The organism is Tessaracoccus sp. OS52 (genome assembly GCF_020687685.1).
GTDB lineage: Bacteria > Actinomycetota > Actinomycetes > Propionibacteriales > Propionibacteriaceae > Arachnia.
The window spans coordinates 911130-967330 of sequence record NZ_JAJEWM010000001.1 but is presented as its reverse complement, the minus strand read 5'-3'; the positions used below and the strand labels follow the sequence as shown (position 1 = coordinate 967330).

At 68.5% G+C, this 56201-nt stretch carries 55 protein-coding genes, 1 tRNA gene and 1 pseudogene (2 of these 57 cut by a window edge); 29 read left to right on the top strand and 28 right to left on the bottom strand.

The genetic code is table 11. The annotated features are described in order from the left end of the window. The 3 genes from LKO27_RS04480 to hemW form a co-directional block, all read right to left on the bottom strand. Window positions 1-627, bottom strand: the 5' portion of a protein-coding gene (locus LKO27_RS04480) for an ATP-binding cassette domain-containing protein (protein ID WP_227735673.1). It extends 132 nt beyond the left edge of the window; 627 of the gene's 759 nt are visible here — the first part of the coding sequence; the start codon lies at window positions 625-627; the stop codon falls past the left edge of the window. Further along, window positions 584-1054, bottom strand: coding sequence for a GntR family transcriptional regulator (locus LKO27_RS04475; RefSeq protein WP_227735672.1), 471 nt, complete (start codon window positions 1052-1054; stop codon window positions 584-586). The genes LKO27_RS04480 and LKO27_RS04475 overlap by 44 nt, the downstream gene beginning before the upstream one ends. A gap of 223 nt (window positions 1055-1277) precedes the next feature. Further along, the gene (hemW, locus tag LKO27_RS04470) at window positions 1278-2486 is read right to left on the bottom strand and encodes a radical SAM family heme chaperone HemW (protein WP_227735671.1); all 1209 of its coding nucleotides are present in this window, start codon (window positions 2484-2486) and stop codon (window positions 1278-1280) included. 87 nt (window positions 2487-2573) lie between these two features. On the opposite strand from hemW, the gene LKO27_RS04465 reads away from it, so the two are divergent. The 3 genes from LKO27_RS04465 to LKO27_RS04455 are packed head-to-tail and all read left to right on the top strand — an operon-like array spanning window position 2574 to window position 5655. Continuing rightward, window positions 2574-3872 carry an ABC transporter substrate-binding protein gene (locus tag LKO27_RS04465; RefSeq protein WP_227735670.1) on the top strand — a complete coding sequence of 433 codons (1299 nt, stop codon included), beginning with the start codon at window positions 2574-2576 and terminating at the stop codon, window positions 3870-3872. Continuing rightward, a complete protein-coding gene (locus tag LKO27_RS04460) occupies window positions 3872-4834 on the top strand; it encodes a carbohydrate ABC transporter permease (protein WP_227735669.1) in 963 nt (320 codons plus the stop codon). Before LKO27_RS04465 ends, LKO27_RS04460 begins: the two co-directional genes overlap by 1 nt. Then, window positions 4831-5655 (top strand): carbohydrate ABC transporter permease, encoded by an 825-nt coding sequence (locus LKO27_RS04455; protein ID WP_227735668.1) that lies wholly within the window; start codon window positions 4831-4833, stop codon window positions 5653-5655. Before LKO27_RS04460 ends, LKO27_RS04455 begins: the two co-directional genes overlap by 4 nt. 5 nt (window positions 5656-5660) lie before the next feature. Here LKO27_RS04455 and LKO27_RS04450 read toward each other — a convergent pair whose 3' ends face one another. The 3 genes from LKO27_RS04450 to lepA form a co-directional block, all read right to left on the bottom strand. Next, window positions 5661-6107, bottom strand: a complete 447-nt coding sequence (locus LKO27_RS04450; protein ID WP_227735667.1) for a CBS domain-containing protein — start codon at window positions 6105-6107, stop codon at window positions 5661-5663. Window positions 6108-6146: 39 nt separating this feature from the next. Then, window positions 6147-7901, bottom strand: a complete 1755-nt coding sequence (locus LKO27_RS04445; protein ID WP_227735666.1) for a DEAD/DEAH box helicase — start codon at window positions 7899-7901, stop codon at window positions 6147-6149. Between the two features lie 110 nt (window positions 7902-8011). Beyond that, the gene (lepA, locus tag LKO27_RS04440; protein ID WP_227735665.1) at window positions 8012-9841 is read right to left on the bottom strand and encodes a translation elongation factor 4; all 1830 of its coding nucleotides are present in this window, start codon (window positions 9839-9841) and stop codon (window positions 8012-8014) included. Window positions 9842-10126: 285 nt separating this feature from the next. Between lepA and rpsT the strand changes: the two genes are divergently transcribed. Continuing rightward, window positions 10127-10390, top strand: a complete 264-nt coding sequence (rpsT, locus tag LKO27_RS04435; RefSeq protein ID WP_227735664.1) for a 30S ribosomal protein S20 — start codon at window positions 10127-10129, stop codon at window positions 10388-10390. Window positions 10391-10472: 82 nt separating this feature from the next. On the opposite strand, the gene holA is transcribed toward rpsT, so the two are convergent. Then, complete coding sequence (gene holA / locus LKO27_RS04430) at window positions 10473-11444, bottom strand: DNA polymerase III subunit delta (RefSeq protein WP_227735663.1); 972 nt, start codon at window positions 11442-11444, stop codon at window positions 10473-10475. Between the two features lie 87 nt (window positions 11445-11531). Between holA and LKO27_RS04425 the strand changes: the two genes are divergently transcribed. Further along, on the top strand, window positions 11532-12539 hold the full coding sequence (locus tag LKO27_RS04425; RefSeq protein WP_227735662.1) for a Gfo/Idh/MocA family protein: 1008 nt from the start codon (window positions 11532-11534) through the stop codon (window positions 12537-12539). Window positions 12540-12624: 85 nt separating this feature from the next. Here LKO27_RS04425 and LKO27_RS04420 read toward each other — a convergent pair whose 3' ends face one another. From LKO27_RS04420 to LKO27_RS04400, 5 genes are all read right to left on the bottom strand, one after another. Further along, on the bottom strand, window positions 12625-14958 hold the full coding sequence (locus LKO27_RS04420; protein WP_227735661.1) for a ComEC/Rec2 family competence protein: 2334 nt from the start codon (window positions 14956-14958) through the stop codon (window positions 12625-12627). Beyond that, a complete protein-coding gene (locus LKO27_RS04415; RefSeq protein ID WP_227735660.1) occupies window positions 14955-15806 on the bottom strand; it encodes a helix-hairpin-helix domain-containing protein in 852 nt (283 codons plus the stop codon). The genes LKO27_RS04420 and LKO27_RS04415 overlap by 4 nt, the downstream gene beginning before the upstream one ends. Window positions 15807-15862: 56 nt before the next feature. Beyond that, entirely contained in the window at window positions 15863-18343 is a 2481-nt protein-coding gene (gene leuS, locus LKO27_RS04410) for a leucine--tRNA ligase (protein ID WP_227735659.1), read from the bottom strand. 78 nt (window positions 18344-18421) lie between these two features. Next, window positions 18422-19339, bottom strand: coding sequence for a carbohydrate kinase (locus LKO27_RS04405; RefSeq protein ID WP_227735658.1), 918 nt, complete (start codon window positions 19337-19339; stop codon window positions 18422-18424). A 19-nt stretch (window positions 19340-19358) separates the two neighbouring features. Next, the gene (locus tag LKO27_RS04400) at window positions 19359-20282 is read right to left on the bottom strand and encodes a DUF4192 domain-containing protein (protein WP_227735657.1); all 924 of its coding nucleotides are present in this window, start codon (window positions 20280-20282) and stop codon (window positions 19359-19361) included. A gap of 87 nt (window positions 20283-20369) precedes the next feature. Between LKO27_RS04400 and LKO27_RS04395 the strand changes: the two genes are divergently transcribed. Continuing rightward, entirely contained in the window at window positions 20370-21017 is a 648-nt protein-coding gene (locus tag LKO27_RS04395; protein ID WP_227735656.1) for a hypothetical protein, read from the top strand. Here the strand turns inward: LKO27_RS04395 and LKO27_RS04390 are convergent. The 4 genes from LKO27_RS04390 to LKO27_RS04375 form a co-directional block, all read right to left on the bottom strand. Continuing rightward, entirely contained in the window at window positions 21007-21939 is a 933-nt protein-coding gene (locus LKO27_RS04390; RefSeq protein ID WP_227735655.1) for a hypothetical protein, read from the bottom strand. The two genes, LKO27_RS04395 and LKO27_RS04390, sit on opposite strands and share 11 nt — an antisense overlap. A gap of 90 nt (window positions 21940-22029) precedes the next feature. Then, entirely contained in the window at window positions 22030-23214 is a 1185-nt protein-coding gene (locus tag LKO27_RS04385) for a peptidoglycan-binding protein (protein ID WP_227735654.1), read from the bottom strand. Between the two features lie 120 nt (window positions 23215-23334). After that, window positions 23335-24165 carry a 3-methyladenine DNA glycosylase gene (locus tag LKO27_RS04380; protein WP_227735653.1) on the bottom strand — a complete coding sequence of 277 codons (831 nt, stop codon included), beginning with the start codon at window positions 24163-24165 and terminating at the stop codon, window positions 23335-23337. Beyond that, complete coding sequence (locus LKO27_RS04375; RefSeq protein ID WP_227735652.1) at window positions 24162-24854, bottom strand: M48 family metallopeptidase; 693 nt, start codon at window positions 24852-24854, stop codon at window positions 24162-24164. The genes LKO27_RS04380 and LKO27_RS04375 overlap by 4 nt, the downstream gene beginning before the upstream one ends. Before the next feature lie 39 nt (window positions 24855-24893). Between LKO27_RS04375 and LKO27_RS04370 the strand changes: the two genes are divergently transcribed. From LKO27_RS04370 to LKO27_RS04325, 10 genes are all read left to right on the top strand, one after another. Next, window positions 24894-25082: a hypothetical protein gene (locus LKO27_RS04370; RefSeq protein ID WP_227735651.1), complete on the top strand. Its 189-nt coding sequence runs from the start codon at window positions 24894-24896 to the stop codon at window positions 25080-25082. A 20-nt stretch (window positions 25083-25102) separates the two neighbouring features. After that, window positions 25103-25393 (top strand): hypothetical protein, encoded by a 291-nt coding sequence (locus tag LKO27_RS04365; RefSeq protein ID WP_227735650.1) that lies wholly within the window; start codon window positions 25103-25105, stop codon window positions 25391-25393. Further along, window positions 25393-25683 carry a hypothetical protein gene (locus tag LKO27_RS04360; protein WP_227735649.1) on the top strand — a complete coding sequence of 97 codons (291 nt, stop codon included), beginning with the start codon at window positions 25393-25395 and terminating at the stop codon, window positions 25681-25683. Before LKO27_RS04365 ends, LKO27_RS04360 begins: the two co-directional genes overlap by 1 nt. Before the next feature lie 141 nt (window positions 25684-25824). Continuing rightward, a complete protein-coding gene (locus LKO27_RS04355; RefSeq protein ID WP_227735648.1) occupies window positions 25825-26535 on the top strand; it encodes a hypothetical protein in 711 nt (236 codons plus the stop codon). Between the two features lie 3 nt (window positions 26536-26538). Further along, complete coding sequence (locus LKO27_RS15515; protein WP_227735647.1) at window positions 26539-28608, top strand: sensor histidine kinase; 2070 nt, start codon at window positions 26539-26541, stop codon at window positions 28606-28608. Beyond that, window positions 28605-29240, top strand: a complete 636-nt coding sequence (locus tag LKO27_RS04345) for a response regulator transcription factor (protein ID WP_227735646.1) — start codon at window positions 28605-28607, stop codon at window positions 29238-29240. The genes LKO27_RS15515 and LKO27_RS04345 overlap by 4 nt, the downstream gene beginning before the upstream one ends. 107 nt (window positions 29241-29347) lie before the next feature. Next, on the top strand, window positions 29348-30289 hold the full coding sequence (locus tag LKO27_RS04340; protein ID WP_227735645.1) for an NAD(P)-dependent oxidoreductase: 942 nt from the start codon (window positions 29348-29350) through the stop codon (window positions 30287-30289). Window position 30290: 1 nt separating this feature from the next. Continuing rightward, entirely contained in the window at window positions 30291-30995 is a 705-nt protein-coding gene (locus LKO27_RS04335) for an AzlC family ABC transporter permease (RefSeq protein WP_227735644.1), read from the top strand. After that, window positions 30988-31314, top strand: a complete 327-nt coding sequence (locus tag LKO27_RS04330; protein WP_227735643.1) for an AzlD domain-containing protein — start codon at window positions 30988-30990, stop codon at window positions 31312-31314. The genes LKO27_RS04335 and LKO27_RS04330 overlap by 8 nt, the downstream gene beginning before the upstream one ends. Before the next feature lie 38 nt (window positions 31315-31352). Continuing rightward, entirely contained in the window at window positions 31353-32843 is a 1491-nt protein-coding gene (locus tag LKO27_RS04325; protein WP_227735642.1) for a CYTH and CHAD domain-containing protein, read from the top strand. A 64-nt stretch (window positions 32844-32907) separates the two neighbouring features. On the opposite strand, the gene LKO27_RS04320 is transcribed toward LKO27_RS04325, so the two are convergent. The 8 genes and pseudogenes from LKO27_RS04320 to hemE form a co-directional block, all read right to left on the bottom strand. Then, window positions 32908-32983, bottom strand: a tRNA-Ala gene (locus LKO27_RS04320). Window positions 32984-33076: 93 nt separating this feature from the next. Then, complete coding sequence (locus LKO27_RS15510; RefSeq protein WP_227735641.1) at window positions 33077-34681, bottom strand: uroporphyrinogen-III synthase; 1605 nt, start codon at window positions 34679-34681, stop codon at window positions 33077-33079. A gap of 53 nt (window positions 34682-34734) precedes the next feature. Next, entirely contained in the window at window positions 34735-36033 is a 1299-nt protein-coding gene (gene hemL / locus LKO27_RS04310) for a glutamate-1-semialdehyde 2,1-aminomutase (protein WP_370629982.1), read from the bottom strand. Next, window positions 36030-36992, bottom strand: a complete 963-nt coding sequence (gene hemB, locus LKO27_RS04305; RefSeq protein ID WP_227735639.1) for a porphobilinogen synthase — start codon at window positions 36990-36992, stop codon at window positions 36030-36032. Before hemB ends, hemL begins: the two co-directional genes overlap by 4 nt. Then, a complete protein-coding gene (locus LKO27_RS04300; RefSeq protein ID WP_227737207.1) occupies window positions 36989-37666 on the bottom strand; it encodes a uroporphyrinogen-III synthase in 678 nt (225 codons plus the stop codon). The genes hemB and LKO27_RS04300 overlap by 4 nt, the downstream gene beginning before the upstream one ends. A gap of 84 nt (window positions 37667-37750) precedes the next feature. Further along, window positions 37751-38659 (bottom strand): annotated as a pseudogene (gene hemC / locus LKO27_RS04295) (hydroxymethylbilane synthase); the annotation flags it as partial. Further along, window positions 38656-39933, bottom strand: coding sequence for an FAD-dependent oxidoreductase (locus tag LKO27_RS04290; protein ID WP_227735638.1), 1278 nt, complete (start codon window positions 39931-39933; stop codon window positions 38656-38658). The gene LKO27_RS04290 and the pseudogene hemC, both read right to left, overlap by 4 nt. Next, on the bottom strand, window positions 39930-41015 hold the full coding sequence (gene hemE, locus LKO27_RS04285) for a uroporphyrinogen decarboxylase (protein ID WP_227735637.1): 1086 nt from the start codon (window positions 41013-41015) through the stop codon (window positions 39930-39932). The genes LKO27_RS04290 and hemE overlap by 4 nt, the downstream gene beginning before the upstream one ends. Between hemE and LKO27_RS04280 the strand changes: the two genes are divergently transcribed. The 3 genes from LKO27_RS04280 to hemQ are packed head-to-tail and all read left to right on the top strand — an operon-like array spanning window position 41002 to window position 44065. Beyond that, complete coding sequence (locus LKO27_RS04280; RefSeq protein ID WP_227735636.1) at window positions 41002-42294, top strand: glutamyl-tRNA reductase; 1293 nt, start codon at window positions 41002-41004, stop codon at window positions 42292-42294. The two genes, hemE and LKO27_RS04280, sit on opposite strands and share 14 nt — an antisense overlap. Continuing rightward, window positions 42291-43358, top strand: coding sequence for a ferrochelatase (locus LKO27_RS04275; protein WP_227735635.1), 1068 nt, complete (start codon window positions 42291-42293; stop codon window positions 43356-43358). Before LKO27_RS04280 ends, LKO27_RS04275 begins: the two co-directional genes overlap by 4 nt. Beyond that, entirely contained in the window at window positions 43355-44065 is a 711-nt protein-coding gene (hemQ, locus tag LKO27_RS04270) for a hydrogen peroxide-dependent heme synthase (protein WP_227735634.1), read from the top strand. Before LKO27_RS04275 ends, hemQ begins: the two co-directional genes overlap by 4 nt. Here the strand turns inward: hemQ and LKO27_RS04265 are convergent, their stop codons facing one another. Next, window positions 44066-44545 (bottom strand): MarR family winged helix-turn-helix transcriptional regulator, encoded by a 480-nt coding sequence (locus LKO27_RS04265; protein ID WP_227735633.1) that lies wholly within the window; start codon window positions 44543-44545, stop codon window positions 44066-44068. It abuts the gene before it with no gap. Window positions 44546-44631: 86 nt separating this feature from the next. On the opposite strand from LKO27_RS04265, the gene LKO27_RS04260 reads away from it, so the two are divergent. From LKO27_RS04260 to LKO27_RS04230, 7 genes are all read left to right on the top strand, one after another. Continuing rightward, the gene (locus LKO27_RS04260; RefSeq protein WP_227735632.1) at window positions 44632-45210 is read left to right on the top strand and encodes an NADPH-dependent F420 reductase; all 579 of its coding nucleotides are present in this window, start codon (window positions 44632-44634) and stop codon (window positions 45208-45210) included. Between the two features lie 222 nt (window positions 45211-45432). After that, the gene (locus LKO27_RS04255) at window positions 45433-46608 is read left to right on the top strand and encodes an ABC transporter substrate-binding protein (RefSeq protein WP_227737206.1); all 1176 of its coding nucleotides are present in this window, start codon (window positions 45433-45435) and stop codon (window positions 46606-46608) included. A 67-nt stretch (window positions 46609-46675) separates the two neighbouring features. Next, window positions 46676-47563 carry a branched-chain amino acid ABC transporter permease gene (locus LKO27_RS04250; RefSeq protein ID WP_227735631.1) on the top strand — a complete coding sequence of 296 codons (888 nt, stop codon included), beginning with the start codon at window positions 46676-46678 and terminating at the stop codon, window positions 47561-47563. 2 nt (window positions 47564-47565) lie between these two features. Continuing rightward, on the top strand, window positions 47566-48585 hold the full coding sequence (locus LKO27_RS04245) for a branched-chain amino acid ABC transporter permease (protein ID WP_227735630.1): 1020 nt from the start codon (window positions 47566-47568) through the stop codon (window positions 48583-48585). Next, window positions 48585-49370, top strand: coding sequence for an ABC transporter ATP-binding protein (locus tag LKO27_RS04240; protein ID WP_227735629.1), 786 nt, complete (start codon window positions 48585-48587; stop codon window positions 49368-49370). The genes LKO27_RS04245 and LKO27_RS04240 overlap by 1 nt, the downstream gene beginning before the upstream one ends. Then, on the top strand, window positions 49363-50061 hold the full coding sequence (locus LKO27_RS04235; RefSeq protein ID WP_227735628.1) for an ABC transporter ATP-binding protein: 699 nt from the start codon (window positions 49363-49365) through the stop codon (window positions 50059-50061). The genes LKO27_RS04240 and LKO27_RS04235 overlap by 8 nt, the downstream gene beginning before the upstream one ends. A gap of 1 nt (window position 50062) precedes the next feature. After that, window positions 50063-50722 carry a CBS and ACT domain-containing protein gene (locus LKO27_RS04230; RefSeq protein ID WP_227735627.1) on the top strand — a complete coding sequence of 220 codons (660 nt, stop codon included), beginning with the start codon at window positions 50063-50065 and terminating at the stop codon, window positions 50720-50722. 60 nt (window positions 50723-50782) lie between these two features. On the opposite strand, the gene LKO27_RS04225 is transcribed toward LKO27_RS04230, so the two are convergent. Then, window positions 50783-51337, bottom strand: a complete 555-nt coding sequence (locus LKO27_RS04225; protein ID WP_227735626.1) for a dihydrofolate reductase family protein — start codon at window positions 51335-51337, stop codon at window positions 50783-50785. Between the two features lie 58 nt (window positions 51338-51395). On the opposite strand from LKO27_RS04225, the gene LKO27_RS04220 reads away from it, so the two are divergent. Continuing rightward, window positions 51396-51761 carry a VOC family protein gene (locus tag LKO27_RS04220; RefSeq protein WP_227735625.1) on the top strand — a complete coding sequence of 122 codons (366 nt, stop codon included), beginning with the start codon at window positions 51396-51398 and terminating at the stop codon, window positions 51759-51761. Between the two features lie 31 nt (window positions 51762-51792). Here LKO27_RS04220 and LKO27_RS04215 read toward each other — a convergent pair whose 3' ends face one another. After that, entirely contained in the window at window positions 51793-52959 is a 1167-nt protein-coding gene (locus tag LKO27_RS04215; RefSeq protein WP_227735624.1) for an MFS transporter, read from the bottom strand. 159 nt (window positions 52960-53118) lie between these two features. Here LKO27_RS04215 and LKO27_RS04210 point away from each other — a divergent pair, with 159 nt between their 5' ends. Beyond that, entirely contained in the window at window positions 53119-54114 is a 996-nt protein-coding gene (locus tag LKO27_RS04210) for a beta-propeller fold lactonase family protein (RefSeq protein WP_227735623.1), read from the top strand. A gap of 3 nt (window positions 54115-54117) precedes the next feature. Here LKO27_RS04210 and LKO27_RS04205 read toward each other — a convergent pair whose 3' ends face one another. Further along, window positions 54118-55707 carry a beta-N-acetylhexosaminidase gene (locus LKO27_RS04205; protein ID WP_227735622.1) on the bottom strand — a complete coding sequence of 530 codons (1590 nt, stop codon included), beginning with the start codon at window positions 55705-55707 and terminating at the stop codon, window positions 54118-54120. A gap of 172 nt (window positions 55708-55879) precedes the next feature. Between LKO27_RS04205 and LKO27_RS04200 the strand changes: the two genes are divergently transcribed. Continuing rightward, window positions 55880-56201, top strand: the 5' portion of a protein-coding gene (locus LKO27_RS04200) for a VOC family protein (protein ID WP_227735621.1). It continues 149 nt past the right edge of the window; only the first 322 of its 471 coding nucleotides appear in the window; it begins with the start codon at window positions 55880-55882; the stop codon falls past the right edge of the window.

The following is a 56201-nucleotide window of genomic DNA, read 5'->3' as shown; positions in this document are numbered from 1 at the left end:
CGGCTCGAGGTCGTGGATGAGGTGGGTGGAGACCAGCAGCAGGGAGTCCTCGGAAACGTTGCGCAGGATCCCCTTGAGGATGACGTCCCGAGCCGCCGGGTCGACGCCCGAGATGGGCTCGTCCAACAGGTAGACGTGAGCCTTGCGCGACATCGCGAGCGCGATCTGCACCTTCTCCCGCATGCCCTTTGACATCTGCTTGAGCTTCATCGACTGCTCCAGCCCGAAGAAGCCGACCAGGTCGGCGGCAGCATCGCGGTCGAAGTCGGCGAAGAAGTCGGCGTAGAGGTCCAGGCAGTAGCTCACCCTTGCCGAGTCGGGCAGGAAGCTCGCATCCGGCAGGAACGAGACCCGCGCCTTCGACTCCGGGCCCAGTTGGCTGCCTGCGATCCACACGGACCCTTCGTGGTCCTGCAGAACGCCCGCGAGGACCTTGAGCAGCGTGGTCTTGCCGCACCCGTTCTCGCCCAGCAGCCCCACCACCTGCCCGTAGGGCAGGGTCAGGTCAAGTGAGTCCAGCGCGCGCAGCGGCCCGTAGGTCTTCGTGAGCCCCCTCACCTCGATGGCGTTGCCGGTCATCGCCTCAGCCTCCTTGCCGGGTGTTGGTCTCGTAGTGGTCGTGGTCATCTGTCCACCTCTCCTCCAGAAGTGATTGGGCGTCCCTCAGGCTCATCCCGAACCCGCGCCCGCGTTGTACGAAGTCATCTGCAGCCTGGGTCGCCAACCGTCGCCGCAAGCTCTTGATGAGCTGCTGGTCCTCGGTCACGAACCTTCCCGTGGTGCGTTCGGAGCGAACGAGGTTGTCGCGCTCGAGTTCTCCGAAGGCCCGCTGGACCGTGTTGGGATTGACGCCCAACTCGAGGGCGAGGTCCCTGACCCCAGCGATCCGCTCGCCCGCCGGCCAGATGCCGACGGCGATGCGGCGCGAGAACTCCGCGATCAGCTGGAGCCAGATCGGCTGGGTGCTGTCGAACTCCATGACCACCTCCTCGTTGTACCGCTGTACTAGGTGCTTAATACAGTAGTACGCCAAGGACCCCGGGTCAAGAGCCATGCTTGGGAGGTTGGCGCGCTCCGCTCACGCTGGTTGCCACCGTCGGCGGCCGACGCCACCGCTCACGCTGGTTGCCACCGTCGGCGGCCGACGCCACCGCTCACGCTGGATGCCACCGCTTCGGGCTCTCGCCACCACTGTGGCGGTGGCCAGCCGTGCAACCGGTGGCGAACCGGTTGCCGGCGGCGGCTCCGGCGAGCAGACCCGGTTTGGTGAGCTCGACTCAGTCGAGCAGGTCCCGCACCACGCCGTCGGCCAGCAGTCGGCCATCGAGGGTCAGCACGAGCCGGTCAGCCGTCACGACGGCGAGACCGGCGGAGACGACGTCGGCCACCCTCCCGCGCTCCGACGGCGTGAGCACCTCCAGCGGCAGGCCCTCGGCCAGGCGCAGCTCGAGCAGCACGCGCTCGACCCTGCGGTCCGCGTCCGTCAGGTGCTCGCCCGCCTGGGCCGGTGACCGGCCCTGTTCGAGCTCCTGCACCCAGGACCGGGGGTGCTTCCGGTTCCAGAACCGCACGCCGCCGACGTGGCTGTGCGCTCCGGGCCCGACGCCCCACCAGTTGGATCCGCGCCAGTAGGCGAGGTTGTGCCGGCACCGCCCCGACTCCCGCGTGGCCCAGTTGCTCACCTCGTAGTTGGCGAATCCTTGCCCTGTCAGGTACTGCTCGGCCATCAGGTACTTGTCTGCCAGGACGTCGTCGTCGGGCATGGGGACCTCACCCCGCCTGACCTGCAGGGCCAGCCGGGTCCCCTCCTCCACGATGAGGGAGTAGGCCGAGACGTGGTCCACCGGCGTCGCGGCCACCGCTTCCAGGGAACGGCGCCAGTCGTCGGTTGACTCCCCCGGGGTGCCGTAGATGAGGTCGAGGCTGACATGCTCGAAGCCGGCCTCGCTCGCCCAGCGGGCCGCATCCAGCCCCCGGCCAGCGGTATGCACCCGCTCCAGGACCTGCAGGACGTGCGGGACCACCGACTGCATACCCAGCGAGATGCGCGTGAAGCCCGCCTCCCGCAGCGCTGAGAAGTAGTGGGGGTCGACGGTGTCAGGATTGGCCTCGGTCGTGACCTCCGCGTCCGGCACCAACCCGAACTCCTCGCGCACCGCACCGAGAAGGAGCGCGAGGTCTGAGGACGGCAGCATCGTGGGGGTGCCGCCACCGAAGAAGACCGTGCTGACGGGGGGTGCGTCGTCGCCCAGGACCCGGCGCGCCAACCTGATCTCGGCCAGAGCGCCGGCGACGTAGCCCGAGGTGGTCATACCGGGCAGTTCCGAGGCGGTGTAGGTGTTGAAGTCGCAGTAGCCGCACCTGGTCCGGCAGAAGGGCACGTGGAGGTAGAACGACAGCGGTGCGGACCCAACCGTGGACAGCGCGGAGGCCGGGAGGGCGCCGTCGGACGGGAGGGACACGCCGTCGGGCAGTTGGGAGGGCATCTCCCAAGCCTACGTTTCCCTTCCGCCGCTGGCGAACGGGTGTGGGCGCGGTGGCAGTATCACCCCTCAGGTGGGAAGCTGGGCGCCATGAAGCTGAATCGACGCACCCTACTGACCTTCGGCGGCGGACTGGCGGCCACCGCCACACTGGCCGCCTGCGGGAACAACAACCCGCTGGCATCCCAGACCCCGACCTCCGGGGAGACCAGCGCGGACGCCACCGGCACCCCTGCCGATGTCACGCTCCAGCAGTGGTACCACGAGTACGGCGAGGCCGGCGTGAAGGAAGCCGTGGAGGGTTACGCGGCCGACTACTCAGGAGCCACCGTCGAGGTGAAGTGGACCCCCGGTGACTACGCCAGCATCCTCGCTGCGCAGCTCCTCACCGACGACGTTCCCGACGTCTTCGAGGTGGAACAGGGCGGTTCTCTCGACATGATCCGAAGCGGGCAGCTCGCCGACCTCACGGACCTGATCGAGCCCGTGCGCGACCAGTTCAACGCCTCGGTCATGGAGCGCTTCACGTTCGACGGCTTGGTCCACGGCATCCCGCAGACCATCGACATGCAGCTGCTCTACTACCGGCCCTCCCTCCTGGACGCGGCCGGCGTCCAGCCGCCCAAGACCTTCGACGAGCTCGTAGCGGCCATCAACGCCGTCAAGACCGACGACATCGGCGGCCTGTTCGCGGGCAACGACGGCGGCGTCGGAGTGCTGGGCACCCTGTTCATCTGGGCCTCCGGCCACGACCAGCTGAACGAGGAGCGCACCGAGGCAGCCTTCCTCACCGACGACTTCTACAACGCACTGATCGCCTACCGCGACCTCTCCGAGTCCGGTGGTGTGGTCCAGGCGGCTTCGGCGGAATGGTACTCCGGCGACGCCTTCATCAACGGTGAGGCAGCGTTCCAGTGGGGTGGCCTGTGGTCCCTGCCCGACATCCAGGCCGCCCATGGCGACGACGTCGGCGTGCTCCCGTTCCCCGCGATCGGCCCGAACGGGCGCGTCGCCGTGCCGTTCGGCGCCTTCGGGGCCTGCGTGGCCGCCAAGGGCAAGAACGTGGAGGCCGCGAAGGAGTTCGTGAAGTGGCTGTGGATCGACCAGGAGGACAAGCAGGTCGACTTCTCCAACTCCTACGGCACCCACATCCCCGCCAAGGACGCCCTCGTCGCTAAGGCCGACAAGCTCTCCGAGGGTCCGGGGGCCGACGCCGCACGGTTCGTCGCCGAGAGCGGCTTCGCCAACGACATCATGTGGTCTGGCGCCCTGGGTGACGCTTTCGGGGCAGCGGTCAGCAACGTGATCAAGCAGGGGGCCGACCCCGCCGCTGAGTTCGCCGACTTCCAGGCGCTGGCCGTCAGCGAGCTGGAGAAGCTCAAGGGCTGATGCCCGGCACCACCGTCCAGGGCCCGGCCACGTCGCAGCCGAACGTGGCCGGGCCCTGGCGTCGGCTGAAGGGGCGACAGGGCCGCAACCTGTGGTTCGCGGCGTTCGTCGCGCCGTTCTTCCTGGGGTTGGTGATGTTCGTCTACCTGCCCATCGCCTGGAGTGCCTACCTGTCGTTCTTCGAGGCCCGCAACACCGTCACCCCAACCCGCTTCGTCGGCTGGGACAACTACCTGCGCCTGCTCGGCGACGAGTTGTTCACCGACTCGCTGCTGGTCTTCGTCGGTTTCGCGGTGTTCATTGTCCCGCTGACCTACGTCTGCTCACTGGGGCTGGCGCTGCTGCTGAACAACCTGCGTTGGGGTCAGGCCTTCTTCCGCTCGGTGTTCTTCCTGCCCACGGCCGTCTCCTACGTGGTGGCCGCCATCGTGTGGCGGTTCGTGTTCTTCAACGGCGCCCGGTTCGGGTTCCTGAACTCCATCATCCGATCCCTGGGCGGCGACCCGGTCAACTGGCTGGGGGGCACCAACAACCTGTACTGGGTGGCGCTGGTGAGCGTGCGCCTGTGGCTTCAGGTGGGTTTCTACATGATCCTGTTCATCGCCGGCCTGCAGCGGATACCGCACGAGACCTATGAGGCCGCCGCGCTGGACGGCGCCTCCGGCTGGCGGCTGCTGAGGTGGATCACGCTCCCGCAGTTGCGCGCCACGAGCGTCGCAGTCGTCATGCTGTTGCTGATCAACGCCTTCCAGGCCTTCGACGAGTTCTACAACATGCTCGGCTCGATCGGCTCCTACCCACCCTATGGGCGCCCGCCGCTGGTGCACCTCTACATCACAGCGCTGGGCGGGGGCCAGCAGGACCTTGGAGTCGGCGGTGCTGGCACGATGATCCTGACCTCGATCATCGTGGTGTTCGGCCTGGCCCAGAACTGGATCCTGAACCGAGGTGCCAACCGATGAGGACCAGACGCTGGACGACGGGGTTGCGCTACGCGGCGCTCACGCTGCTCGCGCTGCTGTTCTGCCTGCCGTTCTACGTGATCGTTCGCAACGCCCTCTCCACCAACTCCAACATCACCTCCACCCAGTGGAACTGGCTGCCGGACCAGTTGGGCCCCACCAACCTCCAGTCGCTGGTGGCCAACGACACCATCGGGATCTGGCGAGCGATGTTCAACTCCGCGGTGATGGCCTCGCTGCAGACGGTCGGCACCGTCGTCGTGTCCCTGCTGGCCGGTTACGCCCTGGCCCGCTACACCCACCGGTTCTCACGAGCACTGTTGACGGTGACCCTGTTCACACTCATGGTTCCCGCGGCCACGACGTTCGTCCCGAGCTTCATCATCACCGCCCAGCTCGGCTGGATCGACACCTTCCGGGGCCTGGTCATTCCGGGCATGTTCTCGGCCTTCGCCACCTACCTGTTCCGACAGTTCTTCCTCGACTTCCCCACCGAGCTCGAGGACGCCTCACTGATCGACGGCTGCAACCCGTGGTCGAGCTTCTGGCGCGTCGTCGTACCGAACTCCAAGGGGATCATCGCCGCCGTCGGCACCATCGTCCTGATCGGCTCCTGGAACGCGTTCCTGTGGCCCAGCCTCGTGGGCCGCGACGCCACCCGCACCGTGCAGGTGGCCCTCAGCCAGTTCATGACCAGCCAGGGCGTGCGCTACCCGGAACTGTTCATGGGCTCACTGGTGGCGATCATCCCCATGGTCTTCGTGTTCCTGTTCCTGCAGCGCTACCTGGTGCAGGGCCTCACCACCTCGGGCCTCCGCTAGCCTCCTCAGACGGTGGAGCGATCGCCCTGCACGTAGTGGAACAGCTGACTCGTCTCGTCCTCGAGTTCGTCGAGTCGGTGCTTGACCACGTCACCGATCGACACGATTGCGACCAGGCGGTCGTCCTCGATGACGGGCAGGTGGCGAACCCGGTGCTCGGTCATCTGGATCGCGAGCGTCTTGAGGTCGTCGTCGAGCCCGCAGGTCTGCACGTCGCCTGTCATGATGGCGCTGACCGGCTCCTCCAGCACCTTCATCCCACGTTCGTGGATGGCGATGACGACGTCGCGTTCGCTGACGATGCCTGCAACGGTCTGGCCCTGGTCGTTGCTGACCACGACGGCACCGATCCGGTTGTCGTAAAGGGACTTGAGGAGATCCGCCACCGTGGCATCCGGGGCGATCGTGACTACATGGCTGCCCTTGCGATGAATTACCTCTGAGATCCTCATGCCCAAGCGTAACCCCGTTGACACCTGTTGGAGCCTGAATCAGGCCCCCCGCAACCAGCGACGCACGGCGGTGATCCGCTCGTCCACCTGCTCCTGGGTGGCCTCGGCCACCTTCGGACCGCCGCACTCCCGCCGCAGGTTGGCGTGGACGTGGCTGTGCGGAATCCCCTCGGAGCGGGCGAACTGCGCCACCAGGGAGTTCAGTTCCTTGCGCTTGCCGGCCAGAGCCCGGTGGAGGGCCACGGACGGCTCCGCCCGGTCCTTCCGGTCCTGCCGTTCGCGACGGCGCAACTGTCGGCTCTGGCGCTCCGAGAGCAGGGAATGGACCTGGTCCGGCTCCAGCAGTCCCGGGAGCCCCAGGTAGTCCTGTTCGTCCTCGGAGAGGGGTTCGGCGTGCATGCCGAAGGCCTGGGAGTCGAACAGGACGTGGTCGAAGGTGGCCTGGGACTCCAGCGCCTCGAACTCCCCCAGGAGGTCATCGCCGGCGCTGGCGCTGCTGTTGGCCTCGGCCATCAGCGCCTCGGATTCGCTCCAGAGGCCGTCGTCCCCGCGGGGGCGGCCCAGGACGTGGTCACGCTGGCGTTCCAGACTGGCCGCGTGGCTGAGGAGGATCGGCACCGTCGGCAGGAACACGGTGGCCACCTCGCCTCGGCGTCTGGAGCGGACGAACCGGCCGACCGCCTGGGCGAAGAACAGCGGCGTGGAGGTGGCGGTGGCGTAGACGCCCACGGCCAGTCGCGGGACGTCGACCCCCTCTGACACCATCCTGACCGCCACCATCCAGCGATCCTCCGACTGCGAGAACTCATCGATCCGGGAGCTCGCGTTCGCGTCGTCGGACAGCACGACGCAGGGTTTCTCACCCGTGATGGATTGCAGGATCCTGGCGTAGGCGCGGGCCTGGGTCTGGTTGGTTGCGATCACGAGCGCCCCGGCGTCGTGGACGTGGCGGCGGGCCTCGGTGAGCCGGGTGTTCGCGGCCCCGAGCACCGCGGGGATCCACTCCCCCGTCGGCGCCAGCGCGGTACGCCAGGCCTGTGCGGTCAGGTCCTTGGTCAGCGGGGTGCCGAGGTCGACGGCGAGTTCGTCGCCCGCCTTGGTTCGCCACCGCATGGGCCCGCCGTAGTTCATGAACAACACCGGCCGCACCACGTGGTCCGCCAGCGCTTCGGCGTAGCCGTAGGTGTAGTCGGCGCGGGAGGTCTTCACCCCGCCTGCACCCTCCTCGTAGGTGACGAAGGGGATGGGGTGGTCGTCGGAGCGGAACGGCGTTCCCGTGAGGGACAGCCGCCTCGCGGCCGCGGCGAACGACTCCGCGATGGCATCTCCCCAGGAACGCGAGTCGCCGGCGTGGTGGACCTCGTCGAAGATGACCAGCACGTCGGTGCCATGACAGATCGCCTCGTAGGCGTACGCGCGCAGGGCGACACCGGCGTAGGTGACGACGGAGCCGTCGTACTCCCTGGAGCGTCCCCGTCTGGTGCCGCCGGTGCCCGGGTCGAGCTGGATGCCCACGCGCGCCGCGGCGTCGGCCCACTGCACCTTGAGGTGTTCCGTGGGGGTGACGACGATGATCCGCTTGACCTTGCGGGTGCTGAGCAGGTGGTGCGCGACGCGCAGCGCGAACGTGGTCTTGCCCGCACCAGGGGTGGCGACGCAGAGGAAGTCCCGCGGCTCGCTCTCGCAGTACTGGGAGAAGGCTTCCTGCTGCCACGCGCGCAGGCTGGAAGCGGTTCCCCAAGCGGCCCGCCCTGGATAGGCGGGTGGCAGGGACTCGAACGGAGAAGCGCGCATACGGCTCGTGACTCTACTGGCTGGCTGGAGCGGCGGGTCAACCCCGACACGCGCCCCGGCTTCCAGGGCGGCCTGCATTTCGAGAGTGCCGCCCGGGACCCACCTGCGAGCTACTTCTTCGTGGGCTCCGAGGTGGACAACGCGGCCACGAAAGCCTCCTGGGGGACCTCAACGCGACCCACCATCTTCATGCGCTTCTTGCCCTCCTTCTGCTTCTCGAGCAGCTTGCGCTTTCGGGAGATGTCGCCGCCGTAGCACTTGGCCAGCACGTCCTTGCGGATCGCGCGGATGGTCTCGCGTGCGATCACGCGGGACCCGATGGCCGCCTGGATCGGCACCTCGAACTGCTGCCGCGGGATGAGTTCCTTGAGCTTGGCGGCCATCTCAAGACCGTAGGCGTAGGCCTTGTCCTTGTGGACGATGGCCGAGAACGCGTCGACGGGCTCGCCCTGCAGCAGGATGTCGACCTTCACCAGGTCAGAGGACTCCACACCGTCAGGCTCGTAGTCCAGCGAGGCGTAGCCCTTGGTGCGGGACTTGAGCGCGTCGAAGAAGTCGAAGACGATCTCGGCCAGTGGCAGCGTGTAGCGGATCTCCACCCGGTCCTCGCTCAGGTAGTCCAGTCCGCGCTGGATGCCACGCCGGTTCTGGCAGAGTTCGAGGATGGTGCCGATGTACTCCGCAGGCGCAAGGATGGTCGCCCGCACCACCGGCTCCCTGACCTCGGCGATCTTGCCCTCCGGGTACTCCGACGGGTTGGTGACCACGTGCTCCTTCCCGTCCTCCATCAAGACGGTGTAGACCACGTTGGGCGCGGTGGAGATGAGGTCCAGGTTGAACTCGCGCTCCAGGCGCTCCCGCACGATCTCCATGTGCAGCAGGCCCAGGAAGCCGATCCGGAAACCGAAGCCGAGGGCCCCGGAGTTCTCCGGCTCGTAGGTCAGCGCCGCGTCGTTCAACTGCAGCTTCTCCAGGGCCTCGCGGAGCTCGCCGAAGTCGTCGCCGTCGATGGGGAACAGGCCGGCGTAGACCATGGGGTTGGGGTGACGGTAGCCGCCGAGGTCGCTCTCTGCGGGCTTGTTCAACGTGGTGACGGTGTCACCGACGCGGGACTGGCGCACGTCCTTCACCCCGGTGATCAGGTAACCCACCTCACCCACACCGATGGCGTCGGACTTGATCGGTTCCGGGGAGATGACACCCACCTCGAGCAGTTCGTGCTGGCCCTTGGTGGACATCATCAGGATGCGCTCGCGGTGGCTCAGCTCACCGTCGACGACGCGGACGTAGGTGACGACGCCGCGGTAGGTGTCGTAGACCGAGTCGAAGATGAGCGCCCGCGCCGGGGCGTCGGGATCGCCCACTGGCGGGGGGATCTGGCTGACGATCTGGTCCAGCAGGCCAGAGACTCCCTCGCCGGTCTTCGCGGACACCCGCAGGACGTCGGAGGGGTCGCAGCCGATGATGCCCGCGAGTTCCTCGGCGAACTTCTCCGGCTGCGCGCCGGGCAGGTCGATCTTGTTGAGGACCGGGACGATGTGGAGGTCGGCTTCCAGCGCGAGGTAGAGGTTGGCCAGCGTCTGGGCCTCGATGCCCTGGGCGGCGTCCACCAGCAGCAGCGCACCCTCACACGCCTGGAGCGAGCGGGAGACCTCGTAGGTGAAGTCCACGTGACCGGGGGTGTCGATCATGTTGAGGACGTAGACCTTGCCGTCCACCGTCCAGGGCATCCGCACGGCCTGGGACTTGATGGTGATGCCGCGCTCGCGCTCGATGTCCATCCGGTCCAGGTACTGGGCGCGCATGCTGCGGTTGTCCACCACCCCCGTCAGCTGGAGCATCCGGTCCGCGAGCGTCGACTTGCCGTGGTCGATGTGGGCGATGATGCTGAAGTTGCGGATGATCTCCGGCGGGGTGCTGCCGGGGTTCGGTGCGCGCATTCAATTCCTCGTCGGTCTCAGGGGAACTCACATTCTCGCACGGAACCGCCGAGCGGCGAAACGCCACGGCTCCTGCGCCGGAGCCTGCGCGGGTCGCCTTCCGAACGCCCCCTGGCTGGTCACTGCAGCGTGGAACACTCGGGTGAGAGCTGCATTGGAATGCTCCGAGGGAGTTTCTCATCCTCCTGATTTGGCCCATGCCGCAGACCGTAGGTAGTATGGGTCGTCGCGCCGAGTGCGCACACAAAATCCGAGTAGCTAGAACAATCAAGCGAGGCTTGCCAAGTGGCGAACATCAAGTCCCAGAAGAAGCGCAACAAGACCAACGAGAAGTCGCGCCTGCGCAACAAGGCTGTGAAGTCGCAGCTGCGTACCCACACGCGCGCGTTCCGCGAGGCCGTGGCCGCCGGCGACAACGAGAAGGCCGTGGAGCTTTCGAAGGCCGCCACGCGCGCCCTGGACAAGGCCGTGAGCAAGGGTGTCATCCACAAGAACCAGGCTGCCAACCGCAAGTCGGCCATCTCGGCCACTGCCGCCGCGCTCGCCTGAGAACCCAATACCGCGCTGAACTGAGCCAGCGCCCCGGCCCACTCGGTGGTCGGGGCGCTGTTTCACGTCCCCGGGATCCTGCCTATCCAGCAGCGTTGCGACGCTGCGCGAGGACCCCGAGGACCATCCGCTCGAGTGCGTACTCGGCACTCGTGGCGGCTCCCTTGACGTCAGCGTCGGCGGCTGCCACGAGTTTTATCGCGGTGGCGACTCCCCCGGACTGCCAGTGGCGCGAGTTGCGTGAGTAGTCCTTCAGCTTCCAGGGCGGCACGCCCAGCTGGCGCGCCAGATCGTACTCGCCCAGGCGCTGCCCCTGAGCGTCCAGGTACTTGCCCATGCCCCTGAACGCCGCAGCCATGGCACTGGTGACCAGGACCGGGGCGGCCCCGGTGGTCAGCGCCCAGCGCAGCCGCTCCATGGCCAGAGCAGAGTTACCGGCCAGGACGGCGTCGGCCACGGCGAACGACGTCACATCCGCCCGCCCGGCGAAGTAGCGACTGATCAGTTTCGCGTCGATCTCCTCGCCGCCGGCGTCGTCGGCAAGTTGGGAGATGGCCGACACCAGCGCCCGTAGATCAGTGCCAATGGCCGATATCAGGGCGTTGGCCGCATCGGTGGTCAGGCTGACCCGATGGTGCCTGGCCTCGGCCTGGCAGAACTTCGGCAGTTCCCAGGCCTTGACGGGTGCCACCGACTCAACGGGCACCTTCGCCTTCTTCAGCTTGTCCAGCAGCCCCTTGCCCTTGTTGCCACCCTGGTGGACCAGGATGAGACACAGGTCCGGGCCAGGATTCACTGCGGTGGCGACGAGCTGGTCCACCACCTCGGGTGGAGTGGCGCCGACGTCGTCGATGATGGCCACGATGTGGCTGGAGAACAGCGAGCCCCCCACCACCTCCGCAAGCATGGAACCCTGCAGTTCGGAGGCGTCCAGACGGTTGACCTCCGCGTCGGGTTGTTCCACCATGGCCGCCTTCCGTCGAGCGTCCACGATGCGCGCGGCCAGCAGTTGCTCCGTGCCGCTGACAAGCAGCGAGGTTCCGAAGGCGGTCATGCCGACAAGCATGCCAGCTACCGCCGACAAGCACCCAAGCGCCAGGGCCTAGACTGACCGGGCAGGACAACTTACGAGAGGACATCGATGTCGCACACCGAACCGCTGAGGATTGGGATTCTTGGAGCTGCGGGGATCACCCCGCTCGCACTGATCGAACCGGCAAGCGCCAATCGGGACGTGCGGCTGGTCGCGGTGGCGGCCCGTAACCGCTCCCGCGCCGAGGAGTTCGCGCTTGAGCATGGCATCGAACGCGTCGTCGAGTCCTACGAGGCCCTGATCAACGACCCGGAGATCGAAGCCGTCTACATCCCTCTGCCCAACTCCCACCATGCCCACTGGACCATCAAGGCCCTGGATGCGGGACGCCACGTGCTCGTGGAGAAGCCTTTCGCGTCCAACCTCGCCGAGGCCGAAGGTGTGGCCGACGTCGCCAGCCGCTCCAATTTCGTCCTGATGGAGGCGTTCCACTACCGCTACCACGCGCTGGTGGCCAAGCTCGAGGAACTGCTCGCCGACGGTGTGATCGGAGAAGTCACGGCCGCCGACGCCACGTTCAACATCTCACTGGCCGACCGCACCGACATCCGCTACAGCTACGATCTGTCCGGCGGCGCGACGATGGACCTGGGGTGCTACGCCATCCACCTGCTGCGCACCCTGTTCGGGGAGCCCGAGGTACTCTCGGCCGAGGCCCGCACCACTGACCATCCCAAGGTGGACGAGGCGTTGAGCGCGAAGTTGGAGTTCCCGGGCGGCATCAGTTCCACGATCTCCAGCTCCTTGCTCGAGGACCAGGAGATCCAGCACGCGCGGATCACGGGTACCCGAGGCAGCATCGAGGTGGACGGGTTCGTGAAGCCCCAGGAGGGCAACGAGATCCGCGTGAGCGCCGACGGCGAGACCACCGTGCACCGGGTTCCGGCCGAGCCGACCAGCTACGCGGCGCAGCTCGCGGTCTTCGTGAGCGCCGTCCGCGACGGCGCCCCCGTCCTCACCGGCCCGGACGACTCGCTGGCCACCATGAAGGTGATCGACGACATGTATGTGGCAGCAGGGCTCGGACCCCGGCCGACCGTCACCGTGGAGGACTGAGGTCCCCGGCCCCCTCCCCCCTTGGCAGTCTCAGGTGGACCGCGGCATGGCGGTCCGCGGATTGACCTGACTGGTCAGTCTGGCGTCAATCGCTCTGGGCTCCAGCCCGCCGCACCTCCAGAACACCATCTGTGAGTGAGACCGCAACGGAACCATCCACGTCCGTCCGCGCCACGGCCATCCCATGCCGTGATGCCAGCCGGAGTGCGGCATCGGCGGGATGGCCGTAGTCGTTGTCCCGCCCTGCGGAGGCGACCGCGAGGGCAGCCTCGCTGGCCGCGAAGAACTCCTCCTCCTGCCGCGATGAACCGTGGTGTGGAAACTTGAGGACGTGCGCTGACAGGTCGAGGCCGTGATCCGCGGCCGCCGCCAAGGCACGACGTTGGCCCTCCGGCTCCGCGTCGCCCGGGAGCAGGACCCTCAGACCATCCACGTCCGCGACACCGACCACGGATGAGTCGTTCTCGCCGCTGCTCTCCCCACCGTCGCTTGATTCGATGATCCGCGGCTGGTGGCTGGACACCGTGGTCCAGTTGACCTCACCCAGGCTCAGCACCTGACCGGGCACGGCGGTCAAGAGCCGCGCGCCCACAGAGTCAGCGGCGGCCGATACGGCGGCCGCTGCATGGGGCGGCGACGCCAGCGGACTTACCACTACGATCCTCGGCCGGTACCTGGTGATGACGGCGACTGCACCACCGACATGGTCGGCGTGGTAGTGGGTCAGCACCAGGAGGGGCACGGAACTGATCCCGACGGAAGCCAAGCAGGACTCCACGGGCGCGGGGTCGGCGCCCGTGTCCACCACCACCGCAACGCCTTCGGCCGCCCTGAGCAGAGTGGCATCGCCCTGCCCTACGTCGCAGAAGACCGCCCGCCAGTCGCCCGGCCACCCCAACGGGACTGGCCGCACAGTTGCCGCGAGCAAGAGGGTGGCCAGCAGCGCGATGACCGCGGGTGGCGACCTGAGGAGGTGGCCGGCCAGTTGCGACAGCACCAGGCACGCGACGATGCAGAGCGCCACACCGAGCGCGTCCGCCGGCCAGCTCCAGGACGCCGCGGGCAGTGCGGAGCCGAACCCTGCGATCCACAGGATCGGCTGGACGCACCAGCCCGCCGCCCACGCCAGGGCTGTCACCGCCGGGGGGAACCAGACGAGGCAAGTTGCTGCGAGGCCCAGTACCGTGGCGGGCCCCACGAACGGCCCGGCCAGCATGTTTGCCAGCAGCCCGACGACCGACACCTGCCCACTCAGGGCGGTGATGATCGGCTGGGTGGCAAGTTGCGCGGCCAGCGGGATGGCGAGCGCCTCGGCCAGGGGGCGGGGCAACCAGACCATCGCACGGGTCCAGCCCGGGGAGAGGAGCGCGATCCCGGAGCAGGCGGCGACCGACAGCGCGAAGCCCCAGGAGCGCGACAGCCACGGGTCGATCATCATCAGGCACAAGACGGCGAGGCACAAGTGGCGCACCGATCGCTTCCCGCGTCCGACCCCCATCGCGGACAGCGTTACCAGCCCCATGGCGGCGGCCCGGACCACGGATGGCTCACTGCGGCACACCACTACGAACAACCCGACACACACCACGGCCAGGATGCGCACGGACCAACCGCGGATACCGACGAGGCGGGCGAAGCCCAGGACCACCGTCAGCATCAGCGTCAGGTTCGCGCCGGAGACCGCCAGCAGGTGGCTGAGGGACGTGGCCCGGAACTGGTCGGAGAGATCCTCGGTGATGCCGGCGGTGTCACCCACCACCAGCGACGGCACCAGCGCGGCCTGGGTGGGTGGCGACAGCGCGGTCGCGTCCCTGAGGCCCGCGCGCAGCGCATTCACCATTGCGTCCAATGGTCCCGGTGGCGCAAGTTCACCGGAGACCCGCCGGGCCCTGATCACGAGTGCCTCCGGAGCCGTCGGGTCCGCTGGGCCCAAGGACCCGCGCAGCTCCACCACAGACCCGGGCGGGGTCGCGACGAGGCGCTCACCAGCCTCTCCCGAGGCGAACACCAGCACCTGCTGCGCCGTCTGCACCGCCGAGGTCCGGACCTCGAGCCTCAACAACTGAGCGGTGGCCACCACCAAGGACGGCCGCGGCCCCTGAGCCACCTCCCTGGGGTCCCCGAGCAGCCGCACCGAAGCGATCCCGGCCGTGTGTTCGGCAGCAAGCATGGCAGGGGATCCGGTGTGGAGTTGGAGCTCACGGACCCCCGACATGAGGCTCGTGGCCCCTAGAACCACGGCCGCCATCAGGACCCAGGTTCTCCTCGAACGCACCGCCCAGACCACGACGAGCGCCAAGGAGGCGTAGGCGGCGAAGAGGATGGGACCCTCGGGACGTAGCCCGGCGGTTCCCAGCCACGCCCCGCACCAGCCCGCGACAGCCAGGGGCAGCAGCCGCCAGTCATGGCCGGGCCTCACACGGTGACCAGTGGCTCGAGGGCGGCGAACGTCTTGGGACCGACCCCGGAGACCTCCTCCAGGTCTGCCACCGACGCGAACCCTCCGTTTCCCTCGCGCCAGGCGATGATCTCCCCGGCCAGGACCGGACCAACCCCGGGCAACTCCTCGAGTTGTCCCTGGCTGGCGGTGTTCAGGTTCACGAGCGCCCCCTCGCTGCCGGGAGTCCCTGCTGCACCCGTTGGTCCCGAGGTGCCGGGCTGGTCCCGGACGTCGCCCATGGGCTCCGAGGTGGTTCCGACGATCACCTGCTGGCCGTCGGCCAGGCGGGCAGCCAGGTTCAGTTCAGCGGGATCAGCTTCCGGCAGCAGTCCGCCTGCTGCGTCGAGGGCGTCGGCGACGATGCTCCCGTCGGGAACGGTGACCACCCCGGGCTCGGCGACGGCGCCGAGCACGTGGATGCGCAGCTGCACCGGAGACGACACGCTGGGCGACGGAGCGGTCGGGACAACCGTCTGCACCACGGGCGTGGGCTCCAGCGCGATCTGCGACGCGGAACTGCGCCCGAGAACAGCCATGGTGATGCCAAGTCCCGCGAGGAGCAGCAGCAGGATCGCCACCACGTAGCGGCGCCGCAGGGTCCCGTCCGGAATCCACGGGAGTGCCGACGCTCGGGGCTCTGGCTCCGCAAGCCGCCCTGGTGCCGTAGCCGGAGGCTGGGGTTCCTCAACCACACCGCCGGCGCTCGAGGTCACAGCCTGGGAGGCGGCGGCCAAGGCCCTCCTGGGCGCGGACAGCGCCGGCTGGCCGGCGCTGATGTAGGCGAGGCGGGCACGGGCGAGTTCATCTGTCCCAGAGGAATCGGGCATACCCACACTCTGGTTGTGCGGGAGCCTGATCCTTCAGGGAAGGCGTGGCCTGTGGATTACTTCCCGGGGACGAGGCTGAGCATCTTCGGCAGTCGAGCGATCACCTTGACAACTGGGCGGCCGTCGAGGGATCGCTGTACCCCCGGGTCAGCCAGGGCGAGACCAAGGGCGTCGTCCTCGGTGATGTCGGTGGGCACGTCCAGCTTCGCGCGGATCTTGCCCTGGATCTGCACCACCATCGTGACGGAGTCCTCCACCAGCAGGACCTCGTCAGCCGTCGGCCAGGTGCTGCTGGCAACCGAGGGGGGCAGGCCCAGCAGTTCCCAGATCTCCTCGGCCACGTAGGGAGCCACCAGGCTCAGCGACTGGGCCACGAACATGACCGCCTCACGGACTGCGGGATCCCCTCCGCCAGCCCCACCGTCCACGGTCTTGCGGGTGGCGTTGACCAGTTCCATGGTGCGGGCAACCGCGACGTTGAACCGGCCGGACTCCACCAGGTTCGTAATCTCCGCGATCGTCTTGTGGGTGACGTGGCGCAGCGACTTGTCGCCTGTGGCGAAGTCGACCCCTGGTTCGCTGCTCACGTCGCAGGCCAGGCGGTAGGCCCGTTGCAGGAACTTCAGCGACGACGCCGGCGAGACCTCGGCCCAGTCGATGTCATCCTCGGGCGGGCCCGCGAAGACCATGGTGAGGCGAACGGCGTCGACGCCGAACTTGTCTATCTGCTGCCCCAGGTCGACACCGTTACCCAGCGACTTGCTCATGGCCTTGCCCTGGTTGACGACCTGTCCTTGGTTCATCAGGCGCAGCATGGGCTCGTCGAAGGTGACCAGGCCGAGGTCCCGCAGCACCTTGGAGAAGAACCGCATGTAGAGCAGGTGCAAGATGGCGTGCTCGACGCCGCCGACGTACTGGGCCACCGGCATCCAGTTCGCGACATCCTCAGGGTTGAAGGGACCCTCCGTGTAACCGGGTGAGCAGTAGCGGAAGAAGTACCACGACGAGTCCACGAACGTGTCCATGGTGTCGGTGTCGCGCTTCGCGGGTCCCCCGCAGTTGGGGCACTCCACGTTCACCCAGTCCGTTGCGGACGCCAAGGGCGAGGTGCCCTTTGGTGCGAGCGCCGATCCGCGCAGGTCGGGCAGTCTCACGGGCAGTTGCTCGTCCGGCACCAGTACCTCGCCGCAGTGCTCGCAGTGCACCACCGGGATGGGGCAACCCCAGAACCGCTGGCGGCTCAGCAGCCAGTCCCGCAGCCGGAACTGGACGGTACCGGTTCCCTTGCCGTCGGTCTCCAGTTGCTCGATGATCCTGGAGACGCCGGTGGCCTTGTCAGCCAGGCCGTCCAGGATGCCGGAGTTGAGGTAGGCGCCGTCGCCCGTCGTCGCCAGTCCGGTCTCAGCCGGGTCCGTACCGTCGACGTCGATGACGGTGCGGACCGGCAGTCCGAACTTGCGGGCGAAGTCGAGGTCCCGCTGGTCATGGGCGGGGACGGCCATGATGGCGCCGGTGCCATAGTCGGCCAGCACGTAGTCAGCTGCCCAGACCTGGACCTTCTCACCATTGACCGGATTGGTGGCATGTACTCCAAGCCAGACGCCGGTCTTCTCGTGCTCGGTCGACTGTCGCTCAATCTCGGTCTCACGCTTCACGCGCTCGACGTAGCGCTCGAATTCGGGGCGCTGTTCGTCGGAGACCAGTTCGGCGGCAAGTGGCGCATCCGGTGCCACCACCATGAACGTCGCACCGAACAGGGTGTCGGGGCGGGTGGTGAAAACGGTGACCGGCTCCTCGCGGCCGTCGACGGTGAAGTCCACGTGGGCGCCTTCGGAGCGCCCGATCCAGTTGCGCTGCATGGCCAGCACGTGGTCCGGCCAGCCGCCCTCGAGCTGTGACATGTCGTCGAGCAACTGCTGCGCGTAGTCGGTGATCCGGAAGTACCACTGGTTCAGCTTGCGCTTGGTGACCTCGGACTTGCAGCGCTCACAGCGTCCGTCCACGACCTGTTCGTTGGCGAGCACCGTCTGGTCCTGAGGGCACCAGTTGACGAAGGAGTCCTTCCGGTAGGCCAGGCCCCTCTCATGGAATCGGGCGAACAGCCACTGCGTCCAGCGGTAGTACTCCTCATCCGAGGTGTGCAGGCGACGCGACCAGTCCAGGCTGAGGCCGTAGCGCTTGAAGGAACGGGCCTGCGTCTCGATGTTGGCGTAGGTCCACTCCGCCGGGTGCGCGTCGGCGCGGATCGCGGCGTTCTCCGCCGGAAGCCCGAAGGAGTCCCAGCCGATGGGGTGCATGACGTCGTAACCCCGCAGCTTCAGGAAGCGTGCGACCACGTCGCCCATGGCGTAGGCCTCGGCGTGGCCCATGTGGAGGTCTCCCGAGGGGTAGGGGAACATGTCGAGCACGTACCGACGCTCGCGGCTGCCGTCGTCGAGCGGCTGGAAGGTCTTGTCCCGCTCCCAGAAAGCCTGCCACTTCTCCTGCGCGGCCTGGCTGTCGTAGGTGCCGCTGCCCGGCTCCGCGTGACTCGTCACGAGCTTGCTCCTCTGGTCCCCGTGCGCCCTGCGACGCACGGTCGCCCAATATACCGCCGCACCGCAGGGCTGGCCTCCTCAGGCCAGGAAGGCCAGGACCTCCTCCAAGGTGGGAGGGTTCGCTCCCTTTCGCGTGCACACGAGAGCGGATGCGGCGATTCCCTGCTCCAACGCCAGTTCGAGGTCCTCGGGATTCTGGGCGTACTGGGTCAGGAACCCAGCCATGAAGGTATCCCCGGCGCCGACGGTGTCCACCAGTTCGACCCGGCGTCCCTTCACCGAGACGTGCCTTCCGTCCGGCTTCACGGCGACCGCCCCGTGTTCACCCAGTGTCACGACGAACATCGACAAATCGTACTCGACCGCCCATGCCTCCGCGTAGGCGAGGGCGTTGTCGTCGTCGACGAGCCAATTGATGTCCTCGTCGCTGGCCTTGACGATCCCGCCCGAGCGGCCCACGGCTGCCATCAGCGGGCTGACGAGTTCGTAGTACTCGGAACGGTCGGGGATCACGGTGGGGCGCACGTTCAGGTCGAAGCTGACAGCTGCCTCGGTGCTTCCCACGAAGTCCAGCAGGGGACGGACTCCGGATCCGACGACCGACCCGATGGAGCCGAAGTGGAGCCAGTCGTCGTCGGTGAGTTCGGGGAACTCGCCCGGGCGCCAGCTGAACCCCGCCGTGCCCCTCAGGTGGAAGTTGTAGGAGGCCTTGCCGAACTCGTCGAGCGACACGATCCCGAGCGCAGTCGGGTCCTCCGAGCGTACGGCCAGGTCCAGTTGCACGCCGTTGGCGAGGAGGTGCTCCTCGATCTGCCGCCCGAAGGCGTCGGCACCGATCCGGCCCAGGTAATGGGTGTCGGCGCCCAGCTTGGCGAGCGCCACCGACGTGTTGAGCGGCCCCCCGCCCGCGAGCGCCGACCACCTGCTCTCAGCGGTGGACACCACCTCTGCCGGGATGAGGTCGATCAGGTTCTCCCCGCAGACAACGAAGCGCATGGGAGCACAATAGCGGCCCTCACCTGCCGTCCCACCAACTGGGCGGCAACGCCTTGTGATGCAACTCCTCGAGCAGCAGGAGAACAGGATGTCGCGGTTCCAGCTCCTGCAACTGCGTCATGCACTCGTTCTGCTGGGCCCCCTCCCCCGCCAGCCAGCAGGCCACGGCGAGGGCGGCCAGGACGTCGGGCTCGCATTCGGGGTCCGCCGTGGCCCTCGCCTGGAGCAGCCGGGGGTGAGCGCGCCGGGCAGACTCGGTGGTGACCTGTGCCAGGAACTCGGCAAGGCACTCCGGCAGCTGGAGGAGCACCGCCAGCTCAGCCGCGTCGTCGGGTGTGAGTGCCTCGTCCGACTCAAGGAGGCCACGGAACAGCCGCATGGCCTCGTCCAGGTCCAGCCGCATCACTCGGGCGAACGCCTGGTCCACCCGTTCCGCGATCTCGGCGCGTTCGTGCGCAGGGGGTGGCATCACTGCGGCAACGGCCTCCTCACGACTGCCCCTGACAGCCATGCCTTCGAAGACCGCCTGTGCCGCGAGCGCGCTGGCGGAGAATTCGAAGGGGATACCTTCCTGGGGGGTCGGGGCGCAGTTGTCAAGGTTCCAGTAGCGGGTCCCGTTCGTGATGACGGCGTCCGTGACGAGGTCTCCCAGGATGGACGTCAGGTGGTTCACGACGCCTGTTACCTCCGTCACCTCCCGTCCGAAGCCGAGCAGCACGAAGTTGGTACCCGGCTTGTTGTCCCGGGCGTTGAGGATCTGCTCGATGGCGCCACGGAGCTCGTCGGCCGACTGCACCAGATCAAGCCGGGCGCAGAACTCCACTCGTTTGCCGTGCATGCCGACCACGACGACCGACTCCGCCGGATGGAACCCGAGCATGATTGAAGGGATGCACAGGAGGTCAGCTCTCGAGCTGCCCCGCAGGATGGTTTGCGATGTCATGACCGACACTCTGGTTGCGGTGGAGCCGGATCCGTCAGCGTCCGGTCTGCCTGTGGAGAACCCACCGCTTGTATCGTGGGGGGCACCATGAGCAACGAAGACTCCCCGTGGGCGCACCAGGACCCCCGCTGGCAACCGCAGAGCTACCGCGACGCCGTCGGACGTAACCCCCGGCAGCCGTTCGGCCAGCCGTCCTCGGGCGCGAACCAACCGCCCCAGACGTCCATTGAGGACTTCCGTGAGCAGGGCAGGGGAGGTCCGCCGTGGTGGCTCGTCATGGTGGCCGTGATCGCGGCAGTCGGCCTGGTCCTGGTCGTCCTGCAACTGGTCACGGGAGACGAGGAGCCGCCTCCTTCCGCGACAGCCTCACCCTCACCGTCGGTGAGCGTCGGCCAGGAGGACACTCCCGGCTCCAGCGCAACCGGCGGCAACTCGATCCCCTTCGAGGGCAACGGCACGGGCCTCTTCGAACTCCTCGGCGAAACCTGGACGGCTGAAGGTCTGGAAGTCACCTTCCGGGTCACCGTGGATTCGGGCGAGCACAGCTTCGGGCTCTACATGTTCAACAACACGACGATGGAGCTTGCTGATCCCCTGGACATGTCGCCCTTCTACGCCTCCGAGGGCAGTCCGTACACGGGTACGGCACGCTTCGCGGTGGACAGGAGTGCGGGCACTCTGGTCCTGACCACGGGATTCGGGCGAGCTATCACGGCTCTGCCGGTCAAGGGTTGACGGAGGCCTCGCTCGCAGCCTGTGCGTCCAGGCGGCGCTCTGCCATCGCGTCAGGATGGTCGCGGGAGAGCAGGAGAACACCGAAGACCGCCACGGCGCCGGAGAGGGCCATGCCGACGGCGGGGAGCGGGCCCATGCCGGCGCCCTCACCGAGGATGAACAGGCCGAAGATCACGGCCACAAAGGGATCCACCGTCGTCATGGTGCCAACCGTGATCTCGGCCGGCCCCGACGCGTAGCCCTGCTGGATCATCCAGACGCCCAGTCCGTAACAGGCGATCATGAAGCCGATCACCACGAGGACCTGCCAGTGGAACAGGTCGAAACCACCGCCCTGGACGAGGTTCATGGCTGCCTTCATCATGCCGGAGGCCAGGCCGTAGAAGATCGCGCCCACCGACGACCACAGCATCGCTTTGGCCCATGCCACGGCGCGCGACGCGAAGAACGAGAGAACGCCACAGAGGACGCAGACCACCAGGAAGGAGACCACAACGCCCTGGAAGCTGAACTCCTTCTCCCCCTTGGCGAACACTGACGAGAAGATCGTGAATCCCACGACTCCCAGAACGGTGATGCCGACGGCCATCCAGATCCGGCTCGGGATCTTGTGACCGTGAATCTTGGAGGCCAGCATCACCGACCACGGGACGGCCAGGATCCCCACTGGCTGGACCACTGCGACGGGGGCCATGCTCAGCGCCACCAGGTGGAGGCCAGCTCCGGCCAGGACACACAGCAGACCGAGCAACCACTTCGGGATCAGGAACAGGCGCAGCATCCCCCCGAATGACAGCTTGTTCGAGGACTGGCGCCCGGTGGGGTCGAAGGTGCTCTTGACGCCCAGGTGCTGCAGGGTGGCCCCGCTCGCGAACAGGAACGAGGAGATGACCTGCAGGCCGATTGCCAGGACGATGTCCACCAGGATTTGCCTTTCGCGAGACTCACTCGGAACGATAGCCGAACACACAGCGATTGCCGATCAGACCGTGGTCTGATCGGCAATCGGGGTTCAGCCTGCGTAAACCACTACCTTGTCACCCGTTCGCGCGGTGTCGAACAGCGTCGCAACAGCTTGCTTGTCGCGGACGTTGACGCAGCCGTGCGAGGAGCCGTTGTAGCCCCGGGCGGCGAAGTCGGCCGAGTAGTGCACCGCCTGGCCGCCGGAGAAGAACATCGCGTAGGGCATCGGGGTGTCATAGAGGCTCGAGACGTGGTCCCTGGACTTCCACTCCACCTTCCACGTTCCGTTGCGCGTCTCCCTGGAGGTGCCCTCGGTGCCGAACCGGACGTCCATCGTCATCCGGATCTCGCCGTCGACAACCCAGGCCAGCTTGCGCTGTGCCTTCGAGATGCAGATGACCCGCCCCTGCAGGCACCTGTCATCCAATGTCATCGACCCGGTCGAGGGTCGGTTGTTGAGTTCCGCACTGGAGGGCTTGCGCGTCATTCCGTGAAGACGGTCGAGTGTGCGCTGGTCGACCTCGCCGGTGACGGGGATTTCCCGCTTGCCCTGGAAGCCCTTCACGGCCTCCACCGTGTTGGCGCCGTACACCCCGTCGACGGCGTCGAAGTACCACGCCAGTTGCTTGAGCCTGGCCTGCAGGTCCTTCACGGCGTCGCCCTTGGCGCCCTGGGCGAGGATCGCAGGGCCGGGCTTGAGGACGTTGTACATCTCATCCTGGCTCGGCATCCTGGTCATCGCCACGAGCTTGTCCCAGGTGACTTGGTCGACGTAACCAAGTACGGCGATCCCGCGCTTGGCCTGGAAGCCCTCGACAGCGGCCTTCGTCTGCTCACCGTAGGTGGGGGTGATCTTGCCTTGGTACCAGTCGATCTGCAGGAGACGGTGCTGGAGTTCGCGGACCTTGTCGCCCTCGTCGCCGACCTTGATGATGGCCGGGGGTGGCGGCGGTGGAGCCGGCTTGGTGGGGGTCGGGGCCACCGTCGGGGCTGGGGTGCCCTCCGGCGCGGGCTGGGGGGCGGGCTGCTCGGTGGGCTCTTCGGTCGGCTGCTCCGTCGGAAGCTTGCTCGGCTGCTCGGTGGGCGCGGGGCGCTCAGCCGGGACAGAGACCTCCTGCGTGGGGCTTCCCTCGTCCTCGGGAGGCTGCGCGAGTACATCTGGTGCGCACCCGGAAAGGGCGAGCATGAAGACCGCGATGGCGGCGGGAATGATGCGTCGGTACTGATGTGTCACGGGGAAGCCTTCCGTCGTTGAGCCGTTTCGGTGACGGTGACGCGCCAAGGGTAAGTCCGCGAACCGTCTTCTATCCGCGTACACGCCCTGACTTGACGGAATCGTTGCCAAGGTTCCCCATCAGCTGGCGAGGAGTTGCTCCACCACCGCCAGCAACCGCCGCCGGATGGGCGCTGCGCGCTCCGCGAATGCGCGCTGCAAGGACGCATACTGGGCCCTGCCCTCGGGCGTCTCCACCTTCACGGGCTCGTAACCCCACTCGGAGAGGTCGTAGGCGGAGGCGCGCATGTCCACCTCCCGAATGTCGCGGGCGAGCAGGAAGGTCTCCAGCAGCAGTTCCGACGAGGTGGCCGGGTGCAGCTTGCCCGCCCACTTGTACAGGTCCATGTTGACGTGCAGGCAGCCGGGCTGGTCCAGTTCGGCCTGGCTCTCCCTGGACGGCTGCAGCAGATTGAGTGGCCTGGCGGCGGGGGTGAAGAACCGGAACGCGTCGTAGTGGGAGCACTTGCAGCCCACCTCCTCGACGATCCGGGCGGTCTCGGCGCGGGAGAACCGCAGTGGCAGGTAGGGGTGTCTGGTCTCGCCGTCGTCGAGCTGGTAGACCATCGCCCACTCATGCATGCCGAAGCAGCCGAACCGCGGGGCGGCGGCCTGTGCCGCCGAGAGCAACCCGTGGGCGGTCTTGACGGTGCTGGCCCGTTTGGCGAGGAACGCCGACGCGTCGAAGGCTGGCCTGCCGTGCGCCTCACCGTCGGCCAGTTCCACCCCAATTCCTGGATGCCACTGCCGGAGTTGGCCGGGACGAAGGTTGTAGTAGTGCCACAGGAAGTCGTCGACGGGATGCTTCTGCCCCCGTTCGCGACGGTGGATGACGTCGGCCAGCAACGCGGAGACCTCACGCTCGTGGGAAGCGGCGCGGCGTTGCCACTCGCGCAGCGGCAGCAGCGTCACAGCCGGCCCTTCAGCTGCGCGTCCCGACTGCGCCAGTCGGGCAACATCGCTCCCAGATGGGCCTTGAAGTCAGGACCGTGGTTGGCCTCCAGCAGATGGGCCAACTCGTGCACGACGACGTATTCGAGCTGTTCGCGCGGGCGCTCCGCGAGCGCGATGCTGAACGACATGGCACCGGTCACCTGGTTGCAGCTCCCCCACCGGGACCGCATCCGAGCCAACCGGATCCTGCTCGGCCCACGCCCCACGTAAGGGGAATGGAGCTGCAGGTAGTGGTCGATGGCCGGGGCCAGTTCCCGACGGTGCAGCGCGGTGAGGGCTCGGCGTGCGGCGTCCTCGTCACCCTCCGGGCGAGTGATCCGGATCCGATCCTCCTCGAAGGCAGCCACAGCACGCGCACCGTCGACGACCACCAGCTCGTGCCACCTCCCCCACAGTCTCGCCCGCCCCCCCGAGACGAGCCGCTCGGGAGCATTCATCCGGGCGCGGGTCTGGGCCTCGACGGCCCACGCGGCGTTGCGTCCGACGAACTCCTCGATCTCGGCGCGGCCCACATGCCACGGAGCCGACACACGGATGCTCGCATCGCTCGGGTCCACGCGCATGCGCAGGTTCTTCATGCGCTTGAGGGTGACCTGCACCTCCACGCCGGAGGTCCGCAACAGATAGCGCGAACCGATCCTGGACATGCGTCGAATGCTATTCGCAAGGACCCTGCTGCTCCAAGGTTGAAGACTCCGGTCCGCCGTCACGACGGCATCCGGTCGGCAGTCCTGAACCTCTTGGGCGCCTTCCTCTCCGTCGAGGTGGCACTGACCGTGACCAACGCCGTCGTCAACATCCAGGACTCCAGGGGAGCACCCCGGACCGAACTTCTGCCCTTGGCTCGGGAGTGGGCAAGCGCGGCGCCAAGGTGAACTGGAAAGTGGCGGGACGCATGCTTGTCGCCTGGGCCATCACCCTCCCTGCCGCAGGCCTGGTCGGGGCGTTGGTGTGGTTCATCGGACACAACATCGGCAGCCTGTTCGGCGCGCTGGTGGTCTTCGGGATACTGGTGGCATCGTCTCTGTGGATGTACCACCGTTCGCAACAGTCGCGGGTCGACCACCGCAACGTCAACGACGAATGGGTCGAGAAGGTGGCGGGTGCACAAGAGGACCCGGTCCTCGCAGTGAAGGGCAAGAAAAGAGCCAAGAAGAAGCGTAGGAAGTTGAGGGTGGGCTCCTGATGGAACTTTTCGGATTGCTGCTTGAAGGTGGTTGGCGGGTCCTGCTGGCAGGGTTGGTACTCGGCGCGGGGTTGCCCGCCGTTTTCGCAGTCGGGATCCGTACCCTCTCCTACGGGGCGGTTGACGGCCAAGAGGTCTCCGACCATCAGCCACATCCCTGGGCACGTGTGATCGCCGTGGTCTGCTTCGCCATCGTCCTGGCTGCGGTTGCGTTGGGCATCGGGATCGTCGTCGCCTCCGGTTTCGGAATGCGCGTCGAGTACGGCTGGCCGCTGTTCGTTCCTAAGTAGCGTTTTCTCCGCCAACAGCACTGGGGAGCCAACCCGGGAGATCTTCCCGGCGCGACGAGGAACATGCCCCATCCACACGGGGAGTGCGCGGCGCACTGTGGTGTCAGCGGACCATTCAGGTCCCTCACCACAGGAGGAGACATGTACACAGCACTACCACCCAGCACGGCCGCCCCCCGGGTGGCCGGAGCACTGGGCCTGGTTCACGTCGTGTTGATGATCGGCGGCCTGGCGATCACCGGCGGCGGCGCCCTCATCGAGGATGGAACCGAGGGAATCGAGCGGGCATACGTGAGGGGCGACCTCACGATCATCTTCGCTGGCTGGTTCGTGGAGTCGATCGGCTTCGTCCTTCTCCTCCCCGTGGCCGTCTTCCTGGCGCGATCTCTGGGCCGGACGACGACGCTCGGACGTTGGGCCGCGCTGACAGGCTTGATCCTCGTCTCCGGGTACGTCACCATCACTCTCGCCGTGGGCTTCCCGGCAGGGGCTGCGGCGGCATTCGGCGTGAAGAACGGACTGGATCTCGAGACAGCAGCGGCCATGAACTCCATGCGCGTCTTCGCGTACTTGCTGAGCCTGCTCTGCCTCGGAGCGCACGTCGTCTGCGTGGCGCTGTCAGCACTCGCGGACGGCTTCTCGCGTTGGTTCACCGGGATCCTGGGACTCGTCACGGGAGCGTCCCTGCTGGCTGCCGCTCCTCTGGCACGGCTCGGCCTGCAAGACATCCCCACGCTCGTCTACCTCGTGTGGTGGATCGGGCTCTGCGTCATCCTGCTTCGCGGCCATCCTGTGGTGACGGAGACTTTGCCGGAACCCCTCGTGGGGAAAGCCGAGTTGCGGCAGGCTTGAGCGGTGAGTGCAGCGGCACTGCGGATCCCCGCGCTGGTCGCCACGGCGACCGGCGCCGGGCTCGCGGGCGCCCTCCCCATCGTGTGGGCAACGCCGGGGGACCTGCCTGACCGGGCGGCCGTCGCCCTCGTGATCGCCTCTTACGCCGTGACCGCGACGGTGATCCTGGGCGCCCGGCCCGGCAACCGGGTTGGCCGCATCATTCTCTTGGGCACCGTCACGTGGGCTGTGGGAGAGCTGTTCATCGCCTGGGGGGCACAGGGCTGGGTGAGGACCGGCCCGACCATTCCATTCGCCGCACACATCACAGTCGTGGGAACCGCCCTGCGTTCCGGCTGGCTGCTGCTCATCCTGGGCGTCCCCCTCACCTTCCCCGATGGGAAGACAGCGTGGCCGCACCGGCGCGCTCCGAAGGTGCTGACGGGGCTGTCGATCGGCCTGCTTGCTCTGGGATGTCTGCTCGCCCCCTACCCGCTGGACGCCCGGGTGGAGCATCTGTCCAGCCCGACGGGACTCCCTCCTCACCTGCGGGCGGTCGCAGATCTGACAGCACTGTCCGCAGTCCTTCTCACATTCATCACGCTCGTCATCGCCGTCGTCGGCCTGAGGGTCAAGTGGCGACGCGCTCACGCCTTGGAGCGCCAGCAGCTGCTCTGGTTCGCCCTCGCATTCGCCCCACCCCTCCTCTGTCTGCCGCTGGTGGCCACTCCTTGGGCGGCCCCATGGCTGTTCGCCGCTGTGTCGGCGCCCACGCCGGTGGCGTTGGCGGTCGCCCTGCTCCAACGTCGGCTCTACGACATCAGGGTTGTGATGTCCCGGTCCCTCACCTATGCCGTGGTCTCGGTGGTGGCGGTGGCGGTCTACGCGGGCACCGTCGCCGCCGTGGGGATCCTGTTGCGTCGTCCCGGAGCGGATTGGCTACCGTGGGTCGGTGCGGCGGTGATCGCCCTCGTGTTCACCCCGTTGCGACTCGGAGTGCGGTCCGTCGCCAACCGGCTGACCTATGGCCACTGGTCGACACCGGTCGAGGTGCTGGCGGCCACCGAGGGACGTCTGCGCGACGCCACTGACCTCCCGGCGCTCGTCGCCGTCATGGTCGACAAGCTGGCTGAACTGCTGCGACTGCCTGGGCTGGAAATCGTTGACCTTGAGGGTCGCACCTTGTGTCGTGCCGAAACACCGGAGGGAGGCCGCGTCGGGCAATCCCCAGCCGGGCCGGCGTTCGAGGAGGTGGGATTGACCGCTTACGGCACCCAGGTCGCGACGATGCGGTGGGCCCGCACCCCGCTGCGGAGCGGTGATCGCCGGCTGCTTGAGGCGGTTGGTCGCCAGCTTGGCGAGGCCTTGCACGCCGCGGCCCTGGTCGAGGAGTTGCGGCGCGCGCAGGAGCGACTGGTCAGCGCCCGCGAGGAGGAGCGCAAACGCCTGCGCCGTGACCTCCATGACGGTCTGGGCCCCAGCCTGGCCGCGCTGGGCCTGGAGGTGGACAGCCTGCGCAACCGAATCCCCTCGCTCCCTGCCGCGCGGGCGGACGCGGAACTCGTCGCCCTGCGCTCGGGCATCCAGAGCACGGTGGCTGAGGTGCGACGGGTGGTGGAGGGCCTCAGGCCACCCGCTCTCGACGAACTGGGACTCGGCGGGGCGGTCACGCAGCTCGCCCGGCGGCTCACAGGAACGCCGTCGGAAACGGCTGGGGCGCACGGGGAAGCAGTCCCGCAAGTCACTGTCCAGGTCGGTGAGCTCCCCGCCCTCCCCGCAGCGACCGAAGTGGCCGCCTTCCGCATATCCCAAGAGGCGCTGACCAACGTGGTCCGGCACGCGATGGCGCGCCGCGTGTGGCTGGGTGTCAATGTCGAGGAGGGCGACCTCGTGGTGCGCGTACAGGACGACGGCAACGGTCAGGTCGCCTCCCGCGACGGCGGCGTCGGGCTGGTGGGGATGCGGGAGCGTGCCGAGGAGGTGGGCGGCGACGTGGCGGTGGAGGCACACCCCGGGCTCGGCACCACCATCACCGCACGCCTTCCCCTCCCGTCACTCCACCAGGTCCCGGCTCCCGAGCGGTCGAGTTCATGATCCGCATACTCGTTGTCGATGACCATCCATTGTTCCGTCGCGGACTGGTCGGTCTGCTGGGCAGCGTCGAGGGAGTATCGGTGGTCGGTGAGGCCGGCGACGGCGAGGCAGCCGTACAGGCAGCGGCCGAGCTCCACCCGGACGTCGTCCTCCTCGACCTCGGGTTACCGAGGATGCCGGGTATCGAGGCCGCCCGCCGGATGGCGGCCATGGATCCAGCCCCGGCGGTCCTGATCATCACGATGGTCGACGACGACGACACTGTCGTGACCGCGCTCCAGGTGGGGGCGCGGGGCTACCTGTTGAAGGGGGCCTCACAGGAGCAGGTCCTCGAAGCTGTCCGTACTGTCGCCGCGGGCGGTGCCGTGCTGGGTCCGGGCCTGGCCCAGGGGTTGCTCATCGGCGACCGCCGCCGGTGGTCCCACGACCTGACCGAGCGCGAGGCGCAGGTGCTGAGTGGCATCGCGGCAGGGCACTCCAACCCAGAGATCGCCCGCGAACTGGGCCTGAGCCTCAAGACCGTGCAGAACCACGTGTCGCACGTCCTTACCAAGCTCCAGGTGCGGGACCGGACCCAGGCCGCACTGCGCATTCGTGGGCTGGGTCCGAACTCATCGCCCTCACCCCGATGATGATCCACCCCGGCGTCCAGCCCGATCCGCGAGGGCGGATCGCAAGATCACGTGCACCCCGCCTGTCTGGCTAAGCTGGCGGCAGCCACCCACCCGAAGGAAACGCCGTGAAGATCCTGCTCCCGGACTCCCTCCCACTGTCCCCAGCACTGCCCGACGGCGTCACCGCCGCCACCTATGCGGCGCGGGAACCGATCCCGGCCGAGCACCGGGACGCGGAGGTCCTGGTGGTCTGGGAGAACCGTCAGGAGGACCTGGAAACCGCTGCCCGCAAGATGCCGAACCTCCGCCTGGTGCAGGGACTCATGGCTGGTCCGGATTCCCTCTTGCGAGCCGGGTTCGCCGACGACGTCGCCCTGGCCAACGGCGTGGGCCTGCACGACGCGACCGTCGCGGAGCACGCCCTGGCACTGTTGCTCGCCCTGGTGCGCCACCTGCCCGAGGCACGCCGGGCGCAGTCGGAGCACCGCTGGGCCGGGGAGTTCAACGACGTGCAGAAGTTCGACGGGCAAGGGCCGATCACGAGTCTCATCGGGACCAACGTCGTCATCTGGGGATTCGGCAGCATCGCAGCCCACTTGGCACCGATCCTTGCCGCACTGGGCGCGCGGGTTCGAGGCATCGCCCGCAGCTCGGGCCCAAGGTCCGGCTTCGACGTCGGGGCCGACAGCGAGCTGCTCTCCGTGTTGCCCGGGGCCGACGTGCTGGTCATGATCCTCCCCAGCACCCCTGAGACCGCCGGGGCGCTCGGCCGACAGGAGATCGAGGCACTGCCGGACCACGCGCTCCTGGTGAACGTCGGCCGCGGGTCCACCGTCGACGAGGAGGCCTTGATGGCCGCACTCACGCAGGGTCGGCTCGCCGGTGCGGGTCTCGACGTCACCGCCGTCGAGCCGCTGCCAGCCGAGTCGCCGCTGTGGGACGCCCCGAACACGATCATCACCCCGCATGTCGCCGGCGGACGCCCACTGAACGCGGAGCGCCTCATCGTCGCCAACGTCGCGGCCCTGTTGGCCGGCGAGCCGCTGCGGAACCTGGTGCAACGCTGACGTGACGGCGACTTCCGCGAGTGAGCCGGCGACCGGGGAGGTCCGGGCCGGGGTGAGGATCGCCCTTCCTGCGATCCTCGGGATCGCTCCCATGGGCATGGCGCTCGGCGTCCTGGTCGTCCAGGCTGGACTCGACTGGTGGTGGGCTCCGGTGTTCGCCGCCGTCATCTTCGCAGGCTCCCTGGAGTTCCTCGTTCTTGGGCTGGTGACGGCGATGGCACCGCTGGCGACCATCGCGAGCACGGCTTTCCTGGTCAATTTCCGGCACGCCTTCTACGCCCTGTCGTTCCCGCTGCACCGAGTTCAGGGCCGGGCGGCCAAGGCCTACAGCACGTTCGCCCTGACCGACGAGGCCTGGGCCTTGACGTCCTCGTCGGTTGCGCAGGGCTGGTCCAGCCGCAGGATCCTGGCCCTGCAGTCGTCGTTCCATCTCGGGTGGACTGTCTCGGTGACGACGGGAGCGCTGGCGGGCAGCCTGATCCCCGAGAGCGTCGTGGGCCTCGACTTCGCCATGTCCGCGTTCTTCCTCGTGCTGACCATCGAGGCCTTCCGCGTGCGCAGGAGCATCCCGCTGCCGATCATCGCCCTTGTGTGCGCACTCGTGGCGCACCTGATGTTCGGCGACGGCATGCTGCCCGCGGCCATGGGCTCATTCGTAGCCGTGCTGGTGCTGGTGTACCTCGTCAGGAGGAGGACCCGTGGCTGACTGGCCTTACTTGCTGGGAGCGGTCCTGGTGAGCGCAGGGATCACATGGGCGCTGCGTGGCCTGCCATTCCTGTTCCTCGGGCGCCTCCGCGACAGCCAGCTGTTGCCCCACCTCGCGGCCGTGATGCCGGTGGGCATCATGACGATCCTGGTCTTCTACACGCTGCGGCACACCGACGTCGGAGCCAACGCGGTCACGATCGCCGTCGCGGTTGGTCTGGCCGTGACCGCGGCGCTGCACCTGTGGCGGCGAAACGCGGTACTGAGTGTCCTGGGTGGGACCGCGGTTCACGTACTGATCATGTCGACCATCGCCTGACTCGCCGGCCGTCGAGGCCCGACCGGTAGAATCACTTGATGGTCGGAACTGGAGACGACCTCGAGCGCGAGGCCGAGGTGGAGCGCAAGTACGCCGTCGGGAAGTCTGACCAAGTCCCCGACTTCAGCGCCCTTGGCCCCACCTCTCCCGCGCGCACCACCGAACTCGTGGCCCACTACTACGACACCCCCCGACTGGACCTCCTCGGCGCGGGGATCACCCTGCGACGGCGAACCGGCGGCCACGACGCCGGCTGGCACCTGAAGCTTCCGCGCGACGGCGACAGCCGCACCGAACTCCGCCTACCGCTGCAGCGCGGCCACGCGATCCCGCCAGAGCTGCGCGACGAGGTGGCGGGCCTTGTGGGCAGACGCCCGCTGCTGCCGGTCGTCAGGATGAACACCACCCGCACCACCGTCGAGCTGTTCGACGACGACGGGAATGCGCGCGCCGAGATCGTGTCGGACCGGGTCGCCGCAGAGGTGCTGCGCGCCGACGTCGACTCCTCCCAGCAGTGGCGGGAACTGGAGGTCGAACTGCAACCGGGTGAAGCGGAATCCACCTTCGACGCGGTCGAGGAGCTCCTCTCTGCGGCCGGGATCCGCCGCTCCCAGTCCGCTTCGAAGCTCTCCCAGGTCCTCCGCGGGATCCCCCCGCAGTCGAAACCGGGCAGGAAGGACTCCGCCGCCACCGCTGCGGCCTCCGCCTTCGCGAAACACTACGGACGGTTCCAGGCGCTCGAACGTGGCGCGGCTGAGGACGCTCCTGACGCGGTGCACCAGGCGCGGGTGGCGCTGCGACGGATGCGCAGCATTCTCCAGGTCTACGGGAAGGTGTTCGACAGCTCGGCCAGCCGGAGACTGCGGGACGAGCTCAGGTGGGCCGGGGCTGTGTTGGGAGCGCCCCGCGATGCCGAGGTCATCCGCGACGAGCTCCTGCGCCTGCTCGATGAGCTCGATTCCGAGACCCTGGTGGGGCCGGTGCGGGCGCGCATCACCAATGATCTGGACCTCAGGCACGGGGAGGCACTCACGACTCTGCAGGAGGTGATGTCCTCGTCCCGGTGGGACGCACTGCACGAGCGGATCAGTGGGTTCCTCACCGCTCCCACCGTCGGCAAGAAGGGCCGCCGGCCAGCAGCCAAGGCCCTCTGCAAGCTGGCCTTGAAAGCCGAGCGGAAGGTGGCCCGACGGCTGGACACCGCACGGGGACACGCCGCCCATCTGGAGAGCTGGCACGAGGTGCGCAAAGCGGCCAAGGGCGCGCGCTACGCCCAGGAGGTACTGCAGGGGATCGGCATCAAGCCCGCCAAGCAACGCCGGAAGACCTGGAAGGCGGTGGCTGGGGGGTTCGGCGAGGTACAGGACGCTGTCATCCTTGACGAGCAGCTCACCGCGCTGAAGGCCTCTGCGCGGGCGGCTGGGGAGCCCGTGGACACCTACCAGGTCATGAGCGACAAGCTCGCAGCGAAGCGAGAGGCCGGGCTGGCCGACGCCTGGGCCCGGGTGGAGGAAGCGCTGGGCAGCTGACGAGCAGGTCGGGAAACAGATTGGGCTGCGGATCGATGTCGCACGATCCCGCAGCCCAAGATGTTGGTGGAGCTAAGGGGATTCGAACCCCTGGCCTCTTCCATGCCATGGAAGCGCGCTACCAACTGCGCCATAGCCCCGCAGCCGTCGAAACGGCAACCAGAACAGACTAGCGCATCGCTGCGCCCGCACCGAAATCGGTGCCCTCTCATGCCCCGGGCAGCCTCCCAAGGTCAGGCGTTGCGCTCCGCGACGAGTTCCCGCAGCTTCGCCAGCACGTCCTGCGGGCGGTAGGAATCCGACGTCTTGGCCACCGGCACGTGTGCCCGTCGCAGCACGGCGGCTGCGGACTCCCCCACCGCGACGACGGGGATGTCGGGGTTCCAGCCGAGCAGTTCGCCCACGGCGAGGGCGTTGGAGCCGGAGGCGATGATCACCGCGTCGTAGAGGCCCTCCCGCCAGGCCTGCGTCACCTCAGCGGGAGCCTCGGGCATGGTCTGCATCGTGTAGACGGGGACCAGGTGTGCGGTGTATCCCTTGGCCTGGAGCCGGGCCAGGAAGCTCGGTGCCAGCAACGCCGACCCCGGGACGAAAACCGTCCCCTCACCATCGGGCCAGATCTCCAGCAGCGCGTTCACACCCGCCGCCTTCTGCGGCACCAGGTCGACGTCGTACCCCATGGCCTCAAGCGCATCGGCCGTGCCTGATCCGACGGCTGCGACCTTCGCACCTTCGGGCAGAGTCCAGCCGAGTTCACGGATGGAGGCGACGGCGCGCGTTGAGGTGAAGGCGATCCAGTCGGCGTCCTCGAGCGTGGTGCTGACGTTGAGCAACTCACGGGTCTGCAGCGGCACGGCGTCGACCTGCAGCCCGGCCGACCGCAGTCCCACTGACATGCGGCCCTCCTCGCGGGCGACGAGCACGCGCATCTCCGTGACGTCGGAGATCCTGCGCGGTTCGTCGGGCACCGGCTCGGGAGCCGGATCGCGGCCGATGTCTTCTGCACCCCGAAGCCGAAGGGCCTGCGCCAGGCGCTTGCCAGTGCGGATGGCGTGGAACTCCGAGGTGGGCATCCCCATGGTGAGCGAGATGATCTTCGAGCCGTCGTGGGGGTACACGTCGGCGCGCAGCGACATCACGCCCTCCCTGGTGGCGCGCGCTCCCAGGGAGGCGGCCTCGGACAGGTTCAGCGACTCCTTGACCGCGCGCTCGGCGGCGACGCAGATCCGGGTGTCCGGATGGTCGAACTCGGACAGGATGGCGATCATCTCCGAGTCGTCCTGCCTGCACTCGTAGCCGAGGGCGCCCTGACCAGGTGCGGGTGGGTTCTCCCAGAACTCGGTGATCTCCTCGGTGCGGTCCAGGAACGCCACGTCAGCGGCGCCGCAGACCACGCCGTCGAGCTCGCCGGCGGCCACCCTGTCCAGGCACCCCGCCAGGTCGGGCTTCAGGTCCACGACCCCCATCCCGGGGCGCAGGCGCTTCAGCTTCGCCCTGCGCAGGGGGGTGGCGGTGGCGATGGTGGCGCTGTCACCCAGCGCCGAGAGGGTCATCTGGTTGCGCCCCACGAAGACGTCGCGAAGGTCCCCCCGTTCCGGCACGGCCGCGAGCACCACACCCGACACCTTCCCGTCGGGAACGCGGTTCATCCGGTGGATGACGACGTCGAAGTCGTCGCGCAGCAGCCCGAGCCGCAGTTGTCCGATGCTCTCGAAGTCCCCGACGTTGGGGAGCTTGATGATTTCGGTCTCGTGGCCGCGTTCCTGCAACTCGGCCACGAGCGCTTCGGCGCGCAGCATGGCAAGCGTGGAATCCTTGGTACCTAGCCTGATCTTCACACTCGCCACCCTACCGACCGGCGCCGCAGTGAGGGCAACTGGGGTGGACGCGCCTACCCCGCTGCGGCCCTTGCCGCTGCGGGCAGCGCCCCGACGATGCGGTCGAGCACGGCGTCGTCGTGCGCCGCCGAGAGGAACCACGCCTCGAAGGCCGACGGCGGCAGCGCCACCCCCTGCTCCAGCATGGCGCCGAAGAACCGACCGAACGCGGCGGTGTCCTGGGTCTGGGCATCGGCGTAGTTGCGGACCGGGTCCTCGCGGAAGAACACCGAGAACAGGCTGCCCGCGTGCTGCACGACGTGCGGCACCCCGGCGGCCGCGAGCTCCGCGGTTACCGCGTCCTGCAGCAGGGCGGCAGCCCGGTCCACGTGGGCGTACACCGAGGAGTCCGCGAGCCGCAGCGTGGCGATTCCGGCGGCTGTCGCCAACGGGTTCCCCGAGAGGGTGCCCGCCTGGTACACCGGCCCCAGCGGGGCGAGCAGCCTCATGATCTCGGCCCTGCCCGCGACGGCGGCCAGCGGCATGCCGCCGCCCACGACCTTCCCGAAGGCGAACAGGTCCGGCGTCCAGGACGGTGCGTCGACGCCCGCCTCCAGCCCCCACCAGCCCGCCGCCCCGACCCGGAAGCCGGTGAGGACCTCGTCGAGGATCATGAGGGCGCCGTGTTCGGCGGTGAGGCGGCGAATCTCGGCGTTGAAGCCGTCCTCGGGTGGGACGACGCCCATGTTCGCCGGCGCCGCCTCCGTGATGACGGCCGCCACCCGGTCGCCGAGTTCGGCGAAAGCCCCCCGCAGGGCGTCTGCGTCGTTGTACTCGAGCACGACGGTGTCGGCCGTCGCCGCGGCGGTCACGCCCGCCGAACCGGGCAGGCCCTGGGTTGCCACGCCGGAGCCCGCAGCGGCGAGCAGCGCGTCGCTGTGGCCGTGGTAGCAGCCGGAGAACTTGATGATGACGTCCCGGCCGGTGGCCCCTCGCGCCAGCCGGACGGCGGTCATGGTGGCCTCGGTCCCGGTGGAGACGAACCGGACGAGTTCGGCCGCCGGAACCCGCTCCCGCACCAGTTCCGCGAGCTCCACCTCCGCGTTCGTCGGCGCCCCGAACGACAGTCCTCGGGCGGCCGCGTCCTGCACGGCGGCAACCACCTGCGGGTGGGCGTGCCCGAGCAGTGCAGGCCCCCAGGAGCACACCAGGTCCACGTACTCGCGCCCGTCCTCCCCAGACAGGTACGGACCAGCGGCGGACTTGACGAACACGGGAGCGCCGCCGACGGCGCGGAAGGCCCGCACCGGGGACGAGACCCCGCCGGGGATGACGCGGGTGGCCCTCTCCATGAGTCGTTCGTTGGTGCTCAATTCAGCCATTCGGCGATCTCCTCTGCCCAGTAGGTCAACACGACGTCCGCGCCTGCCCGCACGATCCCGGTCACGGATTCCAGCACCGCCGCGCGACGGTCGATCCAGCCGCGCTCGGCCGCGGCCTCGATCATCGAGTACTCACCCGACACCTGGTAGGCGGCCACCGGCACGTCGGCGACGGCGGCGACGTCGGCGAGCACGTCAAGGTAGTGGCTGGCCGGCTTCACCATGACCATGTCGGCACCCTCGGCCAGGTCCAGCAGCGCCTCACGGAGCCCCTCGCGACGGTTGGCAGGGTCCTGCTGGTAGGTCCGCCGGTCCCCCTGCAGCGACGACGAGACGGCCTCCCGGAACGGCCCGTAGAAGGCGGAGGCGTACTTGGCGGAGTAGGCCAGGATCGAGACGTCGGTGAAACCCTCGCCATCGAGCGCGGACCGGATCCCGGCCACCTGGGCGTCCATCATCCCCGACGGCGCGACGACGTGCGCACCGGCCCGGGCCTGCGCGACGGCCATCCGCTGGTAGGCCTCGACGGTGGCGTCGTTGTCCACCCGACCGCGCGCATCCAGGAGCCCGCAGTGACCGTGGCTGGTGAACTCATCCAGGCAGGTGTCGGCCATCACTACGACGGCGTCGCCCACCCGCGAACGCACCCGCTCCAGGGCGCGCTGGAGGATGCCGTCGGGAGCGATTCCGGCGGACCCGGTCTCGTCCTTCTGGTGCTCCTCCGGGACCCCGAAGAGCATGATCCCGCCGAGCCCCGCCTCGGCCACGCGGGCGGCGACGCCGTCGATCTCCGAGAGGGAGTGGCGCGAGACCCCGGGCATCGAGGAGATCGGCGCGCCGGAATCCCCCACGAACACCGGCAGCACGAGTTGCTGGGGGCTGATGCGGGTCTCCCGGACCAGGGCCCGCATGGCGGGGGTGGTGCGAAGCCTGCGCGGTCGCTGGGTCATCGGCTCTCCTCCTGTGACGACTTCTGCTCGGGCAGCAGCCTGCGCAATGCTGCCACGACCCCCTCGGCGTCCTGGGTATCGGCGACGGCGGCCGAGACCCCCAGCCGGTCCAGCACGGCGGCGCTGGGGCGGCCCAGTGCTACCACCCGCACCGCCTCCGGCCAGCCGAGGGAGGCAGCGATGCTCTCTGCCACCGAGCCTGAGGTGACCACGACCGCGTCGATGGCGCCCCGCGACCAGGCGTCCGCCAGGGCTCCGGAGGGCGGCACGGGCTCGGTGGTGTAGATGGGCAGCGCCCGGGCGTCCCAGCCCCTTTCGCGCAGACCATCGACCAGGACTGGCCGGGAGCGCGCCGAGCCGGGTACCAGCACGCTGCCGGAGCCCTCGGGCCAGGCCGCCAGCAGGTCCTCGGCGCTGGAGCGGGGGCCGGGCTGCAGGTCCACACGGTAACCCGCCTCCTCCAGCGCTGCTGCCGTGGCCGGACCGACCGCCGCGATGCGCGCGGTCCCGGGGATGGTCCAGCCGAGTTCGGCCAGGACCGCCACAGTCGTGGCCGAGGTGATCGCCACCCAGTCGGCCGCCGGCAGCTCATCGCCCGCAGGGAGGACCACCGGTTGCTGCACCGGCTCACACCAGACCCGGGCCCCAGCCCGCTGGAGTCCCTCGGAGAGCACTCCGGCCCGCCGCGGCACGAGCACCGTGAGTCCTTCCAGTGGCCCGGCTCCCCAGAGACTGGAGTCGTCGTGGAACTCCGCGAGCCGCGACGCGCGGGTCTCGTCCAGCTTTGTCACCGACGCCGCGCCGTCGGCGATCAGGAGACCTGCCAACCGACGTCCGGCCGACAGCGCATCCCCAGGGCCGAACCGGACCTCAGCGGCGGTGGCGGCGACGCCGTCGGCCGCGAACACGCCGGCGCGGAGGAGGAGTTCGTCCCCGGAGCCTGCCGCCAGGGCACCGATGGGTGCCGCACAACCCCCGCCGAGCTCAGCCAGGACGGCTCGTTCGGCGTCGGCGGCGGCGCGGGCCGCCGGGTCCTCCAGGGCGCCGACGGCAGCGCGAGTGGCCTCGTCGTCGGCGCGGCACTCGACGGCGAGGGCGCCCTGCCCTGGCGCGGGCAGGATCTGCAGGTACTCGGTGACCGCACCCGCCAGGCCGAGGCGGCTCAGTCCCGCGGCCGCCAGCACCACTGCGTCGAGGTCTCCGGGAGCGACGCGCCCGAGCCGGGTGCCGACGTTGCCGCGGATGTCCACGAACTCGCAGTCGGGCCGCAACGCCCGCAGTTGTGCGACGCGGCGTGGGGATCCGGTCCCGATCCTGGCTCCGGGCGGCAGTTCCATGAGCGTCAGACCGTCACGTGCGCACAACGCGTCCCGCGGGTCCTCGCGGCCTGGAACGGCGGCCACCACCAGGCCCGGTACTCCCGCGACTGGCAGGTCCTTGTAGGAGTGGACAGCAAGGTCGCACTCGCCCTCCAGAAGTGCGCTGCGCAGTTCGGCAGCGAAGACCCCCAGCCCGGCCAGCGCGGTCAGGGAAGCGCGCTCGCGGTCGCCGCGGGTGCGGATGACCACCAGTTCCACGTCGTGGCCTGCCGCGCGCAGCGCCTCCGCGACGGTCGTGGACTGCGTGACGGCGAGTTCGGAACCCCTGGTGCCGAGACGCAGCCTCATGCCGTCGCATCCTTGGCCGACTGCACGACGGCGGCGAGGCCGTTGCCGGCCACCCACGCTCCCGCGATCGTGAGGCCCGGGAACCTGGCGAGCGCCTCCTGGAGCGACGCCCGCTCAGCGGCCGGCAGCACCCGCGGCATCTCGGTCCAGGTGGCCTCGTAGGAGTCGACGACGTCGTCAGCGCCGAGTTCGACTCCGAGGATCAGCGACGCGTCGGCCAGGACCTGCTGGAGTTCCGGCTCCCGGTCCGGCGGGAGCGCCACCCGCATGATCTCGACGCCATCACGCCGCGCCCAGGGCCACTTCGCCGAGTAGTGCGTCAGGGAGCGGGCCACCATGCCTGGTGGCCGCTCGCCAAGGAGTGCGCCCGAGCCCACCGGCTGCGCCGCCAGGCCGGGATGTGACAGGGCGAACAACAGGTTGCGGGTGACCACGGTGCGCGGCGGGTTGAAGTGCACGCCCTGTGGGCGCAGCAGCCTCGAGGCGACGCGCGCGGGCACGGCCAGCACCACCCGTTCGGCCTCGAGTTCACCACCGGGGACGTCGAGGACCCAGCCGCTCGAACGGCGGCGCATCGCTGCCACTCGCGACTCGGTGAGCGTGGTGACGCCGCTGGCCCGGAGCGAGGTGAGCAGTGCGGGCACGAGCCGGTGCATACCTCCGACCGGCTGCTCCACGGGGGCCCCGGATCCCACGCGTTCGGCAACGGCCCGGGTCAGTGAGCCGAGCCTGCGAGTGTCCTCGGCCAGCCCAGGAGCGAACTGCTCGGCCGGCATGACGTCGGGCGCGAGCCCGTTGACGCCCTTGGTGAGCGGCGCGACGAGCCGTTCCAGCACCGCCTCACCCAGCCGCGCGCGGACGAGGTCGGCAAGCGTGTGCCCCAGGTCGCCGACGGGCTCGGTGAGGTCGAGGCGCGCCCGGTCCAGTTCCGCGGGCGTCAGGGCGGCCAGGGCGTCGTCATCGAGACTGGCCGGGATGCCCAGGAAACCATGGGCCAGCGGCAGCGCACCCCGCTCCGGCCACCACACATGACTGCGCCCGACCGGAGCGGCGACGCTGAGGCCCAGTTCGGCGCACAGGTCACGGACCAGAGGCGTCCGCGTGGCGTAGGCCTCGGCCCCGGCGTCGACGAGGAGACCCGCGAGGGGTACCCCGTGCACCATGCCACCGAAGCGTTCAGTGGACTCGACAAGGGTGACCTCCCGGCCCTGCAGGGCAAGTTCCCGGGCCGCCACGAGGCCAGCCACACCACCCCCGACGACTACCGCGCTCACAGCTCGTGCACCAGTCCGACGAGTTCGGTCAGGACGCCGGGGTCGGTGGTCGGCGGGACGCCGTGGCCGAGGTTCACGATGTGGGCGGGTGCCTTGCGGCCCCGCTCGACCACGTCCCGGACGTGCCGCTCCAGCGGTCCCCAGCCGGCGGCCAGCATCGCGGGGTCGATATTGCCCTGGAGGGGCAGTCCGGGGAGGATCCCGGCGGCGTCGTCGAGCGGCGTCCGGTAGTCGATGCCCATGGCCTCGACTCCACAGGCAGCCATGTCGGGCAACAGGTGGCGCGTGCCGGTTCCGAAGTGGATGCGGGGCACCCTGCCGGCGACCGCCGCGAGGGCGGTGCGGGAGTGGGGCGCGACGTGCTCGGCGTAGTCGTCGCGACGCAGCGAGCCGGCCCACGAGTCGAACAACTGCACCACCCGCGCACCTGCGTCGACCTGCACCTCGAGGAAGGACGCGGACAACTCGGCGCACCAGCCCAGCAGCCGGTGCCAGGCGGCGGGGTCTGCGTGCATGAGGGCGCGGGCGGCCAGGTGGTCCCGACTGCCTCGCCCCTCGACCAGGTAGGCGGCCAGTGTGAAGGGGGCGCCGGCGAAACCGATCAGAGGCACCTGCTCCCCCAGTTCGGCCACCACCATCCTCACGGCACTGGTGATCGCTTCGGCATCGCCGAGCCCTCGGTCCACCAGCCGGTCCACGTCCGCCGCTGAGCGGACGGGGTCGGCCACCACGGGGCCGATGCCGGGCTGGATGTCGACGTCGACGCCCGCCAGGACCAGCGGCACCATGATGTCGGAGAAGAAGATCGCGGCGTCGACGCCGTGGCGACGCACCGGCTGGAGGGTGATCTCGGCCGCCAGCTCCGGCATCAGGCAGGCCTGCAGGATGGTGTTGCCCTCCCGCACCTCCCGATACTCGGGCAGGGAACGGCCCGCCTGGCGCATGAACCACACGGGAAGCCGATCGGGTCGCTGTCCTGACAATGCCTGCAACAGGGTGCTCTGGTGGGAGTTGGTCACACAGGCGATTCTGCCCCATCGGCAAACTGGTGGTTCAATGGGCGCCACTGTGAACTTAGCCATCCTCTCCGTCCAGCACCGCCACCACGGACTCGTGGAGGTGGAACGGATCGTGGACAGCGCCGAGGAGATCGCAGCCCGGCTGCGTGCCGTCCCCGGCGTCGAGTCGGTCCTGCCCCTGACCACCTGCAACCGGGTGGAGTTCGTCGTCGACGCCCCTGGACGCTCCACCGCGGAGCTCGTCGAGTCGCTCGCACCCGAACTGGACCTGCCGCCATCCTGGGACCGCTACGACGACGACGAGGCCATCGGCCACCTGTTCCGGGTGTGCGCCGGGCTGGACTCCATGGTGGTGGGTGAGCGTGAGATCGCGGGCCAGGTCCGCCGGGCCCTCGCCGAGGCACAGGACGCCGAACTCGCCTCCCCGCACCTCAGCCTCGCCGTCGAGGAGGCCCTGCGCTCGTCGCGGCGCGTCGCCCGCGAGACGACGCTCGCCGAAGCCGGGCGCTCGGTCGTCTCCGTGGCCCTTGACCTCGCGAACGTGGCGGACTGGCCCTCGGCCCGCGTGCTGCTTGTCGGTACGGGCGCCTTCGCCGGTGCGAGCGTCGCGGCACTGAGAACCCGCGGCGCCCACGCCATCCGAGTGCATTCGGCCAGCGGCCGGGGCGACGACTTCGCCACCAGCCACCACCTCGCCGTCGCCGGCGACCTGGCCCAGGCCCTGCGGGAGGTGGACCTCGTGGTCGCGTGCCGGGGAACCGGGGTGCCCGCAATCACCGCGGCCGACGTGGATCCCGGCGCACAGCTGACCATCCTGGACCTGGCGCTCCACAGCGACGTCGCACCAAGCGTCGCCGCCCTTCCCGGCGTCGACGTGATCAGCCTCGCCACACTCCAGGAGGCGCTCTCGGCACGCTGGGACCCCGACACCTCCAAGGCTGAGCAGATCGTGGCTGAAGGCTGCGAGGCCCTGCGCACCAAGCTGCAGACCAGGGTGCTGGATCCCGCCGTCGTGAGTCTCCGGGAGGCCGTCCTGGAACTCGTCGACGACGAAGTGGCCCGGCTCCCGCAGGGTAGGCCCCTCGACCATGCCGACGCGGCCCACGCGCTGCGTCGGCTCGCCACCCGGCTGCTGCACGTGCCCTCCTCGCGCGCGAAGCTGGCTGCGGCGTCGGGGCGGACCACCGAGTACCTGTCCGCGATGGCTGAGCTTTACGGGATCGGCGGTTCGGACGAGGCGCTCGACGAGGGTTCCTGCCCGGCTACGGGCCTGACCGTGGAAGACCTGGACACCGGCTCGGAACAGAGCCCGGGAGAACCGAGACAAGGCAAGGTTGGATGAACCACTCGCTGCACCCCTACACCGCGGTTCTGGTGGCCTCCTACGGAGGCCCCGACAAGCCCGACGACGTCCTGCCCTTCATGCGCAACGCGACCGCCGGCCGCGGGATCCCCGACGAACGGCTCCTGGAGGTCTCGGAGCACTACATGCTCTTCGGCGGGAAGTCGCCCATCAACGAGCGCAACGCCGAACTGCTGGAGGCGCTGCGCGCGGAACTGGCCTTCCGGAACATCGACGTCCCCGTCGTGATCGGTAACCGCAACTGGCATCCGTTCCATTCGGAGACCGTCCCCGCCCTGGTGGCCGAGGGCCACACCCGCGTCCTGGGACTGGCCACCTCCGCCTACAGCAGTTACTCCAGCTGTCGGCAGTACGCCGAGGACCTGCAGCGGGCCACCGAAGGGGTCGACGGAGCCATCAGGATCGACAAGATCGCCCCCTTCGCCGAGTCCGAGGGGTTCGTGACCGCCAACGCCGACGCCGTGGTGGCGGCCCTGACGAAGCTGCGCGAACAGCCGATCGACGGTGCCGTCCGCGTGCTGTTCGTGACCCACTCGATCCCCACTGCCATGAACGCGGCCTCCGGCGACGGCTCGCCGGCCTGCACCACCTACGACCAGCAGCACCTCCGGGTGGCCGAGCGCGTGGCCGCGCGGGTCGAGCAACTGACGGGCGAGCAGATCGCCTGGGAGCTGACGTTCTGCTCCCGCTCCGGCTCACCCCACACCCCCTGGCTGGAACCCGACGTCAACGACCGACTGGCCCAACTGCAGGCCGAGGGAGTCGGCGGTGTCGTCGCCTCCCCCATCGGTTTCATCACCGACCACATGGAGGTGGTCTACGACCTCGACACCGAGGCCGTGGCCACCGCCACCGAGCTCGAACTCCCGTTCGTGCGCGCCGCCACCGTGGGCACGCACCCCGCGTTCGTGCGGATGCTCGTCGACAAGCTCGAGGCACGGGCGGAACTGGCGCGCTCCGGCGCGGCGGAACTGACGCTCGCCGACTACCTCGCCAGGCCCTGCTGCCTGCTGCGCCCCGCCGAAGTGAAGGAGCACGCATGAGTCACCCGTCCCGCGACCACCGAGACGCGACCGACGCCGATCTCGAGGCCATCAACTCCCAGACGCTGTATGCGATGTACTCGGTCTTCCTCACGGCCGACCCGCTGCCCGAGGGCCTGGATTTCCAGGCCGTCCAGTCGGGTCTCGAGGCCGCCGATGTGGAGGTGAGGGGCTTCTACGATGTCGGCGGCTTCCGCGCTGACGCGGACCTGCTGGTCTGGACCACGGCCGACAGCGCGGAGAAGCTCCAGGCGGCCTACCACGCGCTGCGGGCCAGCGATCTCGGGGCCCATCTGGAACCGGTGTGGTCCGTGGTGGCCGTCCACCGTCCAGCCGAGTTCAACCGCTCCCACGTGCCTGCCTGCTTCGCGGGCTTCGCGCCCAGGCCCTGGGTGTGCGTCTACCCGTTCGTGCGCAGCTTCGAGTGGTACAGCCTCCCGGAGGCCGACCGCTCCCGGATGCTGCGCGAGCACGGCATGGCCGGGCGGGAGTACCCGGACGTCATCGCCTCCACGCTCTCCAGCTTCGCACTCGGCGACTACGAGTGGATCCTGGCGTTCGAGGCGGACGAACTCCACCGCCTCACCGACGTCATGCGCCACCAGCGCAGCGTGGAGGCACGGCTGCATGTGCGCGAGGAGACCCCCTTCTTCACCGGGCCCCGTGTGGAACTGGCCGAGTGGGCGGCGCGTCAGCCCAAGGGCTGATCACCTCTCTGCAGGGCGCATCAGCCCTTCGGGATCGATGCGATCCAGGATCTGGTCGGCGATCTGGTGCAGCTGCTGCACCTGCTGCGGTGTCAGCGCGTCGATGACGTTCTCACGCACATTGGTGACGTGCCCGGGAGCTGACTCCACAACCTTGTCCCAACCAGCCTCGGTGAGTTGCGCGTTCGTCGCCCGCCGGTCCCCCGGACATGGGAACCGTCGCACCAGACCCCGGTCCTCAAGGCGGCTGACGACGTGGGACAGTCGCGACAGCGTCGCGTTCACCCTGCCCGCCAGGGCGGTCATGCGCAGGGTGCGCTCCGGCGCCTCGGAGAGCATGGCCAAGCTGAAGTACTCGAAGTGCGTCAGGTCTGCGTCCCGCCGCAGTTGGGTGTCCAGAACCCCGGGTAGTAGTTCCACCAGCGCGGCCAACCGCACCCACGCCGCGCGCTCGTCATTGTCCAGCCATTTCGTACTCATGGACCAATCCTAGCAAAACACTTGACACTTCAACTTATCGTGCTAGAGTTTTACTTGAAGGATCAACCAACAACGGAAGGCAAGACATGGCACACGTCTCAATCATCGGCAAGGGCAACATGGGCTCGGCTATCGCCGGCATCGTCACCAAGGGCGGCAACACCGTCGAGCTGTTCGACAGCAACGACACCAACAAGACCGTCACGGGCGACGTCGTGGTCCTCGCGGTGCCCTACCCGGCTGTCGACCAGATCCTGGCCGAGCGCGCCGGGCAGTTCGACGGCAAGATCGTCGTCGACATCACCAACCCCCTCAACTTCGAGACCTTCGACTCCCTCGTGGTTCCGGCCGACGGCTCCGCGGCCGCCGAGATCGCCGCGAAGCTCCCCCAGTCCAAGGTGCTGAAGGCCTTCAACACCAACTTCGCCGGCACGCTGGCCTCCGGCTCCGTCGGTGGTCAGGTTCCCACCACCGTGCTGGTCGCCGGGGATGACGCCGACGCCAAGAACACCCTCGTCGGCATCGTGTCCGCCGGTGGCCTGAAGGCCGTCGACGCCGGCTCCCTGAAGCGGGCACGTGAGCTGGAGGCCGTCGGCTTCCTGCAGCTCACCCTCGCCGCCACCGAGAAGGTCGCCTGGACCTCCGGTTTCGGAGTCATCGCCTGATCCGTCCTCCCGAGGACCTCACGGATCCCCCGCCCTTCCCGGCGGGGGATCCGCTGTTTCCGCCCCGGAGCGCATGGAAGATCACGATTGCGCAACATCGCCAGCGATTCGGGTCAACATCCGGTCACGCAAGTGCGCCGACGGGCCAAAGGTGCTTAGGTTACTCACCATGAAGGCGATCAGCGCGTGCGATCGCGGAAACAATCTTTAGGAGTGATCTACATGCAGCTCTCGCGTCGTGCGCTTTTGGGAACGACCGCGGCGGTGGCCGTCGCGGGGACCCTGACCGCCTGCTCCGCCTCACCGCAGGGCAACAACGGCTCCGACGGGGACACCATCAAGCTCGGGGTCAACTACGAGCTCTCCGGCGACGTGGCCACCTACGGTCAGGCATCCGTGGCGGGCATCAAGATGGCCATCGACGAGGTCAACGAAGCCGGCGGCATCGACGGCAAGCAGATCGAGCTCGTCGAGGTGGACAACAAGTCCGAGGCTGCGGAGGCCACCACCCTGGCCACCCGCCTGATGTCCTCCGACGGCGTCCTCGCCTGCATGGGTCCGGCCACCTCAGGCAACTTCAAGGCCACCATCCCGGTCGCCCAGGACAACCAGGTGCCAGTCGTCTCCGGCTCCGCGACGGCCGACGACGTCACCGTCGATGCCGACGGCGTCAAGGAGTACGCGTTCCGCATCTGCTTCAACGACTCCTTCCAGGGCACGATCATGGCCAAGTTCGCGGCCGAGAACCTCGGCGCCGGAACAGCGGTGATCGTGCAGGACAACAGCTCCGACTACGCCACCGGCCTTGCTGCGGCGTTCCAGTCCGAGTTCGAGAACCTGGGCGGCTCCATCGCAGGGACGGAGGGCTTCACGGCGGGCGACACCGACTTCAACTCCATCCTCACCCGCCTGCGCGGCCAGGACTTCGACCTCGTCTACCTGCCGGGCTACTACTCCGAGGCCGGCCTCATCATCAAGCAGGCGCGCGAACTCGGCATCGACGCCCCGATCCTGGGCGCGGACGGCTTCGACTCCCCCACGCTCCTCGAACTGGCCGGCCCCGAAGCGCTGAACGACGTCTACTTCACCAACCACTACAGCCCGATCGACGAGGACCCGAAGGTGGCCGAGTTCATCGCCGCCTTCAAGGACGCCAACGGCGAGGAGCCCAACGCCTTCCACGCACTCGGCTACGACCTCGGCAAGTTCGTCGCCGACGCTGTCGGCCGCGCCTCCGAGCTCACCGGTGAGGCCGTCAAGAACGCCATGGCCGAGACCAAGGGATTCGTCGGCGTCACCGGCACCTTCGACATGGACGAGAACCACAACCCCGTCAAGTCGATCGTGGTGATCGGACTGGCCGACGGCGCCCAGGACACCAGCGAGAAGGTCGGCTGAGTCGGAACTTGAGTGATCGCAGGTGGGCCGCACACACCACGGCCCGCCGCCGATCCGAGGGAGGTGAATGGTGACGGAATTCCTGCAGCAGGCGATGAACGCCCTGTCGCTGGGCAGCATCTATGCGCTGATCGCGCTCGGTTACACGATGGTCTACGGGATCATCAAGCTGATCAACTTCGCCCACGGCGAGGTCTACATGATCGGCGCCTTCGTCGGGTACGCCACGATGTCGGTGCTCCGGCTGGGTGTTGTCGAGGCACTGCTGCTCGCCATGATCGTGTGCACGGTCCTCGGGGTGCTCATCGAGCGGATCGCCTACCGGCCGTTGCGCAACTCCACCCGGCTCGCCTCCCTCATCACCGCCATCGGCGTTTCACTCCTCCTGCAGTACACGATGATGTACTTCGTCGGCGCTGACCCGCGGGCCTATCCGGCGATGCCGGACTACATGAACGTCTCGTTCAACTTTGGCGGGGTCATCGTCAAGAGCCAGCAGTTAGTCATCATCGGCATCTCGGTGCTGTTGATGGTGCTGCTGCAGTTCATCGTCAAGACCACAAAAATGGGCAAGGCGATGCGGGCGGTTTCCCAGGACCCGGAGGCCGCCCAGCTGATGGGAATCAGCGTGGACCGCACCATCTCGTTCACCTTCGCCCTGGGTTCGGCGCTGGCCGGGGCCGCCGGGGTGCTGGTGGGCGTCTACTACAACTCCATCAACCCCTTCATGGGGATCATGCCGGGCCTCAAGGCCTTCGTCGCCGCCGTCTTCGGAGGCATCGGAATCATCCCCGGCGCCCTGATCGGCGCCTACGTGATCGGCGGGGCGGAGACCCTGGTGTCCTCCGTCGGCTACTCGCTGCTGCGTGACGGGGTGGTCTTCGCCATCCTGATCGCCATCCTCATCGTCAAGCCGACCGGGCTGCTGGGCAAGAACGTGCGGGAGAAGGTGTGAGCATGGCCACCGTCAAGAACGTCCTGCGCTGGGTGGTCCCGCTCGCCGTCGCCTACGGCCTGGTGCTGCTGCTCATCTCCGTCGGGGTCATCAACAACTACCTGTTCGCCACGATGATGACCATCTGCATCAACATCATCCTCGCGGCCTCGCTCAACCTCGTCGTCGGGTTCACCGGCCAACTCGCACTGGGGCACGCCGGATTCATGGCCATCGGCGCCTACACCTGCGCGATCATCACCATGCGCGTCGACGGTGTGGGCGGCTTCCTGCTGGGTGTGCTCGCCGGGGCTGTGCTCGCGGCCATCGTCGGGGCCCTCGTGGGGCTGCCGACGCTGCGGTTGCGCGGCGACTACCTGGCAATCGCGACGCTGGGCATGGCCGAGATCATCCGGGTGGTCATCCTCAACCTGGACATCACCAACGGCGCCGCCGGCCTCTCGGGCGTCCCCAGGTACGTGGACTGGAACTGGATGTTCGGGTTCCTCGCCATCACCCTCATCTTCCTGTGGAACTACATCCGCAGCTCCCACGGTCGCCGTGCGATCGCGGTGCGCGAGGACGAGATCGCGGCGGAGGCGATCGGCATCAACACCACGCGGGTGAAGGTACAGACCTTCACCATTGCCGCGTTCTTCGCGGGCGTCGGCGGCGCGCTCTACGCCTCCTACTTCTACGTCCTGCAGCCGGACCAGTTCGGGTTCCTCAAGTCCATCGACATCCTGGTGATCGTTGTCCTGGGGGGTCTGGGTTCCATCACGGGCACCATCATCGCGGCGATCCTGCTGGCGGTGCTCTCGACGGCGTTGGCCTCGGTGTCCGACATCCGCATGATCATCTACGCCCTCATCCTGGTCCTCATCATGATCTTCCGCCCGGGCGGTCTCATGGGTTCACGCGAGTTGAGCCTGAGGATCTTCGGGAAGGCCTTCGGCGGCGGGCGGAACCAGACCGCAGCCGCCGCCCCGGTCATCACCAAGGACCCCGACGATGCTCTTCCGACCGACGAGGGGGTCCGGTGATGAGTCTGCTCAAAGTGTCGGAACTGACGCGAAACTTCGGCGGCCTCACCGCCGTGTCAAGGGCGAACCTCCACGTGGACGAGGGTGAACTGGTGGGCCTAATCGGCCCGAACGGGGCTGGCAAGACCACCCTGTTCAACGTCCTGACCGGCGTGTACCCGCCGTCCTCGGGCACGGTCGAACTCAACATCGACGGCACGACCATCTCAATCGGCGGCAAGCGGCCCAACGTCATCTGCCGCGCCGGGGTGGGACGCACCTTCCAGAACATCCGCCTGTTCAAGGACCTGAGCGTGCTGGACAACGTGCGCATCGCGATGCAGCAGAACGTGCCCTACGGCCTGTTCTCCGCTTTCACCCACGCCGGCCGCTTCGGCTCCAGCGAGCGTGAGATCGAGGCCGAGAGCATGGAACTGCTGGAGGTGATGGGGTTGGCGTCGAAGTCCGGCGAGCTGTCGCGGAACCTGTCCTACGGAGACCAGCGGCACCTGGAGATCGCGCGCGCCCTCGCCGTGAAGCCGAAGCTGTTGCTGCTCGACGAGCCAGCAGCCGGCATGAACCCCAACGAGACCCGCGACCTCACGTCGCTGATCTCCCAGCTGCGCAAGGACTTCGGCCTGACCGTGCTGCTCATCGAGCACGACATGAGTCTGGTGATGCGGATCTGCGAGCGGATCTACGTCCTCGACCACGGCGTCATCATCAGCGACGGCTCGCCGGAGCACGTGCGCAACGACCCCAAGGTCATCGAGGCCTATCTCGGCGAGGAGGCACCCAATGCTTGAGGTCAGGGACCTCCACGTCCACTTCGGGGTCATCCACGCCATCAAGGGCATCTCGTTCACGGTGGACGAGGGCGAGATCGTCACGCTGATCGGTGCCAACGGTGCGGGCAAGACCACAACCCTACGGTCGGTCTCGGGGTTGAAGCGGCCGACGTCGGGTTCCATCACGCTCGAAGGCGACGACATCACCGGCCTGTCGCCGCAGAACCGGGTCTCGCGGGGCCTGTCCCAGGTGCCTGAAGGGCGACGCGTGTTCCCGGAGATGAGCGTGCTGGAGAATCTCCAGCTCGGCGCGTTCCAGCGCAAGGACGTCGCATCCGCCGACTACGACGAGGTCTACGACCGCTTCCCGATCCTCGCGGAGCGTCGCAAGCAACTGGCCGGCACCCTTTCCGGAGGCGAGCAGCAGATGCTGGCCATGGGGCGTGCCCTGATGGCCAAACCCAAGGTGCTGTTGCTGGACGAGCCATCGATGGGTCTGGCGCCACTGCTGGTGCAGGAGATCTTCGACATCATCGCCCGCATCAACGCTGCGGGCACGACGGTGCTGCTGGTGGAGCAGAACGCCAACATCGCCCTGCAGATCGCCGACCGGGCCTACGTCCTGGAGACCGGCTCGGTAGTCTTGTCGGGCGAGGCGAGGGCCCTCGCACAGACCGACGAGGTCAAGCGCGCCTACCTGGGAGGGTGACATGTTCGTCAAGCAGAGGATGACCACCAACCCCTTCACGGTGACCCCCGGGACGAGCCTGCCAGAGGCCCAGGAGACGATGGCCAGGCACAACGTGCGGCACCTGCCAGTGGTCGACGACGGTCGTGTCGTCGGCGTCATCTCCAACAACGACATCGCGGCGGCGCTGCCGTCCAAGGCAACCACCCTCAGCGCCCAGGAGGCCACCTACCTGGTGTCGCGACTGACGGTCGCCAAGGTGATGTCGAAGCCGGCCCTGACCATCGGCCTCGGAGCCCTCCTGGAGGAGGCCGCCGTGCTGATGCGGGACCGCAAGATCGAGATGTTGCCCGTCGTCGAGAACGGCGAGCTGATCGGCGTCATCACGGAGAGCGACCTGCTGGACGCCTTCATCGACGTCCTGGGCTTCCGAGACCACGGCACCCGCCTCACCATCGAGGCCCGCGACGAGCCGGGCGTGCTGTCGCAACTGACGGGGATCATGGCAAGGCACCACGCCAACATCGAACACCTCGCGGTGCACCGGGGCAGCCTCGAGACCAGCGTCGTCGTCGTCGGCGTGAACACCCTCAACACCCAGCAGATCGAGGACGACCTGGCAGCCGCCGGCATGCGGGTGGTCGGCCGGCTGAGCAACGAGCACGACCAGGCGCGCGCATAGGCGCGGCTCAGGCCAGGGCGTGCCTGACCCAGACGTTGGGCTCGACGTAGACGGCGGTGGTCAGGCCTTGAGCTCGTAGATCAGGCGAGCGAACTGACCGTGCGCCGTCGCCGAGACCAACCGGAGCCGGTCGGACTCCAGTCGCCGAGGCAGGAGCGGTGCGCCGCCGGTGAGGGCCACCGGCGCAACAGAGAGGGCGATCTCGTCCAGCAGACCTGCGTCGATGAACTGGCCGGCGAGGTCCCCGCCACCGACCACCCAGATGTTGCCCTCACCCGCCGCCTCGCGGATGGCGGGCATCGCGTCGGCCACAGGTCCGGAGACGAACCGGACGTCGGCCCCGTCCGGAACCGGCAGGTCACGGCTGGTGAACACGAACGCCGGCCGCTCGCCGTGGAAGTTCTGCCACCGCTCGGGATGGGCAAGGATGTCATCGTGCGCAAGCACCCATTCGTAGGTGGTGGACCCCTCCACCAGCACGGTGACGCCCTCAGGAAACAGGCCCTCGTCCGGCTGCTCGCCGCCCTCCACCGAGAACAGCCAGTCCAGCGAGTTGGACTCATCGGCGATCCAGCCGTTTATGGTGGTCGCGGTGTCGAATATCACTCTGCTCATGCACGAACGCTACCTTCCGGGGATTCACACGTTCAGATCCGCGTGCGACACTCACTTAATGAAGATCCGCATGCAGGTCGTCGTCTTCGATGCCGCAGACATCGCCGCCGAGAGCGCCTTCTGGGCCGGGGTGCTGGGCGGGGAGGTTGCCGCCGAGGACGACTGGCACATGATCCTCGTGGAGGGGGAGCCGGCTGCGGCGGTCCAGCTTGCCCCGGACCACGTATCGCCCAACTGGCCCAATGGCCATCCTCAGCAGATCCACCTGGATCTCTGGGTGGATGACATCGACGAGGCCCACGAAGAAGTCCTGACCCTCGGCGCGACGCTCCTCCAGGGCCCGCAGGGCGGCGACGGTCCCGATGACTACCAGGTCTACGCGGACCCGGCGGGGCACCCGTTCTGCCTGTGCTGGAACCGATGAGGGCGGCTCACGAGCGGTTGCCAAGGGCGGCTCACGAGCGGTTGCCCAGCGATGCTCGTCGGTGCGGGGAGTTCTCCGGGTAGCGCCGAAGCACCAGGGTCAATGCCGCAGCCACGAGGCAGAGGACCATGACGGGCAGGAGCGCCCGCCGCAGGCCGCCGAGTTCGCCGAGCAGACCCAGCACCGGTGGCCCCGCCAGGAAGGCGATGTAGCCGATGGTCGCCACGAACGAGACCCGCCTGGCGGAGTCGGGCCCAGACTGCCCGGCCGCCGAGACGGCCACGGGGAATCCCAACGCGGCACCCAGGCCCCATGCCACCACAGCCGCGGCTGCGACCACCTGGTTGTCCACGAGGATCACGAGCGCCAGTCCGAGCGCCCCGGCGAGGGAACTGACGAGCAACACGTTGCGCTGCCCCAGCCGCGCCACCAAGGGGCCTCCGAACAGGCGGCCCACCGTCATGCAGGCCGCGAAGATCGCGTAGCTCAGGGATCCGATGGCCGGGTCGAAGCCATGACCGTCGACCATGACCAACGGCAGCCAGTCATTGGCCGACCCCTCCGCGAGGGCCAGAGCCAGCATGACGGCACCGATCAGGAGCAGGGGCGCCTCCTTGAACAGCGTCCGTTCACGCCCTGCGCCGGCAGGTCGGGGAAGGGCCACACCCACGCCTGGCGGGATGTGCCTGACGGCCGCAGGGACGAGCACGAACGCCAGCACGGCCACGCAGGCCAGGTGCACCGGCACCGGGACCCGGTAATGGGTGAAGGCGATGCCCAGCGAGGCCCCGGTCGTGGCCCCGAGGGAGAAGAAGGCGTGCAGTTTGGGGAGGAACGGCCTGGCCCCGATCATCTCGACCTCGGCGCCCTCGACGTTCAGCGCGACTTCACCACCGCCCATCGCCAGGCCGCTCAGTCCGAGTCCGAAGGCGAGCAGCCACGGCGATGCGAGACCGGCACCGGCGGCGATCACCGGGACGCTGAGGGCGGTCGGCGTTGCGGCGACCGCGATGACCTTGCGGGTGCCGAAGCGCATGGTCAACCGGCCGGAGGCGAGGATGCCCGCCATCGATCCCACCGACAGGCCCATGAGCACCAGCCCCATCTGCGCCGGTGAGGCGCCTAGGGCGTCGCGGATGTCAGGGGTCCTGCTGACCCAGCTCGCCAGCACGATGCCCGGCAGGAAGAGCAGTGCCATCAGCGCGCGACTACGGGCAACGAGTTCACGAGACTCGGCGGAGTGCATCGGCTCACCCTAGGGCCCTCGGATGAAACAGGGCGAATCCCGCTCCCCTCCTGTGCATCCCGTCCGAAACCGGTCCAGACTGTAGGCACGGGTACCAACGTTGGGAGAATCATGTCGCGCAGGACCCTGCTGGTGGGAAACAACACCGACGCCTCGGGCGAGGGCGGCCTCCAGGTCTTCGGACTCGATGACGCCGACGTGGTCCCCGGTCCCGTACTCGAATTGCCCTCGCCAACCTATCTGGTGCTGCACCCGCAGCGTGACCTGGTCTGCGCAATCTCGTCGGGGCCTCGCAGCCTCGTCCACTCCCTGCAGGTGGACCGGACCGCCTTCCCCGCCCAGCTCGAACTCGTCTCGAGCGCTCCCGTCGAACGGGCGGGGGCCTGCCACCTCGCCGTCTCCCCCGACGGTGGGCACGTCCTGGTCGCCTCCTACGACGCGGGAGCGCTCACCAGCTTCGCGATCGACGAGCGCGGCGGGCTCTCGCGCCTGCTGGACGTGATCGACTTCGACGGCTCCGGGCCCCACCCGGACAGGCAGGAGGCGGCGCACGCGCACCAGGTGGTGTTCGACGGCGACGTCGCCCTGGTGACCGACCTTGGCGCCGACCGGGTCCACCGCGTCCGGCTCGGAGCCGATGGCACCCTTGTCGAGCTGGAGCCGATAGTCCTGCCGGCAGGCATGGGACCGAGGCACCTGGTGCTCCGGGAGGACCGCCTGGTGGTGGTGGGCGAGCTCAACGGCAGGCTCTGGGTCGGAGACCGCCAAGGCGAGACGTTCACCGAGGCCGTCTCCGTCAGAGCCTCCGTCAACGACGAGACGTATCCCGCTGCCCTGCGGCTCCGCGACGACCTGCTCCTCGTTTCGCTGCGCGGTTGCGACACCGTCGCCGAGTTCCTCCTCACCGGGGACCAGCCCGAGTGGCTTCGGGAGTTCCCGGTGGGCGCCTGGCCCAGGGACTTCGTCGTGGACGGGGACTCCTTGTGGGTGGCGCATGAGCACGGCGCGACGGTGGGTCGCTACGACCTCAGGGCTGAGGCACCCGAGGCGCAGGACGTCCTGGCCTCCGTCTCTCCGGCGTCCTTGCTGCTGCTGCCCGCGCGGTGACGCTCAGTCGCGTCGGCCATGGCCCTCTGGGCGGCTGTGTCTTCCGCTGCCGCCCCTCTGCCATGGGCGGGGACCATCCAGTGGGCGATAGTTGACCCCGGCCGCATCCAGCCGTCCCAGGTGGGCGCGCAGGCGTGGCTCGAGCTCGGCGGGGTCCGTCGGGCCACACCAGGCTGCCTCAGCCAGCACGGCAGCGCGCGGGAACGCCATGTATTCCACCCCCGTCGGCGTCGGTATGAACTCCGTCCAGAGTTGGCCCTGGATTCCCAGCAGGTTGTGCAGGTGCTCCTCCGCAACGCCGTCAGCCGGGTCGAAGCTCGCGACCTCCTCCCACCGCGCCGTCACGGGCTGCGCGAAGGGCTCGTCCGGAGAGTCCGACTGGTAGTAGTCGAAGTAGTACGGCTGGTTCGCCGACATCACCACTTGGTGACCGGCGGCCAGCGCACGACGGCCGGGCTCGCCACCACGCCAGGACATGACGACCGCACCCGGCATCGCGCCGCGGTCGATGATCTCGTCCCAGCCGACGGTGACGCGGTCGCGCTGCGCCAGCCAGTCGCGCAGGTGCTCGGTGAACCAGGGCTGCAGTCCGTCCACGCCGTCGAGGCCACGCTCGGCAGCGAGCCGGGCCGCGTCGTCGCTCCGGCGCCACTGGGCAGTGGGGCACTCGTCGCCCCCGACGTGGATCCAAGGAGAGTCGAACACGTCCAGCAGTTCGGTCAGAACGGCCTCGACCATCTCGAGGGTCCGCTCGCCGAGGTGGAGCACCTCCTCGAAGATCCCGGGCCCCGTCGGAACCGCCAGCCCTTCGGAGTCCTCGCCGAACTCCGGGTAGGCGGCCAGCAGGGCTCTGGTGTGGCCGGGGACGTCGATCTCCGGGACGATGGTGACGCCGCGCCCACGGGCGTAGGAGTTCAGCGCCCGCAGCTGGTCCTGCGTGTAGAAGCCACCGTGTGGGGTGCCATCCCCGTCGCCCGCCGGCAGGAACCGGGTCTCCGCACGGTGGCCGCCGACCTCGGTCAGCCCGGGGTACTGCTTGACCTCGAACCGCCAGCCCTGGTCGTCGTTGAGGTGGAGGTGGAAGCGGTTGAGCTTGTGCAGCCACAGCAGGTCCACGAACCGGTAGAGGAACGGCAACGGCATGAAGTGGCGGGCGACGTCCAGGTGCATTCCGCGCCAGCCGAACCTCGGCTCGTCGACTATCCGCACGAACGGAAGGGAGAGCCGTGCGCCGGGCAGCGGAGCGGGCGCGTACACCCAGGCGGGCATGAGCTGGAGCAGCGTCGCCAGTCCGGCCACGAGGCCCTCGTCGTCGGCAGCCCGAAGGACCACGCCGACGGGGGTGGTCTCCAGCGAGTAGCTCGAGGGCGTGTCGCCACCACGGGTGAGCGTGAGGAAACCGGTGTCTCCGTCCCCCCGCACGAGGCGAATCCCGGTTCCGCCTTCCAGGAGGGAGGCGGCTGTCGCGATCCACTCCTGCGGGCCGACAACCTCAACTACGGCCGGAACCTCGAGCGCCCCGTCGGAGGTGATCTGCGCGGACCTGGGTCGAGGGACGAGTCCAATGGCGGACGAGGGAAATGCGGTTGGCACGCTGTCTGGCACCGGTGGTCAACTCCTGCGTTGGATGGTGACGAACCGGCGGGCCAAGGACACTGGCCACCGGACTGGCACCTGACAACCTACAACACCGGTCTGGCAGACGTCGCGGCCCCGGCGACGTATCCTGCTGGGACTGCCCATCATCGAGAAGCGGGAGCGCGACGTGAGTGATGTTCCAGTGATCGACAAGCTTCGCCGCTCTGGCGCCGAAGCCATCGAAGCGGGGGCCGTGGCAGGGGGGAGCCCCATCCCATTGGCCACCGACGGCGTGGTGTTCCGCCAGATGTTCGAGTACGCGGTCTCCGACTTCGAGGCGGAGGTGGGCTTCTACGCGGAGGTGTTCGGGTTGGACACCGTCGCGCTGACGGCCGGGTACGCGCTCTTCGAGCATCCCGGCGAGGGGTTCTGCCTCAGCTTCCGCAGGCTCCCGGACAGCCCACCGCCCGCGACCGTCGGGCTCAAGCTCCTGCTGATGACCACGGACC

Bases quoted from the DNA above. Each gene is read 5' to 3' on its own strand.
- LKO27_RS04475 (WP_227735672.1), bottom strand. From the start codon at position 1,054: ATGGCTCTTGACCCGGGGTCCTTGGCGTACTACTGTATTAAGCACCTA.
- hemW (WP_227735671.1), bottom strand. From the start codon at position 2,486: ATGCCCTCCCAACTGCCCGACGGCGTGTCCCTCCCGTCCGACGGCGCC.
- LKO27_RS04465 (WP_227735670.1), top strand. From the start codon at position 2,574: ATGAAGCTGAATCGACGCACCCTACTGACCTTCGGCGGCGGACTGGCG.
- LKO27_RS04460 (WP_227735669.1), top strand. From the start codon at position 3,872: ATGCCCGGCACCACCGTCCAGGGCCCGGCCACGTCGCAGCCGAACGTG.
- LKO27_RS04455 (WP_227735668.1), top strand. From the start codon at position 4,831: ATGAGGACCAGACGCTGGACGACGGGGTTGCGCTACGCGGCGCTCACG.
- LKO27_RS04450 (WP_227735667.1), bottom strand. From the start codon at position 6,107: ATGAGGATCTCAGAGGTAATTCATCGCAAGGGCAGCCATGTAGTCACG.
- LKO27_RS04445 (WP_227735666.1), bottom strand. From the start codon at position 7,901: ATGCGCGCTTCTCCGTTCGAGTCCCTGCCACCCGCCTATCCAGGGCGG.
- lepA (WP_227735665.1), bottom strand. From the start codon at position 9,841: ATGCGCGCACCGAACCCCGGCAGCACCCCGCCGGAGATCATCCGCAAC.
- holA (WP_227735663.1), bottom strand. From the start codon at position 11,444: ATGACCGCCTTCGGAACCTCGCTGCTTGTCAGCGGCACGGAGCAACTG.
- LKO27_RS04425 (WP_227735662.1), top strand. From the start codon at position 11,532: ATGTCGCACACCGAACCGCTGAGGATTGGGATTCTTGGAGCTGCGGGG.
- LKO27_RS04415 (WP_227735660.1), bottom strand. From the start codon at position 15,806: ATGCCCGATTCCTCTGGGACAGATGAACTCGCCCGTGCCCGCCTCGCC.
- LKO27_RS04405 (WP_227735658.1), bottom strand. From the start codon at position 19,339: ATGCGCTTCGTTGTCTGCGGGGAGAACCTGATCGACCTCATCCCGGCA.
- LKO27_RS04400 (WP_227735657.1), bottom strand. From the start codon at position 20,282: ATGACATCGCAAACCATCCTGCGGGGCAGCTCGAGAGCTGACCTCCTG.
- LKO27_RS04395 (WP_227735656.1), top strand. From the start codon at position 20,370: ATGAGCAACGAAGACTCCCCGTGGGCGCACCAGGACCCCCGCTGGCAA.
- LKO27_RS04375 (WP_227735652.1), bottom strand. From the start codon at position 24,854: ATGTCCAGGATCGGTTCGCGCTATCTGTTGCGGACCTCCGGCGTGGAG.
- LKO27_RS04365 (WP_227735650.1), top strand. From the start codon at position 25,103: ATGCTTGTCGCCTGGGCCATCACCCTCCCTGCCGCAGGCCTGGTCGGG.
- LKO27_RS04360 (WP_227735649.1), top strand. From the start codon at position 25,393: ATGGAACTTTTCGGATTGCTGCTTGAAGGTGGTTGGCGGGTCCTGCTG.
- LKO27_RS04355 (WP_227735648.1), top strand. From the start codon at position 25,825: ATGTACACAGCACTACCACCCAGCACGGCCGCCCCCCGGGTGGCCGGA.
- LKO27_RS04345 (WP_227735646.1), top strand. From the start codon at position 28,605: ATGATCCGCATACTCGTTGTCGATGACCATCCATTGTTCCGTCGCGGA.
- LKO27_RS04325 (WP_227735642.1), top strand. From the start codon at position 31,353: ATGGTCGGAACTGGAGACGACCTCGAGCGCGAGGCCGAGGTGGAGCGC.
- hemB (WP_227735639.1), bottom strand. From the start codon at position 36,992: ATGACCCAGCGACCGCGCAGGCTTCGCACCACCCCCGCCATGCGGGCC.
- hemE (WP_227735637.1), bottom strand. From the start codon at position 41,015: ATGGCTAAGTTCACAGTGGCGCCCATTGAACCACCAGTTTGCCGATGG.
- LKO27_RS04275 (WP_227735635.1), top strand. From the start codon at position 42,291: ATGAACCACTCGCTGCACCCCTACACCGCGGTTCTGGTGGCCTCCTAC.
- hemQ (WP_227735634.1), top strand. From the start codon at position 43,355: ATGAGTCACCCGTCCCGCGACCACCGAGACGCGACCGACGCCGATCTC.
- LKO27_RS04265 (WP_227735633.1), bottom strand. From the start codon at position 44,545: ATGAGTACGAAATGGCTGGACAATGACGAGCGCGCGGCGTGGGTGCGG.
- LKO27_RS04260 (WP_227735632.1), top strand. From the start codon at position 44,632: ATGGCACACGTCTCAATCATCGGCAAGGGCAACATGGGCTCGGCTATC.
- LKO27_RS04255 (WP_227737206.1), top strand. From the start codon at position 45,433: ATGCAGCTCTCGCGTCGTGCGCTTTTGGGAACGACCGCGGCGGTGGCC.
- LKO27_RS04250 (WP_227735631.1), top strand. From the start codon at position 46,676: ATGGTGACGGAATTCCTGCAGCAGGCGATGAACGCCCTGTCGCTGGGC.
- LKO27_RS04245 (WP_227735630.1), top strand. From the start codon at position 47,566: ATGGCCACCGTCAAGAACGTCCTGCGCTGGGTGGTCCCGCTCGCCGTC.
- LKO27_RS04240 (WP_227735629.1), top strand. From the start codon at position 48,585: ATGAGTCTGCTCAAAGTGTCGGAACTGACGCGAAACTTCGGCGGCCTC.
- LKO27_RS04235 (WP_227735628.1), top strand. From the start codon at position 49,363: ATGCTTGAGGTCAGGGACCTCCACGTCCACTTCGGGGTCATCCACGCC.
- LKO27_RS04230 (WP_227735627.1), top strand. From the start codon at position 50,063: ATGTTCGTCAAGCAGAGGATGACCACCAACCCCTTCACGGTGACCCCC.
- LKO27_RS04225 (WP_227735626.1), bottom strand. From the start codon at position 51,337: ATGAGCAGAGTGATATTCGACACCGCGACCACCATAAACGGCTGGATC.
- LKO27_RS04220 (WP_227735625.1), top strand. From the start codon at position 51,396: ATGAAGATCCGCATGCAGGTCGTCGTCTTCGATGCCGCAGACATCGCC.
- LKO27_RS04215 (WP_227735624.1), bottom strand. From the start codon at position 52,959: ATGGCACTGCTCTTCCTGCCGGGCATCGTGCTGGCGAGCTGGGTCAGC.
- LKO27_RS04210 (WP_227735623.1), top strand. From the start codon at position 53,119: ATGTCGCGCAGGACCCTGCTGGTGGGAAACAACACCGACGCCTCGGGC.